The 57462-nt window shown below is 63.7% G+C and carries 54 protein-coding genes and 2 tRNA genes (2 of these 56 only partly in view); 9 read left to right on the top strand and 47 right to left on the bottom strand.

Translation table 11 applies throughout. From position 1 onward, the window contains the following. The 4 genes from odhB to pilH form a co-directional block, all read left to right on the top strand. Positions 1 to 471 carry the final stretch of a 2-oxoglutarate dehydrogenase complex dihydrolipoyllysine-residue succinyltransferase gene (odhB, locus tag C8J98_RS14280; RefSeq protein WP_107913873.1) on the top strand. It extends 744 nt beyond the left edge of the window, so 471 of the gene's 1215 nt are visible here — the last part of the coding sequence; the start codon falls outside the window, past its left edge; it ends in the stop codon at positions 469 to 471. A gap of 112 nt (positions 472 to 583) precedes the next feature. Continuing rightward, the gene (gene lpdA / locus C8J98_RS14285) at positions 584 to 2011 is read left to right on the top strand and encodes a dihydrolipoyl dehydrogenase (protein WP_107913874.1); all 1428 of its coding nucleotides are present in this window, start codon (positions 584 to 586) and stop codon (positions 2009 to 2011) included. A 205-nt stretch (positions 2012 to 2216) separates the two neighbouring features. Then, positions 2217 to 2807 carry a TIGR00730 family Rossman fold protein gene (locus tag C8J98_RS14290; RefSeq protein WP_107913875.1) on the top strand — a complete coding sequence of 197 codons (591 nt, stop codon included), beginning with the start codon at positions 2217 to 2219 and terminating at the stop codon, positions 2805 to 2807. Positions 2808 to 3021: 214 nt separating this feature from the next. Then, positions 3022 to 3387: a twitching motility response regulator PilH gene (gene pilH / locus C8J98_RS14295; protein WP_107913876.1), complete on the top strand. Its 366-nt coding sequence runs from the start codon at positions 3022 to 3024 to the stop codon at positions 3385 to 3387. A gap of 150 nt (positions 3388 to 3537) precedes the next feature. Here pilH and C8J98_RS14300 read toward each other — a convergent pair whose 3' ends face one another. Beyond that, a complete protein-coding gene (locus C8J98_RS14300; RefSeq protein ID WP_107913877.1) occupies positions 3538 to 4455 on the bottom strand; it encodes a DnaJ C-terminal domain-containing protein in 918 nt (305 codons plus the stop codon). A gap of 90 nt (positions 4456 to 4545) precedes the next feature. Next, on the bottom strand, positions 4546 to 4998 hold the full coding sequence (locus C8J98_RS14305) for an Hsp20/alpha crystallin family protein (RefSeq protein WP_107913878.1): 453 nt from the start codon (positions 4996 to 4998) through the stop codon (positions 4546 to 4548). Positions 4999 to 5156: 158 nt separating this feature from the next. Here C8J98_RS14305 and C8J98_RS14310 point away from each other — a divergent pair, with 158 nt between their 5' ends. Then, complete coding sequence (locus C8J98_RS14310) at positions 5157 to 5639, top strand: peroxiredoxin (RefSeq protein ID WP_107913879.1); 483 nt, start codon at positions 5157 to 5159, stop codon at positions 5637 to 5639. Positions 5640 to 5795: 156 nt separating this feature from the next. Here C8J98_RS14310 and gyrA read toward each other — a convergent pair whose 3' ends face one another. The 14 genes from gyrA to rimP form a co-directional block, all read right to left on the bottom strand. Continuing rightward, the gene (gene gyrA, locus C8J98_RS14315; protein WP_107913880.1) at positions 5796 to 8432 is read right to left on the bottom strand and encodes a DNA gyrase subunit A; all 2637 of its coding nucleotides are present in this window, start codon (positions 8430 to 8432) and stop codon (positions 5796 to 5798) included. Between the two features lie 139 nt (positions 8433 to 8571). Then, positions 8572 to 8985 carry a GtrA family protein gene (locus tag C8J98_RS14320; RefSeq protein WP_107913881.1) on the bottom strand — a complete coding sequence of 138 codons (414 nt, stop codon included), beginning with the start codon at positions 8983 to 8985 and terminating at the stop codon, positions 8572 to 8574. Beyond that, complete coding sequence (gene mtnA / locus C8J98_RS14325; RefSeq protein ID WP_107913882.1) at positions 8982 to 9995, bottom strand: S-methyl-5-thioribose-1-phosphate isomerase; 1014 nt, start codon at positions 9993 to 9995, stop codon at positions 8982 to 8984. The genes C8J98_RS14320 and mtnA overlap by 4 nt, the downstream gene beginning before the upstream one ends. A 66-nt stretch (positions 9996 to 10061) precedes the next feature. After that, positions 10062 to 10568, bottom strand: coding sequence for a DUF2165 domain-containing protein (locus C8J98_RS14330; RefSeq protein WP_107913883.1), 507 nt, complete (start codon positions 10566 to 10568; stop codon positions 10062 to 10064). 27 nt (positions 10569 to 10595) lie between these two features. Further along, entirely contained in the window at positions 10596 to 11663 is a 1068-nt protein-coding gene (locus C8J98_RS14335) for a class III poly(R)-hydroxyalkanoic acid synthase subunit PhaC (protein WP_107913884.1), read from the bottom strand. Beyond that, the gene (locus C8J98_RS14340) at positions 11660 to 12541 is read right to left on the bottom strand and encodes a poly(R)-hydroxyalkanoic acid synthase subunit PhaE (RefSeq protein ID WP_146171641.1); all 882 of its coding nucleotides are present in this window, start codon (positions 12539 to 12541) and stop codon (positions 11660 to 11662) included. Before C8J98_RS14340 ends, C8J98_RS14335 begins: the two co-directional genes overlap by 4 nt. Positions 12542 to 12583: 42 nt before the next feature. Further along, positions 12584 to 14953 (bottom strand): glycoside hydrolase family 3 N-terminal domain-containing protein, encoded by a 2370-nt coding sequence (locus C8J98_RS14345; RefSeq protein WP_107913886.1) that lies wholly within the window; start codon positions 14951 to 14953, stop codon positions 12584 to 12586. Positions 14954 to 15195: 242 nt separating this feature from the next. Then, positions 15196 to 17301 carry a polyribonucleotide nucleotidyltransferase gene (gene pnp / locus C8J98_RS14350; RefSeq protein ID WP_107913887.1) on the bottom strand — a complete coding sequence of 702 codons (2106 nt, stop codon included), beginning with the start codon at positions 17299 to 17301 and terminating at the stop codon, positions 15196 to 15198. 24 nt (positions 17302 to 17325) lie between these two features. Further along, complete coding sequence (gene rpsO, locus C8J98_RS14355) at positions 17326 to 17592, bottom strand: 30S ribosomal protein S15 (protein WP_046981277.1); 267 nt, start codon at positions 17590 to 17592, stop codon at positions 17326 to 17328. Between the two features lie 141 nt (positions 17593 to 17733). Further along, the gene (truB, locus tag C8J98_RS14360) at positions 17734 to 18651 is read right to left on the bottom strand and encodes a tRNA pseudouridine(55) synthase TruB (protein ID WP_107913888.1); all 918 of its coding nucleotides are present in this window, start codon (positions 18649 to 18651) and stop codon (positions 17734 to 17736) included. 149 nt (positions 18652 to 18800) lie between these two features. Continuing rightward, on the bottom strand, positions 18801 to 19184 hold the full coding sequence (gene rbfA / locus C8J98_RS14365; RefSeq protein ID WP_071925061.1) for a 30S ribosome-binding factor RbfA: 384 nt from the start codon (positions 19182 to 19184) through the stop codon (positions 18801 to 18803). Positions 19185 to 19260: 76 nt separating this feature from the next. Beyond that, positions 19261 to 22221, bottom strand: coding sequence for a translation initiation factor IF-2 (gene infB / locus C8J98_RS14370; protein ID WP_107913889.1), 2961 nt, complete (start codon positions 22219 to 22221; stop codon positions 19261 to 19263). A gap of 133 nt (positions 22222 to 22354) precedes the next feature. Next, positions 22355 to 23869, bottom strand: coding sequence for a transcription termination factor NusA (gene nusA, locus C8J98_RS14375; RefSeq protein ID WP_107913890.1), 1515 nt, complete (start codon positions 23867 to 23869; stop codon positions 22355 to 22357). A 45-nt stretch (positions 23870 to 23914) separates the two neighbouring features. Continuing rightward, complete coding sequence (gene rimP, locus C8J98_RS14380; protein ID WP_107914000.1) at positions 23915 to 24460, bottom strand: ribosome maturation factor RimP; 546 nt, start codon at positions 24458 to 24460, stop codon at positions 23915 to 23917. A 337-nt stretch (positions 24461 to 24797) separates the two neighbouring features. Between rimP and C8J98_RS14385 the strand changes: the two genes are divergently transcribed. After that, positions 24798 to 25949 (top strand): GGDEF domain-containing protein, encoded by a 1152-nt coding sequence (locus tag C8J98_RS14385; RefSeq protein WP_107913891.1) that lies wholly within the window; start codon positions 24798 to 24800, stop codon positions 25947 to 25949. 215 nt (positions 25950 to 26164) lie between these two features. Here the strand turns inward: C8J98_RS14385 and C8J98_RS14390 are convergent, their stop codons facing one another. Both C8J98_RS14390 and C8J98_RS14395 read right to left on the bottom strand, forming a co-directional pair. Beyond that, positions 26165 to 26584 carry a hypothetical protein gene (locus tag C8J98_RS14390; protein ID WP_107913892.1) on the bottom strand — a complete coding sequence of 140 codons (420 nt, stop codon included), beginning with the start codon at positions 26582 to 26584 and terminating at the stop codon, positions 26165 to 26167. A gap of 91 nt (positions 26585 to 26675) precedes the next feature. After that, positions 26676 to 27209, bottom strand: coding sequence for a 2'-5' RNA ligase family protein (locus tag C8J98_RS14395; RefSeq protein WP_158272716.1), 534 nt, complete (start codon positions 27207 to 27209; stop codon positions 26676 to 26678). A gap of 23 nt (positions 27210 to 27232) precedes the next feature. On the opposite strand from C8J98_RS14395, the gene C8J98_RS14400 reads away from it, so the two are divergent. Beyond that, a complete protein-coding gene (locus C8J98_RS14400) occupies positions 27233 to 27862 on the top strand; it encodes a GIY-YIG nuclease family protein (protein WP_107913894.1) in 630 nt (209 codons plus the stop codon). Positions 27863 to 27886: 24 nt separating this feature from the next. Here C8J98_RS14400 and C8J98_RS14405 read toward each other — a convergent pair whose 3' ends face one another. From C8J98_RS14405 to C8J98_RS14415, 3 genes are all read right to left on the bottom strand, one after another. Beyond that, on the bottom strand, positions 27887 to 28885 hold the full coding sequence (locus tag C8J98_RS14405) for a helix-turn-helix domain-containing protein (protein ID WP_107913895.1): 999 nt from the start codon (positions 28883 to 28885) through the stop codon (positions 27887 to 27889). Further along, positions 28885 to 29448, bottom strand: a complete 564-nt coding sequence (locus C8J98_RS14410) for an isochorismatase family protein (protein ID WP_107914001.1) — start codon at positions 29446 to 29448, stop codon at positions 28885 to 28887. The genes C8J98_RS14405 and C8J98_RS14410 overlap by 1 nt, the downstream gene beginning before the upstream one ends. Before the next feature lie 233 nt (positions 29449 to 29681). Beyond that, a complete protein-coding gene (locus C8J98_RS14415) occupies positions 29682 to 32183 on the bottom strand; it encodes a protease pro-enzyme activation domain-containing protein (RefSeq protein WP_233260241.1) in 2502 nt (833 codons plus the stop codon). A gap of 355 nt (positions 32184 to 32538) precedes the next feature. Here C8J98_RS14415 and C8J98_RS14420 point away from each other — a divergent pair, with 355 nt between their 5' ends. Continuing rightward, positions 32539 to 34008, top strand: a complete 1470-nt coding sequence (locus tag C8J98_RS14420) for a serine hydrolase (protein ID WP_107913896.1) — start codon at positions 32539 to 32541, stop codon at positions 34006 to 34008. Here the strand turns inward: C8J98_RS14420 and C8J98_RS14425 are convergent. The 4 genes from C8J98_RS14425 to C8J98_RS14440 form a co-directional block, all read right to left on the bottom strand. Next, complete coding sequence (locus C8J98_RS14425) at positions 33986 to 34453, bottom strand: antitoxin Xre-like helix-turn-helix domain-containing protein (RefSeq protein WP_107913897.1); 468 nt, start codon at positions 34451 to 34453, stop codon at positions 33986 to 33988. The two genes, C8J98_RS14420 and C8J98_RS14425, sit on opposite strands and share 23 nt — an antisense overlap. 698 nt (positions 34454 to 35151) lie before the next feature. Continuing rightward, complete coding sequence (locus C8J98_RS14430; RefSeq protein WP_107913898.1) at positions 35152 to 35403, bottom strand: hypothetical protein; 252 nt, start codon at positions 35401 to 35403, stop codon at positions 35152 to 35154. A gap of 30 nt (positions 35404 to 35433) precedes the next feature. Next, positions 35434 to 35664 carry a hypothetical protein gene (locus C8J98_RS14435; RefSeq protein WP_146171642.1) on the bottom strand — a complete coding sequence of 77 codons (231 nt, stop codon included), beginning with the start codon at positions 35662 to 35664 and terminating at the stop codon, positions 35434 to 35436. Between the two features lie 749 nt (positions 35665 to 36413). Continuing rightward, positions 36414 to 36490, bottom strand: a tRNA-Met gene (locus C8J98_RS14440). Positions 36491 to 36601: 111 nt separating this feature from the next. Between C8J98_RS14440 and C8J98_RS14445 the strand changes: the two genes are divergently transcribed. Then, positions 36602 to 36955: a hypothetical protein gene (locus C8J98_RS14445; RefSeq protein ID WP_107913900.1), complete on the top strand. Its 354-nt coding sequence runs from the start codon at positions 36602 to 36604 to the stop codon at positions 36953 to 36955. A 55-nt stretch (positions 36956 to 37010) separates the two neighbouring features. Here C8J98_RS14445 and C8J98_RS14450 read toward each other — a convergent pair. From C8J98_RS14450 to C8J98_RS14555, 22 genes are all read right to left on the bottom strand, one after another. Then, positions 37011 to 37087 (bottom strand) — tRNA-Met (locus tag C8J98_RS14450). Between the two features lie 136 nt (positions 37088 to 37223). Further along, positions 37224 to 38684 carry an NADH-quinone oxidoreductase subunit NuoN gene (nuoN, locus tag C8J98_RS14455; protein ID WP_107913901.1) on the bottom strand — a complete coding sequence of 487 codons (1461 nt, stop codon included), beginning with the start codon at positions 38682 to 38684 and terminating at the stop codon, positions 37224 to 37226. A 13-nt stretch (positions 38685 to 38697) separates the two neighbouring features. Further along, positions 38698 to 40209: an NADH-quinone oxidoreductase subunit M gene (locus tag C8J98_RS14460; protein ID WP_107913902.1), complete on the bottom strand. Its 1512-nt coding sequence runs from the start codon at positions 40207 to 40209 to the stop codon at positions 38698 to 38700. Positions 40210 to 40223: 14 nt separating this feature from the next. Beyond that, the gene (gene nuoL, locus C8J98_RS14465) at positions 40224 to 42257 is read right to left on the bottom strand and encodes an NADH-quinone oxidoreductase subunit L (RefSeq protein WP_107913903.1); all 2034 of its coding nucleotides are present in this window, start codon (positions 42255 to 42257) and stop codon (positions 40224 to 40226) included. A 4-nt stretch (positions 42258 to 42261) separates the two neighbouring features. After that, positions 42262 to 42567 (bottom strand): NADH-quinone oxidoreductase subunit NuoK, encoded by a 306-nt coding sequence (nuoK, locus tag C8J98_RS14470; protein WP_036112219.1) that lies wholly within the window; start codon positions 42565 to 42567, stop codon positions 42262 to 42264. After that, positions 42564 to 43223: an NADH-quinone oxidoreductase subunit J gene (locus C8J98_RS14475; protein WP_107913904.1), complete on the bottom strand. Its 660-nt coding sequence runs from the start codon at positions 43221 to 43223 to the stop codon at positions 42564 to 42566. Before C8J98_RS14475 ends, nuoK begins: the two co-directional genes overlap by 4 nt. A gap of 19 nt (positions 43224 to 43242) precedes the next feature. After that, positions 43243 to 43734 carry an NADH-quinone oxidoreductase subunit NuoI gene (nuoI, locus tag C8J98_RS14480; RefSeq protein ID WP_046968717.1) on the bottom strand — a complete coding sequence of 164 codons (492 nt, stop codon included), beginning with the start codon at positions 43732 to 43734 and terminating at the stop codon, positions 43243 to 43245. Between the two features lie 5 nt (positions 43735 to 43739). Continuing rightward, positions 43740 to 44762 carry an NADH-quinone oxidoreductase subunit NuoH gene (gene nuoH, locus C8J98_RS14485; RefSeq protein WP_107913905.1) on the bottom strand — a complete coding sequence of 341 codons (1023 nt, stop codon included), beginning with the start codon at positions 44760 to 44762 and terminating at the stop codon, positions 43740 to 43742. Between the two features lie 2 nt (positions 44763 to 44764). Further along, on the bottom strand, positions 44765 to 47077 hold the full coding sequence (gene nuoG / locus C8J98_RS14490) for an NADH-quinone oxidoreductase subunit NuoG (RefSeq protein ID WP_107913906.1): 2313 nt from the start codon (positions 47075 to 47077) through the stop codon (positions 44765 to 44767). Then, the gene (gene nuoF, locus C8J98_RS14495) at positions 47074 to 48417 is read right to left on the bottom strand and encodes an NADH-quinone oxidoreductase subunit NuoF (protein ID WP_107913907.1); all 1344 of its coding nucleotides are present in this window, start codon (positions 48415 to 48417) and stop codon (positions 47074 to 47076) included. The genes nuoG and nuoF overlap by 4 nt, the downstream gene beginning before the upstream one ends. A 10-nt stretch (positions 48418 to 48427) precedes the next feature. Then, positions 48428 to 48955, bottom strand: coding sequence for an NADH-quinone oxidoreductase subunit NuoE (gene nuoE, locus C8J98_RS14500; RefSeq protein ID WP_107913908.1), 528 nt, complete (start codon positions 48953 to 48955; stop codon positions 48428 to 48430). Positions 48956 to 48976: 21 nt separating this feature from the next. Continuing rightward, the gene (locus tag C8J98_RS14505) at positions 48977 to 50206 is read right to left on the bottom strand and encodes an NADH-quinone oxidoreductase subunit D (protein WP_233260248.1); all 1230 of its coding nucleotides are present in this window, start codon (positions 50204 to 50206) and stop codon (positions 48977 to 48979) included. Between the two features lie 27 nt (positions 50207 to 50233). Beyond that, complete coding sequence (locus C8J98_RS14510; RefSeq protein WP_107913910.1) at positions 50234 to 50962, bottom strand: NADH-quinone oxidoreductase subunit C; 729 nt, start codon at positions 50960 to 50962, stop codon at positions 50234 to 50236. A gap of 13 nt (positions 50963 to 50975) precedes the next feature. Continuing rightward, entirely contained in the window at positions 50976 to 51530 is a 555-nt protein-coding gene (locus C8J98_RS14515; protein WP_046968724.1) for an NADH-quinone oxidoreductase subunit B, read from the bottom strand. Continuing rightward, entirely contained in the window at positions 51521 to 51877 is a 357-nt protein-coding gene (locus C8J98_RS14520) for an NADH-quinone oxidoreductase subunit A (protein WP_046968725.1), read from the bottom strand. Before C8J98_RS14520 ends, C8J98_RS14515 begins: the two co-directional genes overlap by 10 nt. A gap of 268 nt (positions 51878 to 52145) precedes the next feature. Then, positions 52146 to 52505 carry a PilZ domain-containing protein gene (locus tag C8J98_RS14525; protein WP_046968726.1) on the bottom strand — a complete coding sequence of 120 codons (360 nt, stop codon included), beginning with the start codon at positions 52503 to 52505 and terminating at the stop codon, positions 52146 to 52148. A 37-nt stretch (positions 52506 to 52542) separates the two neighbouring features. Continuing rightward, positions 52543 to 53526: a PIG-L family deacetylase gene (locus C8J98_RS14530; RefSeq protein ID WP_146171643.1), complete on the bottom strand. Its 984-nt coding sequence runs from the start codon at positions 53524 to 53526 to the stop codon at positions 52543 to 52545. Positions 53527 to 53567: 41 nt separating this feature from the next. Next, positions 53568 to 54503 carry a DNA polymerase III subunit delta' gene (gene holB, locus C8J98_RS14535; RefSeq protein WP_107913912.1) on the bottom strand — a complete coding sequence of 312 codons (936 nt, stop codon included), beginning with the start codon at positions 54501 to 54503 and terminating at the stop codon, positions 53568 to 53570. Next, a complete protein-coding gene (gene tmk, locus C8J98_RS14540) occupies positions 54500 to 55150 on the bottom strand; it encodes a dTMP kinase (protein WP_107913913.1) in 651 nt (216 codons plus the stop codon). The genes holB and tmk overlap by 4 nt, the downstream gene beginning before the upstream one ends. Continuing rightward, positions 55141 to 56169, bottom strand: coding sequence for an endolytic transglycosylase MltG (mltG, locus tag C8J98_RS14545; protein WP_107913914.1), 1029 nt, complete (start codon positions 56167 to 56169; stop codon positions 55141 to 55143). Before mltG ends, tmk begins: the two co-directional genes overlap by 10 nt. Beyond that, positions 56169 to 56996, bottom strand: coding sequence for an aminodeoxychorismate lyase (pabC, locus tag C8J98_RS14550; RefSeq protein ID WP_343125725.1), 828 nt, complete (start codon positions 56994 to 56996; stop codon positions 56169 to 56171). Before pabC ends, mltG begins: the two co-directional genes overlap by 1 nt. A gap of 2 nt (positions 56997 to 56998) precedes the next feature. Beyond that, positions 56999 to 57462, bottom strand: partial view of an aminodeoxychorismate synthase component I gene (locus tag C8J98_RS14555; RefSeq protein ID WP_107914003.1) — the 3' end only. 862 nt of this gene lie beyond the right edge of the window; only the last 464 of its 1326 coding nucleotides appear in the window; its start codon lies off the right edge, out of view — the gene reads right to left on this strand; it ends in the stop codon at positions 56999 to 57001.

Raw genomic sequence — 57462 nt, forward strand, 5'->3', positions numbered from 1 at the left:
CCGGTCGTCAATGCCTCGGTGGACGGTTCGGACATCATCTATCACGGCTACCAGGACATCTCGATCGCCGTGTCGACCGAAAAGGGTCTGGTCACGCCGGTCCTGCGCGACGTGCAGGACATGTCCTTCGCCGACGTCGAGAAGGGCATCATGGGTTACGCCAAGAAGGCCCGTGACGGCAAGCTCGGCCTGGACGATCTCCAGGGCGGCACGTTCACCATCACCAACGGCGGCACCTTCGGTTCGCTGCTCTCCACCCCGATCGTGAATCCGCCGCAGAGCGCCATCCTCGGCATGCACACGATCAAGGAGCGCCCGATCGTCGAGAACGGCCAGGTCATCGCCGCGCCGATGATGTATATCGCCCTGTCGTACGACCACCGCATCATCGATGGCAAGGACGCCGTGCTCTTCCTGGTCGACATCAAGAACCAGCTGGAAAACCCGCAGCGGATGCTGCTCGGCCTGTAATGGTCGGCTAAACGTCAAATGTGAAGGCGGGAGTCGAAAGACTCCCGTTTTCATGTCCCCGACCCCATATTGGGCGGTAGCAGTTACCGCAGTGACATCCGGAGCAAACCTAATGAGCGACAAGTTCGACGTCATCGTCATCGGTGCGGGCCCCGCGGGCTATGTGGCCGCGATCCGCGCCGCGCAGCTGGGCCTCAAGACCGCCGTGGTCGACGCCTTCGTCGGCAAGGACGGCAAGGCCGCCCTCGGCGGTACCTGCCTCAACGTCGGTTGCATCCCGTCGAAGGCGCTGCTGGATTCGTCCAAGCAGTTCCACAACCTGACGCACAACTTCAAGGATCACGGCATCACCGCCGAGAATCCGCAGATCGACATTGCGACCTTCATCGGCCGCAAGGACAAGATCGTCAAGCAGTTCACCGGCGGCGTGACCATGCTGTTCAAGGCGAACAAGGTCACCTCGTTCTTCGGCAAGGGCAAGCTCCTCAAGGGCAACCAGGTCGAAGTCACCGGTAACGACGGCACGGTACAGACTATTTCCGCGACCAACGTCATCCTCGCGTCGGGCTCGGTGCCCATCGAGCTGCCGTTCGCGAAGTTCGACAACACGCATATCATCGACAACACCGGCGCGCTCGACCTCACCGCCGTGCCCAAGCGCATGGGCGTGATCGGCGCCGGCGTGATCGGCCTCGAGCTCGGCAGTGTGTGGAAGCGTCTGGGTTCGGACGTCACCGTGCTGGAAGCGCTGCCGAAGTTCCTCGCCGTGGCCGACCAGGACATCGCCAAGATGGCCGCCCGCGAGTTCGCCAAGCAGGGCCTGGATATCAAGGTCAATGCCAAGGTCACGGCCGCCGAGGTCAAGGGTGACGAAGTCCACGTCAGCTACACCGACAAGGACGGTGCCGCGCAGTCGCTGATTGTCGACAAGCTGCTGGTCGCCGTCGGCCGTCGCGCCTATACCGCCGGCCTGCTGGCCGACGACACGGGCGTGAAGCTCGACGAGCGCGGCCGCATCGTGGTCGACGAGCACAATCACACGGGCGTCGATGGCGTCTGGGCTATCGGTGACGCGGTGCGCGGCCCGATGCTTGCGCACAAGGGTTCCGAGGAAGGCGTCATGGTCGCCGAGCTCATCGCTGGCAAGCCGGGCCACATCAACCTCGACACCGTGCCCTGGGTCATCTACACCGAGCCGGAAATCGCCTGGGTCGGCAAGACCGAAGAGCAGCTCAAGGAAGAAGGCATCCCGTACAAGACCGGCGCCTTCCCGTTCGCTGCCAACGGCCGTGCCGTGGCGATGAACGAAGGCATCGGCCAGGTCAAGATGATTGCCCACGCCGAAACCGACCGTATCCTCGGCGTGCACATGGTCGGCCCGGTCGTCTCCGAGCTGATCCACGAGTGCGTCGTGGCGATGGAGTTCAAGGGTTCGTCGGAAGACCTCGCCCGCATCGTCCACGCGCATCCGGCCCTGTCGGAAGTGGTGCACGAGGCCGCCCTGTCGGTCGACAAGCGCGCCATCCACAAGGGCAACTGATCGCCTGTGTGACCGAAGCCCGCTCATGCCGTTAGCATGGGCGGGCTTTGTCGTTTCTGGGTGTGGTGTGGTTACCAGAAGGTGCTTTGTGTGGGAGCCGATTCATCGGTGATAGGCGCCTCGGCGTCACCGCTCCGTTGGCTTTTCGCCGATGAATCGGCTCCCACAACCGCGCATCTTCCGGTAAGCACACAGGAGACTCCTTATGCGTGACATCAAATCCCTTTGCGTCTACTGCGGCTCCAGCAGCGGCGCAAACCCGGAATACACCGAGGCCGCGAAAGCCTTCGGTACCCGCCTGGCGAAAGAAGGCATCGCCCTCGTTTACGGCGGCGGCAAGGTGGGCCTGATGGGCAGCGTGGCCGACGCGGTGCTCGCCGCCGGCGGTCGCGTCATCGGTGTCATCCCGCGTCAACTGGTCGAAAAGGAAGTCGCCCACACCGGCCTTTCCGAGCTGCAGGTGGTCGAGACCATGCATGAGCGCAAGACGCGCATGTACGAACTCTCCGATGCCTTCGTCGCCCTGCCCGGCGGCTTCGGCACCATGGACGAAATGTTCGAAATGCTCACCTGGGCGCAACTCGGCCTGCACAGCTACCCTTGTGCCTTCCTCGACGTTCGCGGTTTCTACGCGGGGCTTTCCGCCAGCATGGACCACATGGTCGCTGAGGGCTTCGTCAAGAAGAACCAGCGCGACCAGGTCTGGTTCGGCGCCAGCATCGACGCCTTGTTCGACTGGATGAAGCACTACGAGTCGTCATACACGCCAAAGTGGATCACCTCCGACGCCGTCTGATCCGCCAATCGGAGGCTCGAATACCGACCCAAAACCTTGTCAAAACAGGTTTTGGCCGTTCCACCATTGATACAAGCGCGCCGGCCGGTAGAATGAGCGCACGCCAGAGGCGCAACGCGCGACGTTTTTACGTCACCGCAGCATTCGAGACGGCCGCCTGGAAGGCGGACGTCACCAAGGACAACGCATCGGGCCTGGTCCCGGGGGAAAGTGAATGGCTCGTATCCTGATCGTCGATGATTCGCCGTCGCAGCTGCTGGGCATCAAGCGCATCGTTGAGAAACTGGGCCATGAGGCCATCACGGCCGAGGACGGTGCGCAGGGCGTGGAAGTCGCCAAGCGCGAACTCCCCGACCTTATCCTGATGGACGTGGTCATGCCGAACCTCAACGGATTCCAGGCCACGCGTACGATCAGCAAGGAAGAGACGACCAAGCACATCCCGATCATCCTGGTGACCACCAAGGACCAGGACACGGACAAGGTCTGGGGCCTGCGCCAGGGCGCCAAGGACTACGTGGTCAAGCCGATCAAGGAAGAAGAACTGGTCAAGGCGCTCAAGGAGCACCTGCCGGGGTGATGGAACCTGCCGGGCTGATGGAGGCGGCTTCGCCGCGGTGGTTCTGATTCGCCGATAAATCGGCTCCCACGGAGCACGCTACGTAGCCGGGCCCGCTTGGTGGGAGCCGATTCATCGGCGAATGAAAAGACAGCGGCGCAGCCGCCGCTACTACCCCTGCCGCGGATCGAACGCCGCAAACGCATCCTTGAATTCCGCGTACGCCGCCTGCTCCTCGTGGGTTTCAGGTACCGGCACGCGAATTTCCAACACGACGATCTGATCGCCCGGCTCCGAGCCCGGCAGGCCGCGCCCCTTCAGGCGTAGCTTGCGGCCCGACTGCGAGCCCGCGGGGATACGCAGGTCGACATGACCACCCAGCGTCGGGACCGGCACCGTGGCGCCCAGGGCGGCCTCCCAGGGTGTAATCGGCAATGTATGCGTCACCGTGCGGCCTTCCAGACGGAAGCGGGCATCGTCGCGGATGCCGATCTCGAGCAGGAGATCGCCCGAGGGACCACCGCCCATACCCGCGTGCCCCTGCCCGCCGAGGCGAATGGTCTGGCCTGGCGTGATGCCGGCCGGAATCTTCACCTCGAGCACGCGCTCGCTGCCCGAGGCGTCGTTAAGCACCACGCGCGTCTTGCCGCCGTTGAAGGCGGTCTGCAGGTCGGTCTCGATCTTCGCCTGGATGTCACGGCCGCGCCTAGCCTGCGACTGCTGCTGCCCCCGGCCACGGCTGCCGCCACCGAACAGGCTTTCGAAGAAGTCGCTGAAATCGCCGCCACCGCGGCCGCCCATGTCGCCGAAGTCGTAGCTTCCGCCGCCCTGGCCAAAGCCCGGAGGCGGCCGGAACTGCTCACCCTGGCGATAGCCGCCGGCGCGGAGCTGGTCGTAGGCCCGGCGCTTCTCAGGGTCCTTCAGCGCCTCGTTGGCCTCGTTGATCGCCTTGAACTTGTCCTCGGCGCCCGGCTCCTTGTTCTTGTCCGGATGGTACTTGCGGGCGAGCTTGCGGTACGCCGCCTTGATCTCGGCGTCGGTCGCTTCGGGCTTCACCCCAAGGGCTTCGTAATAATCCTTGAACTCCACAGGCTCTCCCGGGCTTGTGTCAAAAACAAAAAGCAGAATGCCCGCGGTGGCGCATGTCCACCGCGGGCCAGTTTACAAGCTTAGAGCGAATCAGCCCGCGGCGTTGATCTCAATACGCCGCGGCGCGCTCTGCGCCTTCTTCGGAATCGCAATTTCCAGCACACCGTGGGCGCCCGAGGCGGTGATGCCCTCGGCGTTGGCGCTTTCCGGCAGGGTGAAGCTGCGCTTGAAGGCGCCGGTGGCGCGCTCCACGCGGCTGAACTTGCCTTCGGTCTCGCTGGCAAACGCCTTGCGCTCACCCTTGATGCTGAGCACGTTCTTTTCCATCTCGATCTCGATGTCGGCGAGGTTCACGCCAGGCACATCGGCAAGAATCAGGAAACGGCCGTCCTCTTCACGAATGTCCACGTGCGGCGCCCAGGCGCTCTGCGTGGCGGTGACCGGCGCGGCGATCTCGTTGCCGAAGAGCTGTTCGAAGACGTTGCGGACGTCGCTGCCGAACACCGGCGCACGACGGAACGACACATGACGAAGCTGGTTCATCTGTTTGACTCCCAAGAAGTTTTTCGGCCATGTGGCCGTCTGGAAACAAACATATGACCGACCCGCCCGGATTCAAGTGCCGCTGCCCGCCGCAGCGGGTGGGCCCGACACAGCGTTCGCGCTAAGCTCGGTTATCTCTCCTCGCAAAGGAACTCCCCATGACCATCGCAGTTGGCGACACCCTTCCGGATCACACGCTTACCCAGTTCGGCGATGGCCTCGAGACGATCTCGAGCACCGACGTCCTCGGCAAGGGAAAGGTCGTCGTTTTCGCCGTGCCTGGCGCGTTTACGCCCACCTGCTCGAACAAGCACCTGCCCGGCTACATCCAGCACATGGAAGATTTCCGCGAGCGCGGCATCAAGGTTGCCTGCGTCTCGGTCAACGATGCCTTCGTCATGCATGCCTGGGGCATTTCGCAAGGCGTACCCGACGACCTGCTGATGCTGGGTGACGGCAATGCCACGTTCGCCAAGGCCCTTGGACTGGAACTGGACGGCACGAAAAACGGCATGGGCATCCGCGCGAAGCGTTTCGCCATCTATGCCGAAGACGGCGTGGTGAAGATCGTGCACGTGGAAGCGCCGGGCGAGTTCCGCGTGACCTCGGCCGAAGCGATGCTCGAGGCCATCGACGCCTGATCTTGGTTCCTTGCAGGAGCCGATTCATCGGCGATGGATGCTCGCGACAACATGGCCCGCTGGCGCGGGATCGCCGATGAATCGGCTCCCACAAAGCTCCCCCGCGCCCCATGCGACGACGCAAAAAAAACCCGCCTTTCGGCGGGTTTTTCGTTTTTACGCTTCGGTCGGCTCGTCACCGTCACCGGTGGGGCCGCTTTCGATCGGCGGCAGATCGGCAGCGACGTCACCGTCGATGACTTCGCCCTCACCTTCGATCTCCAGCTCTTCTTCGGCTTCCAGGCGAACCACGCCGATGAGCGTTTCGTCCTTCGGCAGCTTGATGAGCGTCACGCCCTGCGTATTACGGCTGAGCTGCGAGACTTCCGACACGCGCGTGCGGACCAGCGTGCCCTGGTCGGAGATCAGCATCAGCTGCTGCGTCTCGGTGACCTGGGTAGCCGCGACGAGGTTACCATTGCGGTCCGAGCACTGGATGGCGATGACGCCCTGTGTGCCACGGCCCTTCTTCGGGAACTCGTCGAGCGCGGTGCGCTTGCCGAAGCCGCGTGCCGTCGCGGTGAGAATGTTGCCATCACCCGCGGCCACGATCAGCGAGACCACTTCCGCATCTTCAGCCAGGCGCATGCCGCGCACACCGGTGGCGGTACGACCCATCGAGCGGACCGTACCTTCGTCGAAGCGCACCGACTTGCCGTTGGAGGCGAACAGCAGCACGTCGCTCTCACCGCCGGTCATCGCGACATCGACCAGGGCATCGCCCTCGTCGAGGTTGATGGCGGCCTTGCCCTTCTGCAGCTGGAACGCGAACTCCGTCAGCGGCGTCTTCTTTACCGTGCCCTTGCGGGTGGCGAAGAACACGAAACAAGTCGGATCGTATTCGCGCACCGGCAGCAGGGCCTGCACTTTCTCACCCTCACCCAGCGGCAGCAGGTTCACGATCGGCTTGCCACGCGCACCCGGGCCGGCTTCCGGCATCTGGTACACCTTGAGCCAGTAGACGCGGCCGGTGCTGGTGAAGGTCAACAGCGTGTCATGGGTGTTGACCACCCAAAGCTGCTGCACGACGTCTTCGTCCTTCAGGGCCGAGGCCGAGCGACCCTTGCCGCCACGCTTCTGCGCGCGATAGAGGCTGGCCGGCTGGCGCTTGATGTACCCGGTGTGCGAGAGCGTCACCACCACGTCTTCCGGCGCGATGAGGTCGAGCACGTTCAGGTCTTCCTGCGAGTGCTGGATCTCGGTGCGACGGTCGTCGCCGTAGTCGGTGCGGATCTGCTCGAGCTCTTCGCGGATGACTTCGAGCAGGCGCGACGGGTTCTCGAGGATTTCGATGAGCGCGCGGATCGTGTTGAGGATCTCGCGGTATTCGTCCGAGAGCTTTTCCTGCTCAAGGCCGGTGAGGCGATGCAGACGCATCTGCAGGATTTCGGTGGCCTGGGCTTCGGACAGCTGGTAGCCGTTCTCGTTCAGGCCATCACGTGGATCCATGTCTTCCGGACGCGATGATTCGGCACCCGTGGCGGCGAGCAGCGCCTTGACCAGGCCCGGCTCCCAGCGACGGGCGACCATACGCTCGCGCGCCTCGGACGACGACGCGGAGGTACGGATCAGCTCGATCATCTCTTCGATGTTGGCGAGCGCGACCGTGAGGCCTTCGAGGATGTGCGCGCGCTGGCGTGCCTTGCGCAACTCGAAGATGGTGCGGCGCGTGACGACTTCGCGGCGATGGCGAATGAAGGCCTCGAGGATATCCTTGAGGTTCATCAGCTTGGGCTGGCCGTCGAGCAGGGCCACCATGTTGATGCCGAAAGTCACCTGCAACTGGGTCTGCTGGAACAGGTTGTTCAGCACGACGTCGCCCATGGAATCGCGGCGAATCTCGATGACCACGCGCATGCCGTCCTTGTCGGACTCATCGCGCAGTTCGCTGATGCCCTCGAGCTTCTTTTCCTTGACCAGCTCGGCGATCTTCTCGATCAGGCGAGCCTTGTTCACCTGGTACGGCAGCTCGTGGACGAGGATCGTCTCGCGGCCGTTGGCCTCGGTTTCGATCGACGTGCGCGCACGCACGAGGATGCGGCCGCGACCGGTGCGGTATGCCTCGACGATGCCGGAGGAGCCGTTGATGATGCCGGCGGTCGGGAAGTCCGGGCCGGGAATGAAGGTCATCAGCTCATCGACGCCGAGCGAGGGATCCTCGATCAGGCCGAGCACGGCGTTGATGACTTCAGTCATGTTATGCGGCGGGATGTTCGTCGCCATGCCGACCGCGATACCTGCCGAACCGTTGACGAGCAGGTTCGGCACGCGGGTCGGAAGGACCAGCGGCTCGTGTTCGCTTTCGTCGTAGTTCGGCCCGAAATCGACGGTTTCCTTGTCGATATCGGCCATCAGCTCGTGCGTGAGGCGCGCCATGCGCACCTCGGTGTATCGCATGGCCGCGGCGTTGTCGCCATCGACCGAACCGAAGTTGCCCTGGCCGTCGACGAGCATGTAGCGCAGCGAGAACGGCTGCGCCATGCGAACGATCGTGTCGTAAACCGACGCGTCGCCGTGCGGATGGTATTTACCGATCACGTCACCGACCACGCGGGCCGATTTCTTGTACGGCTTGTTCCAGGCGTTGCTCAGCTCGTTCATGGCGAACAGTACGCGTCGATGTACCGGCTTGAGGCCGTCGCGTACGTCGGGCAGTGCGCGCCCGACGATGACGCTCATCGCGTAGTCGAGATAGCTCTGGCGCATCTCGTCTTCGATGTTGACGCGGATGACTTCTTTGGCGAGTTCTGCCATCAATCGGCTTCCTGGATATCCATCAATAGGCCCCCGCCGGCCGCGCGATTCGCGGTATCGCGACGCGGCCGACCCAACCCGTCAATAGTAGCACAACGGGCGTTGAAAAGATAGCTAAAAGTCGTTTTAAATCAATGACTTACGCAGGTGTCTTGGTGGCACCGAAAAGCAGTGTCCTGGCAAACAGGAAATTCGCCACGGAACCACCCACCGAGCCTGCCGCCACAGCCACCGCGGGCCAGGCACGAAGCGCGGGGAACGCCTCGAAAACGAGGATGTAGATGCCGTTGTTTATCACCGCGCCGACCGCCATCAGGCCCATCCAGCGAATCCATTCGGCGCCCTGGCTCCGGCCAGAATCCCGTTGCGCGAATGTGTGGTTACGGTTCCACCACCAGGTGACCGTCGCGGCGCTGAGGAACGAAACGACGCGCGCGGTGTACACGTTCCACCCGGCCATGCGTACCAGTCCCTGGGCGATGCCTGCATCCACGATGAAACCCAGCAGGCCACCCACCGCGAAAAGCACGACTTCGCGGCGCAGACGACTCACGGGAACAGGATCCGCATCTGTTCTTCGTCGGGCTTGAGGATCACGCCGCGCTCGGTGACGATCGCGTCGATCAGTTCTGCCGGCGTCACGTCGAAGACCGGATTCCAGGCGTCGGCGCCTTCGATCACCGTGCGCGTACCGGCCACCGAGAGCAGCTCGGCGGCATCACGCAGCTCGATCTCGATGTCCTCACCGGTGGCGGTCGCCATGTCGACCGTGGTCGACGGTGCCACCACCATGAACTTCACGCCATGGTGGCGCGCCGCGATGGCGAGCTGATAGGTGCCAATCTTGTTAGCGGTGTCGCCGTTGGCGGCGATGCGATCCGCACCGACGATCACCCACTTCACCTTGCCGTCCTTCATCAGGTGCGACGCCGCGGAATCCGCGATGAGTTTGGACGGAATACCGTCACGCACGAGCTCCCACATGGTGAGGCGCGCGCCCTGCTGCCAGGGACGGGTCTCACCGGCATAGACCTGCTCGATGTTGCCCATGGCGACGCCGGCGCGGATCACGCCAAGGGCAGTGCCATAGCCCGCGGTGGCGAGCGAACCGGTATTGCAGTGGGTGAGCACGTGCGAGCCCGCTTCGATCAGCGAGGCACCGAGTTCACCCATGTGACGATTCGCGGCCAGGTCTTCATCCTGGATGGCCTGCGCTTCCATCTCTAGAGCGGCGGCGTCGACACCTTCCAGCACACGCCGGTTCATGCGATCCAGCGCCCACATCAGATTCACCGCCGTCGGTCGCGCGGCGCGCAAGGTAGCCATGGCGGTGACGAGGTTTTCGCCTGTCTGTGCGGCTAACACGACGCCCCAGGCCGCGGCGATGCCGATCGCCGGCGCACCGCGTACGGCGAGCTCACGAATGGCGCGGGTCACGTCACCCGAATTCCGGCTGTCGAACCAGATTTCTTCCGCCGGCAGGCGACGCTGGTCGAGAAGGCGAAGGCGATCGCCCTGCCACTGCACGGCGCGAATGGAGTCGTGGGAGTCGTTCGTAGTCATGCCGCCATTATCGCATCTGTAGAAGCCGATTCATCTGTAGAAGCCGATTCATCTGTGGGAGCCGATTCATCGGCGATGCTCTTCCAGCTCCCCATCCACCTGATTAACAAAAACCAGCACCCCGATCACCGCCATGTAAAACCGGAACGCCCCTTCCTGACCGTTCCACACCTTCGATTGCCACATGGCGAACCACTCGCCGCCGACCACCATGAAGCCGAAGAACCAGACGACGAAGCCGAGGCCGCAGCCTGCCACGACCCAGCGTTTAGCCGCCTGGAAATCGGACGCCCGCTGCCGGCGCGCGCGCCACAGGACGACACCGCCCCACAGGAGCAAAACACCGGTCGCCGCCTCACCCGCGATGATCAGCACGTAACCGACGTGCCACATCCATGGCCGGGTGATCGCACGATCCAGCAGCGCGTTCTCCGGGAACGTCGTATCCATCGACAGCACATGCTGCACGAAGGCGAAGTTGGAGCCGTAGTCGACGAGGTTGTCGTACGCGACCACGAGCGCAAAAGCGGCCAGGGTCAGCGAGAGGAGGATCTTGGTCACGCGCGCGGTCATGCGAAGCACTCCATGCCTGGGAACCGACTAGCGTTTGGCCAGCCAGTCGTGAATCGCCGGCGGCACCTGGGCCTGCGCCCTGCCGGAGACGTAAATACCGATATGCCCGCCCTTGAACGCCAGGGCGGTGTAATCCTTGCTGCCAATAGCGCCAGCCATCGGCGTGGACGCCGCCGGCGGCACCAGATGATCCTGCTCAGCGTAGATGTTCAGCACCGGCTGGGTGATCTTCTTCAGGTCGATCACCTTGCCACCGATGCGTGCCTCACCCTTGATCAACTGGTTCTTCTGGAAGAAATCGCGCGCGAATTCGCGGAAGGCTTCACCGGCCTGATCGGGCGAATCGAAGATCCACTTCTCCATGCGAAGGAAGTTTTCCACTTCCTTCGGGTTGTCGAGGATGTCCACGAGGCCGACGTACTTCTGCTGGTTCAGGCGAACCGGCTTGAGCGTGAGGTAGGCGAAATTCATCACGTCCGCCGGCACGTTGCCGTACGTGTCGACAAACAGGTCGATGTCGATGTTGCGGGCCCAGTGCGACAGCATGTTATCGGGTGTGTGGAAGTCTACCGGCGTCACCATGGTGACCAGGTTGCGCACCTTTTCCGGGTGCAGCGTGGCGTAGCAGAGCGAGAATACGCCGCCCTGGCAGATGCCAAGCAGGTTGAGTGATTCAAGCGCGTGACGCTGCCGGATCACATCGATGCAACGATCCAGGTAGCCGTCGATGTAATCCTCGAGGGTCAACCAGCGGTCGGCGCCATCGGGATATCCCCAGTCGATGAGATACACATCCTCGCCCTGGGCGAGCAGGTTGCGCACCATCGATCGATCTTCCTGGAGGTCCACCATCCACGGTGTGTTGACCAACGCGTAGCAGATCAACAGGGGCGTTTTCGCCGTCGGCTTCTTCGCGCCCTTGAAGTGCCAGAGGGTGAGCTTGTCTTCGGTATACACGGCCTCGCGCGGCGTCGTGCCGAGTTCGATCGGGCCGACGTGCTTCAGCGTTTCCATGCCCGCTTCGAGCTTGCGACGGAACGCTTCGACTTCCGCACGCGCACTCTCCGGATCGAACGAAAACGGGTTGCCGCTCATCGCGCCCTACCCTTCTTCACGGCCGACTTCGCGCCCCGCAACGCAGCCACCTCGGCACGCAGAGACTCCACTTCCGCCACCAGCCCATGCATCTGCCGTAACTCACGACGCATCGCCTGCAAACGCTCACCAAGGCTATCGACCTCGGTACGCGTCGGCATGCCAGCCTGCCGTGTGAGGCGCTCCACCTGCTTCTGCTGCAACACCTTCAGGCGCATCTGCGCATTCACGAGCGCGGCGTAGACCTCGCGGAATTCGCCGGACAGCGCGGCCTCGCCGTAATTCTCTTCGGCAAGATTCACCCAGCGGTCGTAGACCGAGCGCATGGATTCGGCATCCGTCGGTGCTGACTGCTCGCGAAGGGCGGCACCGGCACGCTCGTTAACGCCCTGCAGCAGGGTCTGGAAACGTGCGTAGTGTTCGACGTAATCGATCCAGGCACGGAACAGGGCCTGTTGCTCTTCCTGTTGCTCGCGCGTGAGGCCGAAGGCCGGCATGGACAGCGCCTCGCGCGCCATTTTGGCCCACTCGTCGAAACGTTCGGTACCCGGCTGCGGCATCTCGGCACCGGCCGGGGCGCCGTAGCCAAAAGGCGCCGCGCCCGGTGGCGGCCCGTAACCGAACGGAGTGGCTCCCGGCCCACCAAAGGGCGGCACACCGCCCATGGCAAAGGGGACGGCACCGGGCTCGCCGGCAGCCATCGAGCGCATCCAGTCGCCATACCCGGTCAGGCCGCTGAACATCCGTCCCATGATGTCGGCGGACGGCGAAGCGGTCGACGACTGACTGGCGGGATCGAACTGGCGCGACCATGTTTCCAGGCCAGCTCGCACAAAGGCCTGGTATTGGTCGATGAAGTCGGTGGATTTGTCTGCCATGCGGGTATGGTACGGCACGAAACGAGCGGACGCGCCGGTTCGTCAGGGTGTGATCGTGAAGACGGCTTGCTGGCTGGCCCTGGAGCTACCCCCCACCCACACGGTGTACTGGGTCGGCTCGACAACCTCGACGCTTTTCGCGTTCCAGAACGACAATTCCGAAAAGCCCAGCCGGAACGTGACCTGCCTGGACTCCCCGGGCTGCAGCTCGACACGCTGGAAGCCCTTCAGGCTGCGTATCGGCTGTTCGATGCTGGCACCGAGGTTGCGCACGTAAAGCTGCACGACTTCGGTGCCCGCACGCTGGCCCGTGTTCGTCACGGTGGCGGACACGGTGACCACATCGTTAGCGCCCGTACTCTTCGCTTCCGCCAACGGTACGTTGGCGCGTGACACCTGGACGTCTGAATAGCCGAAGGTGGTGTAGGACAGGCCGTGGCCGAAGGCGTAGAGCGCATCGTTGGGCACATCGATATAGCGCGAGATGAACGCCGTGTCTCGGGAAGGCGGCTTCGCGAGGTCGGCATCGCCCGGCGGGCGACCGGTCGGAAACTGATCGTAGTAAAGCGGCTCCTGTCCTACCGCACGAGGGAAGCTCATGGTCAGCTTGCCACTGGGTGCCACGTCGCCAAACAGGACGTCCGCTACGGCATTGCCTGCCTCCGTGCCGGGAAACCACACGGCCATGATCGCAGGCACATGTTGGTCGGCCCAGTCGAGCACCAGCGGGCGCCCCGAGAACACCAGCAAAACCACGGGTTTTCCGCTGGCAACAATTCGCTTCAGGAGTGCCTGCTGGTTGCCCGGCAGGTCCAGTTGCGCCCGCGAACCCGCTTCACCACTCATGCGCGACGATTCGCCAAGCGCCATCACCACCACATCGGCCTGGGCTGCCGCTTCGATCGCTTCCGCGAAGCCGGCCTCTGACCCCGTCTCGACGTCGGTGCCGCGCGCGTAGAGCAACTCGCCACCTCGCGCCTTCATGCGTGCGGCAAGGCCACTGCGCAACGTGACGACGTCGGGGAAATGCTGCGCACCACCCCAGGCGCCTTGCATCTCGCCGGCCGCATCGGCCAGCGGTCCGATCAGTGCCAGCTTCTTTACGTGGCTATCCAGAGGCAGCACCGGGGTCACGCCCTGCCCGCCATTCTTCAGCAGGACGAAGGATTCCCCGGCTGCGCGCCGTGCGAGAGGCCGATGCGCTTCCACCGCCTGCGTTACCTCGGTGCCGCGCGCATACGGATGTTCGAACAACCCCAGTGCGAACTTGACGCGCAACACGCGTCGCACGGCCTCGTCCACGGTGGCCATGGACAGCCTTCCTTCCTCGAGTAGCTTCGGAATCTGGGTGTCGTAGAAGTGGCTCATCATGTCCACCTCGACACCAGCCTGCAGCGCTTTCCGTGTCGCGGTGGCGGCGTCCAGCGCCACGCCATGATGAGTCAGCTCCATCACCGCCGTGAAGTCGCTCACCACGAAACCGTCGAAGCCCCATTCCTTTCGCAGGATATCCGTCATGAGATAAGCATTGGCCGTGGCGGGCACACCGTTGAGCGCGTTAAACGCGCTCATCATCGTCGCCGCACCCGCATCCACGGCCGCACGATACGGCGGCAGGTACACCTGGCGCAGGCGGATGTCGGACATATCCGTGGTGTTGTATTCGCGCCCCGCCTCGGCCGCTCCATAAGCGGCGAAATGCTTGACGGATGCCGCCACACTTTCCGGATCGGCCAGGTCACTGCCCTGGTACCCGCGAACATAAGCGCGCGCCATGGCGGCACCGAGGTAGGCATCTTCGCCCGCACCTTCGGTCGAACGGCCCCAGCGCGCATCACGCGAGATGTCGACCATGGGCGAGTAGAACCATTTCACTCCCGCCGTCGTTGCCTCCACGGCGGCCATACGAGAGAGCTCCTGCACCAGCGATGGGTCCCACGTCGCGGACAGGCCGAGCGGTACGGGGTAGATGGTGCGATAGCCGTGAATGATGTCGGCGCCGAACAGCAGCGGGATGCCGAGCCGGCTATGCAGGGCCGCCTCCTGAAACTGGCGGGTCTTCGCGGCACCAGTCACGTTGAGCATCGAGCCCAGTTCGCCCCGGCGTGCCAGCGCGAGTGCATCGACCTGTGTCTGCGTTTCCGGGTTAACGGCAATAGCGTCGCCATCCTTGGGTATGGAACCGCCAGTGGCACCGTATTGCACCAGCTGCCCGATCTTCTCCGCCAGCGTCATGCGGGCCAACAGCGCATTCACCTGCCGCTCGATCCGCGGCGATGCCAGTTGCCCGTTCGATACCGGGACGGCCGGGTCATCGACGGCAGCTGTGGCGTTGGCCAAAGCGGTCAGCGTGAGGGATGCGCTCAGAAACAGCGCAGGCAGGCACAGGCGATGACGGAGCAGTGAGCTCATGCATTCTCCGGGAGCAAGCCGCCGGCTGGCGACGGGAACGAACCGGGAATGTAAACGTTTACATGCCTCCTGGTAAACCGCAGAAAGGATGTGGGAGCCGCTTCAGCGGCGATCCCGCAGCAGCAGGCCAGCACAGGCAAACCTTCGCCGCTGAAGCGGCTCCCACAAGTACGCGGCAACTGTCCAAAAAAAACCCGACATCTTTCGATGCCGGGTTTTTTGGAGACACGTCAGGCGATGGTTCAGCCCGTGACGTTCTCGTCTTCGGTGACAGCCTTCATCGACAGGCGGATACGGCCCTGCTTGTCGACTTCGAGGACCTTGACCTTGACGATGTCGCCTTCCTTGAGCTTGTCCGAGACCTTCTCGACGCGCTCGCTGGAGATCTGCGAGACGTGAACGAGACCGTCCTTGCCCGGCATGATCGTGACGAATGCACCGAAGTCCATCAGCTTGGCGACCTTGCCCTCGTAGATGCGGCCCGGCTCGACGTCCGAAACGATCTGCTCGATGCGCTTGCGCGCGGCTTCGGCGGCTTCGCGGTTGACCGACGCGATGACCACGTTGCCGTCATCGGTGATGTCGATCGTGGTGCCGGTCTCTTCGGTGATCGAACGGATGGTCGCGCCACCCTTGCCGATGACTTCGCGGATCTTGTCCGGGTGGATCTTGATCGTGAGCAGGCGCGGTGCGAACTCGCTCATTTCCGAGCGGGCTTCGGTGATGCACTTGGCCATTTCGCCGAGGATATGCAGGCGACCGCGCTTGGCCTGGGCCAGCGCCGTGCGCATGATTTCTTCGGTGATGCCGTCGACCTTGATGTCCATCTGCAGCGCGGACACGCCATCGGCGGTACCGGCTACCTTGAAGTCCATGTCGCCGAGGTGATCTTCATCACCGAGGATGTCGGAGAGCACGACGAAGTCGTTGCCTTCCTTCACCAGGCCCATGGCGATACCGGCGACCGCCGACTTCAGCGGGACGCCCGCATCCATCATGGCCAGCGACGAACCGCAGACCGAAGCCATCGACGAGGAGCCGTTCGACTCGGTGATTTCCGAGACGACGCGGATGACGTACGGGAACTCTTCGATCGTCGGCTTGACAGCCTGCACGCCGCGCTTGGCGAGACGGCCGTGGCCGATTTCGCGACGCTTCGGGCTACCGACGCGACCGGTTTCACCGACCGAGAACGGAGGGAAGTTGTAATGGAAGAGGAACGTGTCCTTCCACTCGCCTTCCGGCGCGTCGATGAGCTGCGAGTCACGGGTGGTGCCGAGCGTGGCAACGACCAGGGCCTGCGTCTCACCGCGGGTGAAGAGCGCCGAACCGTGCGTGCGCGGCAGGACGCCGACGCGCACCGAGATCGGGCGGACGTCGTCGAGCTGGCGGCCGTCGATGCGGACCTTCGTGCTGAGGACGCCGTCGCGCAGGGTGCGGTACTCGACTTCGCCGAAGGCGTTGCCGATGTCGCCATCGGTCCAGCCATTGGCTTCGGCTGCGGCGGCGATGGTCGTCTTCACGTCGCTCTTGAGCGCGCTGACGACGTCACGACGGGCGAGCTTGTCGCGGATCTGGAAGGCTTCGGTGAAGCGGTTGCCGACGGCGGCCTTGACCGCGTCGAACAGTGCCGTCTTGGCGACCGGAGCGTCCCACTTGAACGTCTTGACGCCGGCTTCGGCGACGAAGGCGTTGATCGTGTCGACCGCGAGCTGCATCTGCTGGTGACCGAACACCACCGCGCCGAGCATGACGTCTTCGCTGAGCAGCTTGGCTTCCGACTCGACCATCATCACGGCGCTGGACGTACCGGCGACGACGAGGTCGAGGTCGGAGGTCTTCAGCTGTGCTGCGGTCGGGTTGAGGATGTACTGGCCATTCGCGTAACCGACGCGAGCCGCGCCGATCGGGCCCTTGAAGGGCACGCCGGCGAGGCGCATCGCAGCCGAAGCACCGAGCAGCGCCGGGATGTCACCGTCGACTTCCGGGTTCAGCGACACAACCTGTGCGATGACCTGGATTTCGTTGCGGAACTCTTCCGGGAACAGCGGACGAAGCGGACGATCGATCAGGCGCGAGGTAAGCGTTTCCTTCTCGGTCGGACGGCCTTCGCGCTTGAAGAAGCCACCCGGGATGCGACCCGCGGAGTAGAACTTCTCCATGTAGTCGACCGTGAGCGGGAAGAAGTCCTGGCCGTCACGCGCCTTGGGGGCAGCGACGACAGTGACCAGAACGACAGTGCCGCCCATGCTGACCATGACCGCACCGGATGCCTGGCGGGCAATTTCGCCCGTCTCCAGTGTGACTTCGTGACTACCGTACTGGAATGACTTGGTTACTTTCGCCACCGTGATCTCCTCGTCCTGTTCGTTTTAGCGGCGCAGGCCGAGACGTTCGATCAGGGTCTGATAGCGACCCAGGTCGTTTGCCTTCAGATAGGAAAGCAGCTTCTTGCGCTGGTTGACCATCTTCAGCAGGCCACGACGCGAGTGGTGGTCCTGCTTGTGAGCCTGGAAATGGTCCTGCAGCTGCAGGATGTTGGCGGACAGCAGGGCGACCTGGACTTCGGTCGAGCCGGTGTCATTTTCCTTGCGGCCGAAATCCTTGATGATCTGACCGGTCTGTTCGGGGGTAAGCATGTGAATCGATTCCTTAAAAGCGGGTGCGAAGCTTGCGCAACCTCAGCGGTCCGCTGAAGTTGCGCAAGCTTCGCAAAGTGTTGAATGCTATGAAACGAGCACTCTATTGTAACGTCGTGCGCGTAGCGGCAACAAGCCCGGTCAAGCGGTCGGGAGGTTGAGACCCCGAAGCACCCGGAGCAGGCCGTCGTCGGCGATTTCCCCTAGCGCCATGAGACGCCCGTCCACACCCCAGACAGCGCAACGCCCTGATTCCACACCCTGCCCCAGCGGAACAGGCTGACCGAAGCCGAAAATCCGGGTCTGCTCGGGATCAAGTTCCACCCGGGGGATATGTGACAGTCCGGCATCGACCGGTAACAGGCAGGCTTCGAGCTGGTCCGGCCCCGTCTCAGCGGCCTCGCGCAGGGCTTCCAGCGTGATCATCGGCGGCTGCATGAACGGTTCGACCCACAGACGACGCAGTCCGGTCAGATGCGCGCCGCAACCTAGGTTGGCGCCAAAATCGACCGCAAGGCTGCGCACATAGGTTCCGGAGCCACATTCGACGTGCAGGCGGATGGTATCGCCCTCGCGCCCGGTCACCTGGAGCTGGTAGACGTCGACCTCACGGGCCGGCACGTCCACCGCCTCGCCACGCCGGGCTCGCACGTAAAGGGGTACGCCGTCCTGCTTGATCGCCGAGTAGGCCGGCGGGATCTGCACGATGTGGCCACGAAGTGGCGCCAGGGCGGCCTCGATCGTCGCGTCATCCAACATTGGCACGGGACGCGTTTCGACCACATCTCCTTCCAGATCAGCGGTCGTCGTGGTCGTGCCCAGCCGCACCTCGGCTTCATAGGCCTTGCGCGAACCGAGCAGCCAGCCGGCCAGCTTGGTCGCTTCGCCGAAGCACAGCGGCAGCAGCCCGGTGGCGAGCGGATCGAGGCTGCCCGTATGGCCACCCTTGGCCGCGCCCACGAGCCGACGTGCCGTCTGCAAAGCCTGGTTGGAACTCAGGCCGAGTGGCTTGTCGAGCAGGAGGATGCCGTGGATGTCACGGAAGGTTCGGCGGTTCATAGATAGAAATTACGGCATGGGACAAAAATGTAGGAGCCGATTCATCGGCGATCCCGCGCCAGCGGGCCAGTTTGCCGCGAGCACCCGATCGCCGATGAATCGGCTCCTACAAGAGCATCGCCGCTGAAGCGGCTCCCACATGCCCTTTGTCAGTCTTCTTTGGGCTCGTCGGCCGGATCGGCCGGGGGAACCGGATTTTCACGCAGCAGGCGCTCGATGCGTTCACCCGTATCGACGGACTCGTCGTACTTGAACTTCAGCTGGGGCACCTTGCGCAGGATCATGGACTTCGACAGCGCATGGCGGAACTCGGGAGCGAGCTCCTTAAGCGCTTTCATCACCACCGGCGACTCTTCAGGCTTGAGCGCCGTGACCCACACGGTGGCCCAGTCGAGGTCGCGGGTTACTTCTACATCCGACACGCTGGCCGAAGGCAGCGCGTAGTCGCGCACGGCGGCATGCAACAGTTCGCTGATTTCGCGGCGAAGCTGGGCGGACACGCGGTCGGTACGCTTGAAATCACGGGACGGCATATCCGCCTCCAGTTTTTGATAGGTGCACTAACGAATAAAGCCTCCCCGGCGAACCGGGGAGGCAAGCTGACGCAAGTTACAGCGTGCGAGGCACTTCGATACGCTCGAAGCACTCGATCTGGTCGCCGACCTTGACGTCGTTGTACTGCTTGACGGCGATACCGCATTCCATGCCGTTACGGACCTCGTCGACGAGCTCCTTGAAGCGGCGCAGCGACTCGAGTTCGCCCTGGAACACGACCACGTTGTCACGCAGCACGCGAATCGGCTTGCTGCGCTTGACGTTGCCTTCGATGACCATGCAGCCCGCGACCGCACCGAACTTCGACGAACGGAACACGTCACGAACCTGCGCGACACCGATGATCTCTTCGCGGATCTCCATGCCCAGCAGACCGGTAGCCGCCTGCGTGACCTGGTCGATCACGTCGTAGATGATCGAGAAGTAACGGACATCGAGACCGTTCGTGTCGATCACCTTGCGAGCCGATGCGTCGGCACGGACATTGAAGCCGATGATCAGCGCCTTCGAGGCCGTGGCCAACGTGGCCTCGGACTCGGTGATGCCGCCCACGCCGGAGGAGATCACGTTCACCTTGACCAGGTCGTTGCCGATCTGGGTGAGCGAATCGCGCAGTGCCTCGACCGAACCCTGCACATCGGCCTTGACCAGGATGTTGAGGGTCTGCTGGCCTTGGCCCTGGCCCATCTGGGCCATGATGTCTTCCAGACGGTTCGACTTGCTGACCAGGCGGGTTTCGCGACGCTTGAGCAGACGCTCGGCCGCCACTTCGCGGGCCAGGCGCTCGTCCTTCACGGCGACGAAGTCGTCACCCGACTCCGGCACGCCGGACAGACCGAGCACCTGCACCGGAATCGACGGACCGGCTTCGTTGACCTGCTTGCCGGTTTCGTCGACCAGTGCACGCATGCGGCCGTATTCGACACCGCAGACGACGAAGTCGCCCTTCTTCAGCGTGCCCTGCTGGACCAGCACGGTCGCCACCGGACCGCGACCGCGGTCGAGGCTGGATTCGATCACGACACCCGACGCGCGGCCATCGGCCACCGCCTTGAGTTCCATGACTTCGGCCTGGGCCGAGATGGCATCGAGCAGTGCATCGACACCGTCGCCGGTCTTCGCCGAGAGCGGCACGAACGGCGTGTCGCCGCCCCACTCTTCAGGGATGACTTCGAGCAGGCCGAGGCCCTGCTTGACGTTGTCCGGGTTGGCACCGGCCTTGTCCATCTTGTTCAGCGCGACGATGAGCGGCACCTTGGCGGCGCGCGCATGCTTCACGGCTTCGATCGTCTGCGGCATGACGCCGTCATCCGCTGCAACCACGAGCACCACGATATCCGTGGACTGCGCACCGCGGGCACGCATGGACGTAAACGCCGCATGGCCCGGGGTATCGAGGAAGGTGATCACGCCGCGGCTGGTTTCGACGTGGTACGCGCCGATGTGCTGCGTGATGCCACCGGCTTCGCCCGAAGCGACCTTGGTGCGACGGATGTAATCCAGCAGTGAGGTCTTGCCATGGTCGACGTGACCCATGATCGTGACCACTGGCGGACGCGTTACCTTCTCGCCTTCGAGCTCGGCGGTCTGCGTCTGCGTCTGCAGCGCGGCTTCCGCATCGTTCTCGGTGGCGCGAACCGGGTTGTGACCGAGCTCTTCGACGACCAGTGCAGCCGTGTCGTGGTCGATGGTCTGGTTGATGGTCGCCATGACGCCCATCTTGAACAGTGCCTTGACCACTTCGGCACCCTTCACGGCCATCTTCTGGGCGAGATCGGTGACGAGGTTGTTGTCGCCGATCACGACATCGCGGACCACCGCAGCGGTCGGACGCGTGAAGCCATGCGGACCACCGGACGAAGCACCGCCACGCGGGGCTTCGGCGCGACCGCGGACCTTGCCGCCGCCACGACGGTTGGCGCTGGAGCGACGCGCGCGGTCGGCGTCGGACAGGTGCATCTCGCCACCGCCGAAGCGCTTGCCGCCAGAGTCGCGGTCGTTGCCGCCGCGACCAGGGCCACCGCTGTTGCCGCCACCACCGCCGCCACCGCCGCCGTGCTTCGGACGCGCGTTGCCGCGCGAATCGTTGGCGGCTGCGACCGAGCCGGGGGCCGGACGCGGAGCGGGCGAAGGTGCGGCCGCACGCGGCGCCGGTGCCGGCGAAGGCGCAGGAGCTGCCGCCACGACCGGTGCCGGCGCAGGGGCCGGTGCCGGTGCGGGAACGGGCTTGGGAATGACGCGTTCGCGCTTACGCGGCTCATGGATGGTCGGCGTGATCATGCCGAGCCTGCGCGTATCGAGCTTGCCTGTCTGGTGGGTCACGCCATTCTCATCAGTGAAGGACGTGGTCACCGGAGCGACCGGAGCAGCCGGAGCGGCTGCAGGCGTCGCGACCGACGTCGCATCGGCAGAAGTCGGCGACGCCTTGGCAGCCGCCTGTGCGGCTTCAGCGCGCGCACGCTCGGCGGCCTGCTCGGCCTCGGCATGACGACGGGCTTCGGCGGCAGCCTCTTCCTGGCGACGCGCCTCGGCCTCGGCAGCCTGACGGGCTTCTTCGGCCTGGCGACGCTCGGCGTCCTCGCGGCGCTGCGCTTCGTCGCTCTCACGCTGGGCGTGCGACTCGGCCAGCTTTCGCGCGGCGTCCTCACGTTCCGGATCGTGCGAAGCGTCTTCGGCGATGGTGCTGCGCTTGACGTAGGTACGCTTGGTGCGGACTTCGACGTTGACCGTCTTGGCCGCGCCTGCACCACGCCCCGTCCCGGAGCTGACCTTCAGCTCACCGACGGTGCGGCGCTTGAGGGTGATCTGGCGAGGCGCCGTTTCATCCGTCTCGGGAGCGGCGTCGTTCTTGCCATGCGTGCGACGCAGGAATCCGAGCAGCTTTACCTTTTCGGTGCTGCTGATGACCTGCTCCGCATCGGAGAATTTCATACCGGCTTCGCCAAGCTGCCCAAGCAGCTTGTCGACCGGGAGGCCCAATTGATGGGCGAGTTGTTTGATAGTGACGTCCGACATCGTTCTTTATTCTCCGCCGTTCCCGCGCGTAACCTTACGTGCCGACGATGACCCGTACGGCTGCCTCCATCCATGGCGGGAGACCTCATGGCCTCCCTCGAGGCGTCCGTCCAGGACGCTTCCGGTCTCGCGCTTAGCCACCTTTTTCCAGGCGGGCGATCATCGGAGCACGCGCAGCCATGATCAGCTGCGAAGCGCGTTCCTCTGTCATGCCTTCGATATCGATGAGTTCGTCGACGGCGAGGTCACCCAGGTCGTCCAGCGTCTTCACACCACGATCCGCCAGCGCGAAGGCGGTCGCATCGTCCATGCCGTCCAGACCGAGCAGTTCCTCGGAAGGCGGATTTTCTTCCACGCCTTCCTCGGCAGCCAGTGCCTCGGTCAGCAGGGCGTCGCGGGCGCGAGCACGGAGTTCCTCGACGATGTCTTCGTCGAAGCCTTCCACGTTGAGCAGCTCGGCGCTCGGCACATAAGCAATTTCTTCGATGGACGAGAAGCCTTCCTGCACCAGGATGCCGGCGATTTCTTCGTCCACTTCGAGCTTGTCCTGGAACAGCTGCAGTGCGGCGGCCTGTTCGGCCTCGCTCTTCGCCGTTACCTGGTCCTGCGTCATCACGTTGAGCTGCCAGCCGGTGAGCTTGCTGGCGAGGCGCACGTTCTGGCCACCACGACCGATGGCCTGGGACAGTTTGTCCTCGGCAACGGCGATGTCCATGGAGTGCTTCTCTTCATCCATGATGATGGACTGCACTTCAGCCGGCGCCATCGCATTGATGACGTACTGCGCCTGGTTGTCGTGCCAGAGGATGATGTCGACGCGCTCGCCGTTGAGCTCGTTGGACACGGCCTGCACGCGCGAACCGCGCATGCCGATGCACGCGCCGATGGGATCGGTGCGGCTATCGTGCGCCACGACGGCGATCTTCGCGCGGTCGCCCGGATCGCGGGCGCAGCCCTTGATCTCGACCAGGCCCTGGCCGACTTCCGGCACTTCGAGCTTGAACAGTTCGATCATGAATTCCGGTGCGCTGCGCGAAACGAACAGCTGCGGACCGCGGATTTCCGACTTCACTTCGTACAGGTAACCGCGAACGCGGTCGCCGACGCGGGCCGATTCGCGAGGAATCGTCTTGTCGCGCGGGATGAAGGCTTCGGCGTTGCTGCCGAGGTCCAGGTAGACGTTGCCGCGCTCGACGCGCTTGACGATACCGGTGACGAGCTCGCCCACGCGATCCACGAAAGCGTCGACCACCTGCTGGCGCTCGGCTTCGCGAACGCGCTGCACGATGACCTGCTTGGCGGCCTGCGCTGCGATGCGACCGAACTCGGCGTTCTCGACCTGGTGTTCGATGGCGCCGCCAATCTCGGCGACTTCGCCTTCACCGGCTTCGTCTTCGGCGTCCATCAGGCGAATCTGATAAGACGGGTCTTCCATCTCGCCGTCGTTCGCGATGATGTCCCAGCGCCGGAACGTCTCGTAATCACCCGTGTTGCGATCGATCTCGACACGGATGTCCGGATCCTCATCGGGGTAGCGCTTCTTGGCAGCCGAGGCCAGCGCCGCTTCCATGGCGTCAAAAATCACTTCGCGCGGTACGCCCTTTTCATTGGCGACCGCGTCGACTACCAGCAAAAGTTCTTTGCTCATTGCCGCTACTCCCGTAAGGATGCCCCGCGGCACCCCGTCGTTTCGTTATTTGGGTTTCTTTCCGCCCGGCGTGGGCTTTGGCTGCGGCGCGTAGCCGAGAGCCACCCAGTCGGGAACCACGCGGGCGCTTTCGACGTCCGCATGCTCGAATTCAAATTTTCCAGCCTCGCCCTCGACCACAATGTGCTCGCCATTTACTTCAATGACGTTGCCTTTGAGGCGCCGACGACCCTCGATCGGGGCCTTCAGCAGCACTTTGACTTCCTGACCGCTCACGCGCGCGAACTGCTCCGCCGTGAACAGGGGGCGGTCGATGCCGGGTGAGGAGACTTCTAATACATAGTTGCCGGGGATCGGATCTTCAACGTCGAGGTAGGCCGAGAACTCGCGGCTTGCCGCCTCGCAATCCTCAACCGTCACTTCGACCGGAAGCTCCGCCGCCTCGCGCCGATCGCGCTCGGCACCGAGCACGTCCAGGTACACGCGCAGCGTCTGCTGCCCGTCGGACGGCGCGAAATCCATACCCAGCACTTCGAGGCCCAACTCGGCCACGATGTCTGAAAAGCGTTGTGTAAGTGCGTTGGTATCCACGTTACCTGCGGTTTTTCCATTCGCCAGAAACAAAAAAAGGGCGCGAGCGGCCCATTCCATTACGTCGCCGATGTATCCGACACTTTCCTCCAGCGCCCTCCGCGATGCCCTGACGGCGCTCACAGTGTGTCGCAGGGAGCCTCCGTGCGCCCAACAAAAAAGCCTCACGAGGAGGCTTTCTTGTAAAAAGAAAGTTCCTGAAGCACCCACTGGGTGTAAGGCCTAAACCGGGGCCCAACGGCGCTTAAGATTCACCAAGTCTATCGTATTTTAATGCCTTCGTGCAAGGTCGACGGTCCCGTCCTAGAATGGCCCCAGGGGAAATCCGGGGGACAGGATGGACGGTACGGCGAATCTCGACGTCCACACGCTAGGCATCATCGGCCTGGCCGTGGGCGCGACCATTGCATTGAGTTTTACCCTGCTCAGCCTGGTGCTGCGCGGGATGCTCGCCCTGCACATATGGGCGGCGGCGTTCTGGCTGCTGACCCTGGCCGGCCTCGCCGAAGGCTACGACGAGAACGCCACCTTCCTCTCGGCTATCGTGGGAAGTGTACTGATAGCCTTCGCCAATGGCGCCATGCTCGGCGGCATTGCCATACATATTGGCTTTCCATTGCGCTGGCGGTGGCCTGCCCTGCTGATCGCCCTCTTCCTGGCCGTTCAGGTCGCTTTTCTCATCGCGCCTCCACCCCAGGCGGTCGAGGCCACCGTATTCGGCATGAAGAGCATCATCTGGGACATCTGGATGATCTGGCTGCTGTTGTTCCGCGCCCCGCCGGAGCTGAGGAGCGGCTGCGCGTTCACCGCGCTGGTTTTCGTCATCGACACGTTCTTCTACCTGGCCCGTGCAGCCGTCTCACTCCATCCTGAGATGCAATCGCATGAGCTCCTGGCAACCATCCTGACCACGTCCAACTATCTGTTCGGCATCCTCTGCACCTTCCTGCTCAGCACCGGGTTCACCCTGATGTTGGCGCAGCGCCTGGTGCACGACCTGCGCTGCGCGGCCGAGATCGACGGGCTTACCGGGCTACTCAATCGCACCGCCGTGGTGCGGGAGTCCAACCGGCGACTCGCCATCACTCGCGGCCGCAGCAACTCGGCCCTGCTGTTCGACCTGGACAACTTCAAGGCGGTGAACGATTCGTGGGGCCACGCCGGCGGCGACGCGGTGCTCAAGCATTTCGCGGAAACCGTCCGCGCCAGCGGCATCCCCGAGCACGCCTTGTTCTCCCGCTACGGCGGCGAGGAGTTCCTGCTCCTGCTTCCAGGCGCTTCTCCGAATGCGGCGAGCAGCCTGGCCGAGAGCCTGCGCACCCGGATCGAAGGCGCGCCAGCGCCCTTCTCGGGTGCCTCGATCGCCTTCACGACCAGCGTCGGGGTCTGCACCTCGACTAACACGGAAATCCACGTGCTCATCCAGGCCGCGGACGAGGCGCTCTACCGGGCGAAGAACGCCGGGCGGAATCGGGTCGAAGTGGCTTGAGGTATCACGCCGCGCGTGGGCGGATGGCTTTCAGGGCCAGATCCTGTACTGGTCGTTGACCCGGATGCTGTACTGACCGAACTCGAAACCCCACGAAAAGGGCTTGAGCATCCGGATGGGCGAACGAAAACCGAAATTCCGAAGGGCTGCCCGCGTCTTGCGTGAGCGACGCTCTCGCCGCCTCTGGCCCATGGCTCACGCATAACCTCGTTCCTTCAGGTGACGCGAACGTCTCCTATCCAGTTCGTTGCCCGTCGCCGCAGCCTTGCCGACCCTTCTTCGCCGTCGAAGTCTACGTCAGCAAGCACGAGCCGCGAGGCGTCGAAGTTGTCGAACGCGTTAACGTTGACGACTGCGTAGAGCCGGCCCTCGATAAGGCTGGTGCAACAGGCGACCACTCCGCAACGGTTGCACACGTGGAAATCGGCCGTCTCCGTCCCGAAGGCATACGCCGTAACCAGCGTGGGTTCGTGGATATGGACGCTCAGCGCCGCAGAAGCATTTGCCGTCCACCGCGCACCGTGCTTCCTGCAGAACGTGCAGGAGCAGGCGCGCGCGGCGATCGTTTCCGCGTGCACGGGCCATTGAAGGTCGAACGTGACGTTGCCGCAGTGACAGCTACCGTGAATCTGCACGCCTCACAACTCCTTCAGGCAGGATCAAATCGAGCGAAAGAAAAACGCCGGTCGACGATGCCCCGGCGTAAGCATCCCGGCACCGGGAGGGTCATTCATCCTGCAGCGGCGACCCAAGCGGCGAGCTTGCAAGCACACGCCAGCCGGTGGCGTCCCTTTCCATCACATGTACGTCCTTGCACAGGCACCCCACCGGCCCATGATTGTTGAGGCGATCATGCAATGCGGCGACGATGTTGTCACGGTCCTTGCGCACATTCCGCGCCACGGATAAATGCGGCACGTAGCGCTCGAAGTCGGGGCCGATCCGCGGTCGTTCCGGGAACGCAGCCTCGAGCGATGCGGCCAGCGAAGCAATCGCTTCGACGGGCGACGGCGCCAGCCATACGGTCGAGGGAAATGTGTCCACGCGATCGAGCCGGAACGACACGGCGGCGTGCGCGATGGTGACGCTGCGAAGATGTCGCAGTACGTCGTCCGTCACATCGCCACTATCAAGCCATGGGTAGACGAGGGTGATGTGTGCACCCAGGCCGAGGCGGGCGGAGGGATCGAGTCGCACCCTCATGTCACCGACCAGCGGCTCGGCCTCGGGTACCATGAGGGCAAGCAAGGTACGACTCATGGCCATTCCGTCATAATCGGCTGATGGAAGAGGACTCACCCTACCCTCGCTTCGCCTCGCGCGGCAAGGCCTATGTCTACGTGCTTCCGTGCCGTGACGAGGACCTGCTGAAGGTCGGCTTTTCGCGCGATCCCTTTACCCGGTTCAGTACCCTTCACCGTCGGTTCTTCGACTTCTTCGACCTGGAACGGGGACTGCTGCTCGATGCCGAGCGCGTGGTCCATGCGCGACGCATCGAGCGCCGGCTCATCGAGACTTTCCGCGAGCAGCGCGCGATGGCGCCCCTCGTCGTGCCGGCATCAGCAGCAGGACACACGGAATGGTACCGAGGCGTCCACGCGGATGTCGCAGCCCTGCTCGAAGACATCGCCAGCGCCGAAGGCCTGAACCTGAGCCGAAGCCTGAACCCGTGGCTACGCGCTTACCTGGAGGCACGCGCCGATCTACTGTACGACTGGTCGACGCGGATCCTCGACACGCTCGATTGGGCAGCGCACAACTCGCCCGACGACCCCGACGCCAAACGCTTGCGAACGGCGCTGATCGACACGCTGGACATGTTCGTCGCTGCAGGGTTGGCAGTCGAACCGCGGTTGCCCCAACGCGTGATCGACTGGTACGCGAATGGCCAACACCGCCACCTGTTCGACTGAGCCGGGAACGTGGCGCGCGAAGTATCAGATCAACGCGTCGCGCGACCGACTGGGCGGCGCGGCGTGCAGACGCCCCCAGGCCCGCCGCAACTGGCGAGCGGAGCCGAAGCCCGAGCGCTCCGCCACGGCTTCCATATCGAGTCGCGAGCCGGCCAGTAGCTCACTCGCCAAGGCAACCCGCATGCGATTCACGAAGTCGGTGACGCTCATGCCCGCGTGTTCATTGAACAGTCGCGACAGATTACGCGGACTGGTGGCGGCTTCCCGTGCCAGCGCCGGCACTGTCCAGTCACGTGAGGGATCGCCGGCCACCGCATCCTGGGCACGGTGGATCGACGGATGCATGTGGTTACGCCCTTCCAGCCAGGGCGATAGCTGCGGATCGCCTCCGGCACGGCGCAGGTAAACGACGAGGAAGCGTGCGACCGCCAGTGCACACCCAGGCCCGACCTCCCCTGCAACGACGTGCAGCATCAGGTCGATCCCGGCGGTGATGCCGGCACTCGTCATGCGCTCACCATCGACGACATAGAGACGGTTCTCTCGCACGCGCGCGGCGGGAGCATCGTGTGCAAGGTCTGCGATGCAGCCGTGATGGGTGGTGCATTCGAAACCATCGAGCAGGCCGGCACGTCCAGCGAGCAGCGCGCCGGAGCAGATCGTGGCGAGACGGATACCGGGCCGCACGACGCGGCGAAGCCAGTCGACAATGGCCGTTTCATACGCATCATTCTGTGCGGACGTGGTGACCGGCTCGCCCAGCGGAATGTCGGCGTGTCCGGGAACGACCAGCATGGCGCCATCCGGCAGTCGCGCCGGCAAGGGCGCGATGCCGGTCACGGCAAGCCCGATCGAACTGCCGAACTTGCGTGCCGGCCCGACGAAACGAACGTCGAATCGAACGTCGTCCTGCTCGAGATTCGCCTTGCGCAACACCTCGATCGGTCCCGCGACATCGAGCAGCAGCACGCGCGGCGGCAGCACCACGAAAACCGAGATCACGCGGGGTGCTGCGCTCTTCATCAAGCGGCCTTGCGCAGCGCCCCTGCGAGCGCCTCCTCGACCGTCACGATGCGCGCAAAACGATCTTCGAGCACCAGTTCCGTGCGCGCCCGGATCTCGCTGGCGCTCCATTGACGACCATGGCGGTCCGTCATCGGGAAGGTCAGTGTTGCCTCGCCTACGTAGTCCACCTCATAGCCGAGGTCCGAAGCATGGCGAGTGGTGGTTTCGCAGCACTGCTCCGTGCGGATACCCGACACGATGATTCGCCGGATACCGTTCCCGGTCAACCAGACATCCAGCCCCGAGCCGACGAGGGCGCTATGCCGTTGCTTGCGAAAGGTCACTGCGGGTTCAATGCTCAGCGGCGCCAGCGTGGCCACGAAGCCGGACGCCTCGGAGAACGGACCGGTCTCTTCCACGTGGAAAATACGGACGACGGGGATATCGGCCTTCGTCGCGCCATCGATGAGCGCCTGCTGGCGCTCGATATAGGCAGCCACGTCGTCTTCGCGCCAGTATGGGCGCTGGCGGAACGACTCCTGGGCATCGATGACGATCAGGGCGGTATCGGAAACGGTCATGGCGAGCATCCTCTGAGTGGAATGGATCGCATTTTCCGCTGGTCGTTGCAAGCGGGAGAGGCCTGTGGCGGACGGTGGGCGGACAAATCACGCCATTTACATCTCACCCCACGGAGGCAAAGCTTCGTTCGTGCCGTGGAAAGGCTGAGGGTTCGCCGATGAATCGGCTCCTACAAAAAGAAAAAGCGCCCCTCTTTTTGAGAGGGGCGCTTTTTTCCTTCACTTAGCGGGAATCAGTTGGTCCAGGTCGCCTTCAGGGAAACGCCCGAGAACGCGGCGTAGCCATTGAGCATGACGTAGTACGTCCCGGTGGAGGGCGTCGTGAACGAGCAGGTCTCCGAGTTACCGGTGACGTACGGACGGCAGTCGTAGGTCGAGGTGGTCGGCGCAGAGCCGAACTTCACGTAGAGGTCCGCATCGCCCGAACCGCCCGAGATGACGATCTTCAGGTTCTTCGCGCCCGACGGAATCGCCACGGTGTAGTTGAGCTTGGCGTTCTTCGCGGCCGAGAGACCGGTCACCGCCACGCCGTTCTGCAGCGTGTTGCCACCGCCACCACCGGACGAGGTCACGGTCACCGAGGACGACTTGGCGTTGGTGGCGCCTGCGTTATCGGTCACCGTCTCGCTAACCGTGTACGTGCCCGCTGCCGTGTAGGTATGGCTGGGGCTCGTGGCGGTCGAGGTGGAACCGTCGCCAAAGCTCCAGGCATGTGACGCGATGCTGCCGTCGCTGTCGGTTGAGCTATCGGTAAAGGTCGCGGTGAGACCGCTGGTCACGACACTGAAGTTCGCCACCGGCGGAACGTTCGTGCCGCCACCGCCACCTGTTACCCAGTTTGCCTGGGCATAGGTATTGAGCTTGCCGATGTCGAAGCTGCCGAAGCCGGTCGCCTCGTCGAAGCCGGCTGCCGCGGTATAGCCGTGGCTCTGGTAGCCGTTGTTACCCGAGGTCACGTCATGCAGCAGCGAGGTCTGCGTCGGGAAAGCACCGTAGAACTTCGACGCCGGGAAGCCGATGGCATTGTTGGCGGCCGATTCGATACGGGCAAAAGCGCCCACGAACAACGGCGATGCCAGGCTGGTGCCGCCCACTTGCTCGGTCGATCCGTTGACGATGATCAGCGCGCCTGACGACGACGCCGCATCGAACGAAAGATCCGGACCGACGCGCTTGGACGAACTGGAAACGACGGACTGCCAGGAAGGTGCCGTCTCGTAGAGGCTGGTGCCGCCACCGGTCGCCCAGAGGCGCTGGTTGTTGTCGCCCTGGCTAGGCGCGATGGCCGACAGGCCTTCGTTCCATACGGTTTCGCCCGACCACGTCGTGCCGCTGGTCGAAAGCTGCGTACCGCCCACCTGGATGACGTATGGCGAACTGGCCGGCTCGCTGACCGAGTAATGCGTCAGGTCGATCTTGACGGTACCGGCGGAGTTGGCGACGTAACCAGGCGAACCGGACGTCGGATCGGTGGACCACTGGTAGACACCCGCGTCGCCCGAAGCGATCGAGAAGGTCTGGCCCTGGGCCACGGCCTGCTGGAAGATCGCATCGTCCGCCGCCTGGGTACCGGACTCTTCGGCGGCTGTTTCGTCTTCGCCGAGCGACACGTTGATCAGCTTGGCGAGATTGTCGGTGACAGCCTTGTTGTAAGTCGCGGTGATGCCAGCGTCGGTGATGCCACTGGAGCTCGAGTTGCCGTTGGCCGATGTATAGAAAATCAGCTGCTTCACGCCACCAGCGATGCCGACGATGTCCTGGCTGTCCAGCGACCACTCACCGTTCGAGTCGGGATCGTTGGCGAAGGTACCGCTGCCCACCTTGGTGATCGTCGAGTTCACCGTGGCCAGACCGGCGCCCGAGGTGAAGCTGTTGAGATCGGTGACTGTCTGGGTAATCGAACCCCAGGTGATGATGCCGACCGCCGTGTTGGTCGCTGCCGGGACGCCACTGGCGCCGTAGATCGCCGCGAAGTCCTGCGGATGGTGCGCGGCCACGGCGGCGGCGGCCTGCGTGCTCGATGCCGGCCCCGGCACCGTCACGTTTTCCGGATGATAGACATGGTGCAGCGTGTGCTTGACCGAGACGTTCTGCAGACCGAGTACGGAGCCCACCGAATCACCGAGGGCCGCCGGGACGAGCGCCGGCGTGTCGTTGGCGAAGAACTCGCGACCGTTCGAGGTGAAGCGCTTGATCGAGGTATGGAAGCCCGTCGTCGCGGCACCGGCATTACCGTCGGCGGAGATCAACAGATTATTGGGAGCGACATCGATATTGGTGAAGCCGGCCTGTTGCAGGTGCGCGACCACCGCGTCGACCTGGGCTTGCGTCGGGCCGAACTGCGCCTTGAACTGCGCGGGCGAGAGGAACTTACCGTACTGCGCGCTACCGGGCGTGGTCACGCCGGCAAGGAAGGTCTGCAACTGATCGGGATTGCGCAGCTTGAGGCTGACCACCACGTGCAGCGGATGGTCGGCTTCCAACGCCGTGACCGCGGCACCTTCGATATGCGGTGAGCCGGTCATATTCAGCGCGTAACCGCTGGCCACTGGCGTGGCTGCCGTCGAACTGGCGGCAAGTGTCTGGGTGGTGGCGACAGGGAGCATCGCGGCCTTGGTGTGCGTGGAAACCCATGCGTCGTCGGCATGTGCGGAAAGCGAGGTCATCGCCAGCGCAATCGCCATGGTGAGTGCCGTCTTGCGTGTGACCCCTGAAGCAAAAGCATCGATCTTCATGAATGATCCTTCGTTAGCCCGTATTTGCCTCCGCCGAGGCGGAAGCCCTGACACGCTGGCGATCAAGCGCAGGAAATCACGAATCCCCCACCATCCCGCCCCTTGCTCCCCTGTTTCCCTTTCAGCCATGCGACGCGAATCTTTCGCGGGGCTTTCCGGCCAGGCCTTGGCGAGCCGATCGAAGGGTTCGCGTGACGGGTACCGCAAAAACAGGCACCGGTTTTTTTCAGCAACGCGATCGGTCGATGCTTACGCATCCGCATCTTCTTGCGTTCTTGCCGCAAGATCGTGACGTATGGCATTGGCCCGCGTACCGACTGCCGGGGACGATGGGCCACGAACAGGGGAATCGTGAATGCGTAACGTCGCTCTGCTCGTATCGCTGTGCGTGATTTCCACTGGCGTCATGGCCGCCAATAGAGCGATTGCTCCGACGACCATCGACGCTACGTTCCAGCACATGGGCAGCCAGTTCATCCAGGCGGGAAAGACCGATGCTTTGTCGATCGCCGTCGTCGACCACGGCAAGCCGCGCTTCTACAACTTCGGCTCGACCTCGCCCGACGCATCCACGCCGCCAACGGAAAACACCGCCTACGAGATCGGCTCGATCACCAAGTTGTTCACCTCATTGTTGCTGGCCCATGCCATCGTCGATGGCAACGCCAGGGCGACCGACGACCTGCGCAGCTACCTACCCGGGTCGTACGCCAATCTCCAGCGCGATGGCGTGCCGATACGCCTGGTCGATCTTGCGGACACCACCTCTGCGTTACCCGACAACCTGCCCGATTTCACGAAACTCGCGCCGACCCCGTCGCCGGAAAAGCCTCCGTTCGCAGCTACGAAGCAACTCGCCGACTACGACCGGGCCCAACTCTTCGAGGATCTCAAAACGGCGTCGTTATCGAGTCGTCCCGGTAGCGTGCCGAAGCATTCGAACCTCGCTTCCGTCCTCCTCGCCATCGCAGTTGAAAAATCGTACGGGCAGGATTTTGCATCCTTGCTCGCTCGCTTCATCGAAAAGCCGTTCGGCATGCAAGCCGGTCTGAGCAAGGGTCGCGCCGGTCAATTCGCGACCGGCTACACCGCCGATCACGTCGCCATGCCTGCGCTGGATGCGCCGTATATCGCGGCTGCCGCCGGACTGCGCTATAGCGCCCGGGACATGTCGCGATTCCTCATCGCCGAGTTGGCGGCGAAAGACCCTGCGATCCGCCTGAGCCAAAAGGTGGCGTGGGGTGACATCGACGAGGACGCGACGGCTTTCAACTGGAAGGTCGATCGTACGATCGACGGTCAACGCCGGCTGCGCGCGTCCGGCGGCACCTTTGCCTTCTCCAGCTACATCGAGCTCTACCCCGATAGCGGCTATGGTGTCGTCTTGCTTGCCAATCGCCCAGGGCAGACGCAGGCCGAACTGAAGGCATTCGCCGAGGAGGCCATCGTCGACATGCGTGGCAAGCCTGCCGCGCAGGTGGCTCTCGAAGATTCGCTGGAAAAAGCGGATTTTCGCGAGGCCGCGCGCGTGATAGCACAAGTAAAACACACCTACCCCAACCTGAATCTCCCCGAAGAACGCATCAACAGCTGGGGCTACTCGCTGTTCAGGGCCGGCAAGACCGAACAGGCAGTCAGCCTGTTCGTCTACAACACCGAGCGCCACCCGCAAAGCTGGAACGCCTGGGACAGCCTTGGTGAGGCCTATGAGAAAGCGAACGCCCGGGACAAAGCGATCGCCAGCTACCGCCGCTCGCTCGAACTCAATCCGGACAATGCGCACGCCACCGAGCAACTGAAGCTCATGGCGAGTTCTCCGGGCTGAGCGTACGAGTCAACCATTTCGCCACAAGCGCCCGGCCCTCGACGACGTCCATGTACTGGATGGGCGCACGGCCATCGAGCCCGATCGTCGGTGTGCGTATCCACCGGCCGAGCCACCCAAGCGGATCGACAGCGACGGCTTTGCTGACCGATGGCTGCCGGGAGGCAACGATCACGCTACCTGCAAGCATTACCAATGCCAGCGGGCCTTCGGATTCCTGGCCGCCGAGGCGTTCGTCGTCGGCGAGTTTTCGTCGCAGGCTCGCGCGGTTGAGGCCGAGGTAAAGCGCCAGGTTGTGATCGGGAATGCGGAGGTCGTGGGCCAGTTGCGTGATCAGGGTGGGCATCAGGCCGCGGCGCACTCGTTCGATGCGGTCCTCTGCCGTGGCCTGGACCATGTCGAGGTAAATCGCATACGTTGCGGAAATATCGGATGAAACAACCATGTCAACTCACTCCCTGGAGGATGTCCGACATGCACGGTGACAGGAGAGACATGGCTTGAACTTGAGAATCCTGACCGGAATCACACGGGCCGCCGATGCGTCACCGAATACGTGTAGGCAGGCCCCGACAGACGAACGCCGGGTATACCCCTAACGTACGTCGGGTCCCATCCCAATGGCCCTCCCCCGGATCATTGGCTTTCCGCGGCGCTCCGGCGCCGCTTTTTTTTGGCTCATCGCGGAATTCCGGGGACGTACCGGCGCAGAGCCTTCGGTGCCCTGAGGTTCGCGTGGGTCGAGCCAAAGCGCGCGGCAGCATCGTCGCCACGCACGCCGGCACAGGCGCGACGGACGTGATCGGCAACTGCATACCAGCAACCGCTTCCGCATCGCCCTGGTGTTCCGGGACGGCCACGCCAACGGCTCTCTTTCCACTCAACCGTATCGTCGTGAGAGACCTTGGTGTCCACCCTCGAGGCGAGTTCCGCACAAAGTGTAGAGAGCGATGGCGAACCATGGGCGAGGTGCGAGGTGCGAGGTGCGAAAGAATGCACGGCCTGAAAGCAGAGCGCCCGGCCCCGGTAATCCGCGAAGAACCTTTTTTTGGGACGTCCATCGGACGTTCAACGCCAGGAAGGCCAGTGCCGTAGCGCCGCCGGCGACACTGCGGGATGTCCGGCACCAAGGCAGGTGTTACCTCAGGGTGCCGGATTCCTGGGAAACGTGCCCACCCGCTTTCGTATGTAGATCGCCACGCCGATCGGCAGGTAGCTCCACAGATACACCGCATCGGGATAGCCCGAGTAAGCGAGCAGGAAGATCGGAATGAGGGGAACGATGAGCGCGAAGGGCCAGAGCATGCCGAGCAGACGATTCAGGGAGACCGCTACAACAAGAACGGCCACGGCGGTGGTCGTCAGGTTGGCCTCAACGACTGTTGTCCATGTCATCTGTATCGTCTCGCTTCGGATCGCTTTTCTTTAAGGCATCTCGGGCACGTTTCCGATGCTCTCAAGCATGATCGGATCAGCGTAGTCACCCGTTTCCGGGTTTGCCGCCTGCGCGAACGCGATCACACCCAGGCAGGTCTCACCCATCCGTACAGCCCGACGCCTTGCCTCGGCTTCCGTCTTGAACGAGAGCGGTGTCATCGCCTCTGTCCTGCCGCGCTTTCCAGTCTTGAAACCCTGCACGATGTAGATCGTTTCCATGCTGCCGCCTTGAGAGTAAGCCGACATCATGCTCCTTTGGATCCGCAAGCGCTGAGACGACTTCCAGGGGTCCAGAAACAGAGTTTTCGAAGATTGATATGGAGCCCTGGCGTTGCGTCGCCCCTCAGATAAGGCATGACGTTAGGCTTGTACGCGACGATCGCGTGGTAAGAAATGTCATCGTGTTTCGCAAGCAGTGAGGCGGCACGTTGGGCAAAGTGGCGACGGGACGGCTCGCAGGCGTCGGTCCACTTCCGCTCTTTCTTGGTGTCCCAGCGACTGGCCTTGTACATGTCCCGAACGACGCGGTCGAGAAGATGACACTTCTCACCAGGAACGCAGGCAGCAAAAATAGTGAAATACCGGCTGGAGCCTCGTTGACCGTACGGTGGCTCAAACTGCCAGCCGAGATCACCACTTTCATCCGCGTAAATGTACAACCGGCGTTCCTTGTCCGGAAAAAGAAAAAGGCCTCCGTGAGGAGGCCTTCGAAGAAGGTGACAGCCCCTGGGACCGACGCGTTTACAACGCGCTTACGACGCCTTCATGGGTATCGCGGTGAGCCCAGGATTTACCTGTCGAGCGAAAGTATCGGATTCGGGCCATGTGGCGTCAAGTCAGCGTTGACGATTACATGGCGCAAGCGAACCACCCGGTAACGTGGGCGGAGCCGTACAGCCATTGCCTTCTACCGAAAGCGCGCCCAAAGAAAAAGCGCGAACCGTGAGGTCCGCGCTTTTCAGGAATACTGGTAGCGGGGGTAGGATTCGAACCTACGACCTTCGGGTTATGAGCCCGACGAGCTGCCAGACTGCTCCACCCCGCATCAGAGCCGCCAAGTATACCCAAAATCGTGGCCCAGGACCATGCCTGATGCAGCGGATTGCCGACAAGAGTAGCGTCGACCCACGTCCCATGCCGCAAAAGGAGAATTGCCTTGTACCGCATGCTCATCGGCTGCTTTATCTTCGTCAGCGCTGCCAGTTTCGCTGAAACGCCCCAGGGTGTTGACCGCGCGTCACCCATGACTAGCTTCGCCACGCACAAGTCGTCGGATGCGTTCGTCCAATGTGTGCTTGACGCATCGCGAAGCGAATTCCCGGCCAGCCAGGTCGAATCCAGGCAAACGAGCAAGTTGATCTCGATCAGCCGTGCACCGCCTGCCGAAGTGGCCGCCGTCGTGGATGTCGAAGACGGCGGAGGCGGCACTCGCGTGGTGATCATACGCACCGCCTCCCGCGCGCAGCCGCAACGGGATCCCGCCGTGAAGATTGCCCGCAACTGCCAGTAATCTCAGACAAAGAAAAAGGCGCGAACCGTGAGGTTCGCGCCTTTTCTTATAAAGCTGGTAGCGGGGGTAGGATTCGAACCTACGACCTTCGGGTTATGAGCCCGACGAGCTGCCAGACTGCTCCACCCCGCATCAGAGTCGGCAAGTATACGGAGGTGGCCGGATTCTTGCAAGCGATCTGCAACAAAAAATCAACAATGCAGGGATCCCCATGAAAAAAGGCGCGAACCGAAGTCCGCGCCTTCTTCATACCAGCGTGACAAGGAACTCAGCCCGCGAAGGCTCTCTCGCACCAGGTCAGCAGCGGCGACCAGGCAAAGCCCAGCACCAGCAGCGCGAGCGCGTTGAGCGAAAGCACCCAGCGAGCCGGCGCGTCGGCGGTGGCACGAACGTCCGTGCCTTCGGTCGGCGCGTCGAAGTACATGACCTTGACCACACGCAGGTAGTAGTACAAGCCGATGATGGCGGCGACCGCACCCACCAGGGCCAGCCACAGCATGCCCGCATCCACGGCCGCCTTCAGTACCAGCAGCTTGCCGTAGAAACCAAACAGAGGCGGCACGCCGGCCAGCGAGAACATGATCAGCAACATCAGGAAAGCGAACCACGGCGAACGCTGGTTGAGGCCCTTCAGGTCGTCGATCTCTTCGCACTCGAAGCCCGAGCGCGACAGCACGATGATCATGCCGAAGGCCGCAGCGCTGGTCAGCGCATAGCTCACCGCATAGAACATCGATGCCGAGTAGCCTTCCGGACCGGCGTTGACGAAGCCGACCAGCAGGTAACCCATGTGCGAGATGGTCGAATAGGCCAGCAGGCGCTTGAGGTTGGTCTGTACCAGGGCAACGAGGTTACCGATCGCCAGCGAGAGCACGGCAAGCACCGCCAGCATCAGCTGCCACTGCGGGGCCAGCCCGGTCGCGCCACCGGCCGCATCGCCCATGCCCGTCGAAAGCAGACGGTAGGCCATGCCGAACGCGGCCAGCTTCTGCGCCGAACCGATGAACACGGTCACGGCGGTCGGCGAGCCCTGGTAAACGTCCGGAATCCACATGTGGAACGGCGCGGCGCCGAGCTTGAAGCCGATGCCGGTGATCATGAAGACCAGGCCGAACAGCAGCAGGGTCTTCCACTCGGTACCGACGATGGCCGCATGGATCGTGTGCAGGTCGAGGCTGTGCGTGGCGCCGTAAACCATGGACATGCCGTAGAGCAGCATGCCCGAGGCCAGCGCACCCAGCACGAAGTACTTGATCGCCGCTTCCGACGAGAGGCTCGAGTCGCGGTTGAGCGCGACCAGGGCGTACGACGAGAGCGTGAGCAGTTCGAGGCCCAGGTACGAGGTAACCAGGCTACCGGCCGAGACCAGGAACATGATGCCGACGGTGGCGAAGATGGTCAGCGTGTAGAACTCGCCGAACGGAATCGCGCGCTCCTTAAGGTACGGACGTGCATACACGAAGATCATCGCGGTGATGACCAGCGAGAACAGCTTCAGCACTTCCGCCACGCCATCGCGGACGAACATGCCGCCGAACGCCGTGACCGACGAGGCAGGCTGGCCGCTGACGACGAGGTACGCGCCGACCAGCAGGACGAGGATGGAGAGCCAGTGCACTGCGCCCTTCTGGCCGGGCTTGAGCCATGCATCCAGAAGAAGCAGCACGCAGGCCGCGACCACGAGATAAATCTCGGGGAGCAGGATCAGGATGTCGTTGATACTCGGCATGGGTAGTTCCCGCTCAGACTTTGGTGATGGCCAGTTGCTCGACAATCCGAGCAACCGACGCATCCATCAGGTGGACCAGCGGCTCCGGCCAGATGCCGAAGAGCAGCACACCGGCGGCGAACGCGCTCAGCATGAAGATTTCGCGACCGTTGACGTCCTTCAGTTCCGCGACGTGCTTGTTGGTGACGTTGCCCCAGAGCACGCGCTTCACCATCCACAAGGTGTAGGCAGCGCCGATGATCAGGGTGAACGCTGCGAACAGCGCGATCCACGGGTTGGCACTGAACGCGGCCAGGATGACCATGAACTCGCCGACGAAACCACTGGTGCCCGGCAGGCCGCTGTTGGCCATGGCGAACAGCACGTAGAACGGGGCGAAGATCGGCATCACGTTGATGACACCGCCGTAGTCCTTGATCTGACGCGTATGCATGCGGTCGTACAGCACGCCGATGCAGCTGAACATCGCGCCGGAGATGAAGCCGTGCGAGATCATCTGGACCATCGCACCCTGCATGCCCAGGCGCGCGGCATCGGGGTTGTTCGTCTCACGCACCAGGATGAAGGCGATGAAGATGCCCAGGGTGACGAAACCCATGTGCGCGATGGACGAGTACGCCACCAGTTTCTTCATGTCCTGCTGGACGAGGGCGATGTAGCCGATATAGCAGACCGCGATGAGGCTGAGGACGATGATCAGCCACTCGTAGTGCTGCGAGGCATCCGGCGCGATCGGCAGGCTGAAACGGATGAATCCGTAGCCACCGATCTTCAGCATGACGGCCGCCAGCACCACCGAACCACCGGTAGGCGCTTCCACGTGGGCGTCCGGCAGCCAGGTGTGCACCGGCACCATCGGGACCTTGATGGCGAAGCCCAGCAGGAAGGCGAAGAACAGCCAGCTCTGCTCGGTCAGCGTCAGGTGCACCGCGGCCATGTCCGAGATAGCGAAACTGCCACCGGTCTTGTGCCACAGGTAAAGCAGGCCGACCAGCATGAAGATCGAGCCGAAGAACGTGTAGATGAAGAACTTCAGCGTGGCGTAGACGCGACGCGGACCACCCCAGATACCGATGATGATGAACATCGGGATCAGCATGGCTTCGAAGAACACGTAGAACAGCATCGCGTCCGTTGCGCAGAAGACGCCGATCATCGCACCTTCGAGCATCAGCATCGCCGCCATGTACTGGTGCGGCTTGTTCTGGATGATCTCCCACGCGCCCACGATCACCAGGATCTGGGTGAAGGTCGTGAGGATGATCAGTGCGACCGAAATACCATCGACGGCGAGCGAGTAGTTGATGCCCAGGGACGGGATCCAGCTCATCGATTCGTTGAGCTGCATCGTACCCGTGGTGGCGTCGTAAGCAGGGATGAGGGCCAGGCTGGCGGCGAACGTGGCGACCGCGACCAGAAGCGATATCCAGCGGGCAAGGCCGGGGCGTCCGTTCCCGGCGAGCAGCACCGGAATGGCGCCGACGACCGGGAGCCAGATCAGCAGGCTGAGCAAGTGATTCGACATAGAGCTCGTTTCCCTTATTGCCCGATCAGCCAGTACCCGCCCAAGAGCAGGATGAGGCCGAGAATCATGGCGAACACGTAGTGGAAGAGGAATCCGGATTGCAGGCGGCGGACGCCACCGGCGATGCGCTGCACAAGGTTGGCCGAGCCGTTGACGATCGCACCATCGATGATGGCGGTATCGCCCACCTTCGACAGGCCTTCGCCCAGCTTCACGCCACCCTTCGCAAACACCGCGAAGTAGAGTTCATCGATCCAGTACTTGTGGTCTAGCAGCTCATACACCGGCTTCAGCGCGTTCTTGATCTTTCCGGCAAGGGCGACATTGAAGAGGTAGATGTAGGTGGCAACGGCGAAGCCGGCGAACGCGATCCAGAACGGCGGCTGTGCAAAGCCGTGCAGGCCTGCCGCCAGCGCACCGTGGAACTCGTGGCCGAGTTCGGCCAGCACGTCGTTCGCTTCGTTGACGTGGATGGCCTTGCCGAACCAGTCGCCGAACAGCATCGGGCCGACGGTGAGGCCACCGATGACGATCGACGGGATCGCGAGCAGGATCAGCGGAACGGTAACGACCCACGGCGATTCGTGCGGTGCATGCTCGAGCACGCCGGGCGTACCGTGATGGTCATCGTCGTCGTGCGCGTCATGACCGTGGCCATGCGCCTTGTGCTCGATCGTGAAGCGCTCCTTGCCGTGGAAGGTCATGTACAGCAGGCGGAAGCTGTAGAGCGAGGTGACGAACACACCGCCCAGCACGCAGAAGTATGCGTAACCGGCGCCCCAGCGATGCGATTCGCCGACGGCCTCGATGATCGCGTCCTTCGAGTAGAACCCTGCGAAGAACGGCGTCCCGGCCAGGGCCAGCGAACCGATCCACATCGTTATCCAGGTGACCGGCATGTACTTGCGCAGGCCGCCCATGTAACGCATGTCCTGCTCGTGGTGCATGCCCATGATGACCGAGCCCGCGCCGAGGAACAGCAGCGCCTTGAAGAAGGCGTGGGTCATCAGGTGGAACACCGCGCCGCTATAGGCGGACACGCCGAGTGCGACGGTCATGTAACCGAGCTGCGAGAGCGTCGAGTACGCGATGACGCGCTTGATGTCGTTCTGGACGATGCCGATCAGGCCGGTGAACAGCGCCGTGGTCGCACCGATCACAAGTATGAACGACAGCGCCGCATCGGTCAGCTCGAAGATCGGCGACATGCGCGCGACCATGAAGATACCGGCGGTGACCATGGTCGCCGCGTGGATCAGCGCCGAGATGGGCGTGGGGCCTTCCATCGAATCCGGCAGCCACACGTGCAGCGGCACCTGGGCGGACTTGCCCATCGCACCGATGAACAGGAGGATGCCGATGACGGTAGCGGCGTCCCAGGCATGGTTCTGGGTGATCTGCAACGTCTTGCCGACCAGCTCGGGAGCGTGGTCGAAGGCGGTCTGGTAATCCAGCGTGCCCATGAAGTACAGGATCGCCGAGATACCGAGCAGGAAACCAAAGTCGCCCACGCGGTTGACCAGGAAGGCCTTGAGGTTGGCGAAGATCGCCGTCGGGCGCTTGTACCAGAAGCCGATCAGCAGGTACGACACCAGGCCCACCGCTTCCCAGCCGAAGAACAGCTGCATGAAGTTGTTGCTCATCACGAGCATCAACATCGAGAAGGTGAACAGGGAGATGTAGCTGAAGAAGCGCTGGTAGCTCGGGTCTTCCGCCATGTAGCCGATGGTGTACAGATGCACCAGCAGCGACACGAAGGTCACCACCACCATCATCATGGCGGTGAGGCGGTCGATCATGAAGCCGACCGAGGCGTGGAAGCGACCGATCTCGAACCAGGTGTAGACGTCCTGGTTGAAGTTCTGTGCGCCGCCCCAGACCAGCTGGTAGAGAACGTAGAACGACAGGCCACAGGCAATCGCCACGCCCAGGATGGTCGCGGTGTGCGCCCCTGCCCGGCCGATCAGCTTGCCGAAGAGGCCGGCCAGGATCGCGCCCACCAGAGGGGCCAGTGCGATCGTCAGCAGGATTGAAAGCGAGAGACTCATCGGATCAACCCTTCATGCTGTCGATTTCGGCGACATTGATCGTGCTCCGGTTACGGAACAACAGGACCAGGATCGCCAGGCCGATAGCGGATTCCGCCGCGGCCACGGTAAGGATGAAGAACACGAAGACCTGGCCGCCCACATCGCCGAAGAAGCGCGAGAAAGCCACGAAGTTGGTGTTCACCGCCAGGAGCATCAGCTCGATCGCCATGAGCAGCACGATCACGTTCTTGCGGTTGATGAAGAGTCCGGCGACCGCGATACAGAAGAGGATCGCGCCGAGGACGATGTAATGGGAAAGCGTGATCACTTGGCGTTCTCCTGCGTCGGGTCGACGACCGGCGCCGGGGCCGGGCTGACGGAAGCCATCTGTTCGGTGGCGACCTTGATCACGCGGACGCGGTCGGTGGCCTGGACTTCAACCTGCTGCGAAGCGGTCTGGTGACGGACACCGACGCGCTGACGAAGGGTCAGGGCCACGGCAGCGACGATACCCACGGTGAGGATCAGGGCGGCAATCTCGAACGGCAGCAGGAAGTCGGTGTAAAGGGCCTGGCCCAGCCACGCGACGTTCGAGTTGCCGGCCGGGTTGGGACCGAGCGTGTGCGCGTGCATGGCCTTCACGCCGATCATCGCCAGCATTTCCACCAGCATGACCACGGCGACGACGATGCCTACCGGCAGGTAGCGGATGAAGCCCTCGCGGACGACCTCCTGCTTGATGTCCAGCATCATGACCACGAACAGGAACAGCACCATCACCGCGCCGACGTAGACGACGACCAGGGCGACGGCCAAAAACTCCGCTTCGGCCAGCAGCCAGACGCAGGCCATGCTGAAGAAGGTCAGCACCAGCGAGAGCACGGCGTGGACCGAGTTCTTCACGGTGATGACCATCAGCGCACCGATGACGGCTACCGCGGCGAAGAGGTAGAAACAGATGAGTTGAAGCAGATCGGTATTCATCGCGAGATTCTCCGGGCGCTCAGCGGTAAGCCGCGTCTTGCGCGCGGGCGGCAGCGATGTCCTGCTCGAAGCGGTCACCGATAGCCAGCAACTGGGCCTTGGTCACAACGTTCTCGCCGCGATGTTCGAAGTGGTACTCGTGCACGTGCGTCTCGACGATCGAATCCACCGGGCAGCTTTCCTCGCAGAAGCCGCAGAAGATGCACTTGAACAGGTCGATGTCGTAGCGCGTGGTGCGACGCTGGCCATCTTCCGGTCGCGGAGCCGAGTCGATCGTGATCGCCAGCGCCGGGCACACCGCCTCGCACAGCTTGCAGGCGATGCAACGCTCTTCACCGTTGGCGTACCGACGCAGCGCGTGCAGGCCACGGAAGCGGTTCGACTTGGGAATGTGCTCGAACGGGTAACGAATGGTGTACTTCGGGCTGAACATATAGCGCATGGTCAGGCCCATGCCCTTGAACAGCTCGATGAGCAGCAGGCTCTTGAAATAGTGGGTAACGCGGGTCATGGCTTTCAGGCTCCCGTGCCGATGTGGACCAGGCCGAAATACTTCATGCAGCCGGCGACGAGGACCCAGACGATGGTGATGGGGATAAAGACCTTCCAGCCCAGGCGCATGATCTGGTCATAGCGGTAGCGCGGGAAGCTCGCGCGGAACCACAGGAACAGGAAGGCAAAGAAGAACGCCTTGATGAACAGCCAGTGGAAGCCACCGTGGCCGATCAGGCCCCAGCTTTCCGGGAACGGCGAAAGCCAGCCGCCCATGAAGAAGATCGCGGTCAGGAAGCTGACCAGGATCATGTTGGCGTATTCGGCCAGGAAGAACAGCGCGAACGGCGAGCCGGAGTATTCGACGTGGAAGCCCGCGACGATTTCCGATTCGCCTTCCGCCACGTCGAACGGTGCGCGGTTGGTTTCCGCCACGCCCGAGACGAAGTAGATGACGAACACCGGCAGCAGCGGCAGCCAGTACCAGGTGAAGAAGTTGCCCGACTGCGCGTTGACGATGGCAGAGAGGTTCAGGCTGCCGGTCAGCACCAGCACGCAGACGATGGACATGCCCATCGACAGTTCGTACGAGATGACCTGTGCCGCGGCGCGCATGGCGCCGAGCATCGCGTAGCGCGAGTTCGACGACCAACCCGCGAGGATGATGCCGTACACGCCCATCGAGGTCATGGCGAGCAGGTAGAGCACACCGGCGTTGACGTTGGCGAGGACGACTTCCGGACCGAACGGCACCACCGCCCACGCGGCAAGCGCCGGGACCAGGGCAAGCATCGGCGCCAGGAAATACAGGGCGCGATTGGCGTTGGTCGGAAGGACGACTTCCTTCAGGAGCAGCTTGACGACGTCGGCAAAGGCCTGGAGCAAGCCGGCGGGACCGACCTTGTTCGGCCCCATGCGGACGTGCATCCAGCCGAGCACCTTGCGTTCCCACCAGACGTACAGTGCGACGCCGACGACCAGCGGCAGCACGATCGCCAGGATGTACAGCACCGGCAGCAAGACATGATCGAAGAGTTGAGCGCCCATGGTTACGCCTTGCTCACGGTGATGGCCGCGCCGTACGGAGGCAGCATGGCGGTTTCGGAGTGCGCGGCTTCGATCCACGCGGCGCCGTCAGGCACCGAGGCATCGATGGCCACCGGTAGGACGGCATCGCCGATGCGCGCATTGGCGCCATCGATGAGGCCGAGCTTGCCGGCGTCGTCCGCATTGATGCGGATGGCGGCGGCACGGTTCAGCGGGTGCGAAGCCAGCGCGCCAGCACGACGAACCACCGCATCGACGCGGTAGATCGGCGTGGTGGCAAGACGCGAGAAGGTCACGCCCGACGCACGCGTTGCGAGCGAGGCACGAACCTCCGAGGCACGCTCGGTGAGGCCTTCACGCAGGCCGGCGAGGTCGTCGAATTCGAAGCCGGCGACGCCGAGCAGGCCACCCAGTGCGCGCAACACCTTCCAGCCCGGACGCGCGTCGCCCGGTGCCTTGGCACCCGGCAGCACGGTCTGTGCGGTGCCTTCGACGTTGACCAGGGTCGCATCGATTTCCGGCGTCAGGCCAATCGGCAGGATCACATCGGCCGAGTCCTTCAGCGCATCGCTGGCGAAGGCGGCGAAAGCGACCACGGTCTGCGCCGAATGCATCGCCTGGAGGGCGAGCGTACCGTCGGCGAAGTCGTGCGGCGGCTCGACGTTGTAGAGCACATAGCCCTTGCGCGCCTGGAGCAGCATGCCACGTGCATCGAGACCGCCCGCGGTCGGCAGCACGCCGACCGAAGCGAGGCCCAGTGCGTTGGCACCGACCGGGATCTCGTTGAACGAGGCGCCGGCGGCCTGCGCGATGAAGCGCGCGATGGCACGCAGCCACGAGGCTTCCGGATGGGTCACGGCCGCATGGCCGAGGATGACCGCGGCGTTGTCACCAAGCGCCTTGAACGCGGCACGATGGGCGTCGGTCGTCTCCACACCGCTCAGGGCGGAAGCGATCGACTCCGGCACCGTGGCGCCATGCTCGCTGGCGGCTTTGGCCAGGATCAGCAGCTCGGCGACCAGCGCGTGCGGCGCGGCGACGGACTCGCCGGCCAGCGGGTAGTTGAAATTGAAATGGGCCGGGTTGACTGCGTAGACACTGGCGCCCTTCTTCACCGCCTGGCGGATGCGGTGGTTGAGCAGCGGCACTTCGTTACGCAGATCGGAACCGACCAGCAGCGCCGCCTTCACCTTGTCGAACGAGGCAATCGGCGAGGCAAAGGCCTTCGCGAACGCGTTGTCGGCAAAGTCGAGCTGACGCAGGCGATGGTCGACGTGGGCGCTGCCCAGGCCGCGTGCGAGGCGGACAAGCAACTCGCCCTCCTCGTTCGACGTGGCCGGATTCACCAACACACCGAGATCCGAGCCCGGAACGCTCTTCAGCGCTTCCTTCGCCACGGCGAGCGCGTCGTCCCAGGTCGTTGCCGACCACTGGCCGTTGCGCTTGACCATCGGCGACTTCACGCGGTCGGCCGCGTACAGGCCCTGGTGGCTGTAACGGTCGCGATCGGACAACCAGCATTCGTTGATCGTCTCGTTGTCGCGCGGCACGTTGCGCAGCACTTCACCGCGGCGCGTGTGCATCCACAGGTTGGAACCCAGTGCGTCGTGGTAACCGACGGACGGGCGCGCCACCAGCTCCCAGGCGCGGGCCTGGAACTGGAAAGGCTTGTTGGTCAGCGCGCCGACCGGGCAGACGTCGATGATGTTGCCCGACAGTTCGCTCTCGATCGTCTTGCCGATGTAGGTACCGATTTCCAGGTTCTCGCCACGGCTCATGCCGCCGAGCTCGTACGTGCCGGCGATCTCGCTGGTGAAGCGGACGCAACGCGTGCACTGGATGCAGCGGGTCATCTCGGTCGCGATCAGCGGGCCGAGGTTCTCGTCGGAAACGGTGCGCTTGCGCTCGTTGTAGCGCGATACCGAACGGCCGTAGCCGAGCGAGACGTCCTGCAGCTCGCACTCGCCGCCCTGGTCACAGATGGGGCAGTCCAGCGGATGGTTGATCAGCAGGAATTCCATCACGTTGCGCTGCGACTTCAACGCCTTGTCCGAACGCGTGAACACCTTCATGCCCTCGCCCACCGGCGTGGCGCATGCCGGCGCAGGCTTCGGCATCTTCTCGATTTCCACCAGGCACATGCGGCAGTTGGCGGCGATCGGAAGCTTGCGGTGGTAGCAGAAGCGCGGGATGGGAATCCCGACGGCGTCGGCCGCCTCGATGATCATCCGCCCCTTGGCGATCTGCACCGGAACGCCATCGATCTCGATATTGACCAGATCCGGCGCGGCGTTGGCTACGGGCTGCGCACTCATGCAGCGACTCCAGTGGTGACCGTGTCCGCCGGACCGTCGACGATCGACCGGCCATGCTCCACGTAGTATTCGAATTCGTGCCAGAAGTTGGCCAGGAAGCCCTGCACCGGCCACGCCGCGGCTTCACCGAAGGCGCAGATGGTGTGACCTTCGATCTGGCCGGCGACGGCCTTCAGGCGATGCAGGTCTTCCTGCGTGCCCTTGCCTTCGACGATGCGCGAGAGCACGCGGTGCATCCAGCCGGTGCCTTCGCGGCACGGGGTGCACTGGCCGCAGGACTCAGCCATGTAGAAACGCGAGATACGGTGGCAGGCGCGGACCATGCAGGTGGTCTCGTCCATCACGATCACGGCGCCCGAACCCAGACCCGAACCCGCCTTCTGCAGCGAGTCGTAGTCCATGGTGCATTCCATGATCTTCTCGGCCGTCAGCACCTTCATCGACGAGCCGCCGGGGATGCAGGCCTTGAGCTTCTTGCCGCCGCGGATACCGCCGGCCATCTGCAAGAGCTCGGAGAACGGCGTGCCCAGACGGATTTCGAAGTTGCCCGGGTTAGCCACGTGGCCGGAGACGGAGAAGATCTTCGGGCCGCCGTTGTTCGGCTTGCCAAGGTTGAGGAACCACTCCGCGCCGTTGCGCAGGATCGCCGGCACCGAGGCATACGTCTCGGTGTTGTTGATCGTGGTCGGGCGACCGTACAGCCCGAAGCCCGCCGGGAACGGCGGCTTGAAGCGCGGCTGGCCCTTCTTGCCTTCGAGCGATTCCATCAGGGCGGTTTCTTCGCCGCAGATGTACGCGCCGGCACCGAGGGCGTTGTAGATGTCCACGTCGATGCCGGTGCCGTCGATGTTCTTGCCGAGCAGGCCAGCCGCGTAGGCTTCCTTCAGGGCTTCTTCGATGTGCTCGAACGGCTCGTGGTGGAACTCGCCACGCAGGTAGTTGTAGGCGATGGTCGAGCCCGTGCAGTAGCACGCGATCGCCAGGCCTTCGATGACCGAATGCGGGTTGAAGCGCAGGATGTCACGGTCCTTGCAGGTACCCGGCTCGGACTCGTCCGAATTGCACAGGATGTACTTCTGGCCGGGCGCCGTGCGCGGCATGAAGCTCCACTTCAGGCCCGTGGGGAAGCCGGCGCCGCCGCGACCGCGCAGCGCGCTCTTCTTGATCTCTTCGATCAGCGCGGCGGGATCCGGCTTTTCCGCCAGGATCTTGCGCCATGCCTTGTAACCGTCCACCTTTTCATAGCTCTCGAGCGCCCAGGGCTTCTCGAAATGCAGGGTCGTGTAGACGACCTGGTGTTCCTGCGGTGCGGGTCCGACCGGACCAGTGGTGCTAGCCATTGCCCTTACCTCACTTAAGACCGTCGAGAATGGCGTCGACCGAATCGGCCGTCAGCTTCTCGTGGTAGTGACCGTTGACGACCATCATCGGCGCGCCTGCGCAAGCGGCGAGGCATTCCTCTTCCTGCTTGAGATAGATGCGGCCATCGGCGGTGCTCTCGCCGGTCTTGATGCCGAGTTTCTTCTCGCAATGACGAACCAGGCCTTCGGCCCCGTTCAACCAGCAGGAAATGTTGGTGCAGATGGCGACGTTGTTGCGACCGACAGGCGTGGTCTCGAACATCGAGTAGAAGCTCGCGACCTCGTACGCCCAGATCGCCGGCAGTTCGAGGTACTTGGCGACCGCGGTGATCAGTTCGTCGGTGAGGTAACCGACATTCTGTTCCTGCGCCGCCATGAGCGCCTGGATCAGCGCGGAGCGCTTGCGATCCGGCGGGAACTTGGAAACCCAGTGATCGATGTGGCTGCGGGTGTGATCGTTGAGCACGACAAGGGGATCGACGTCCTTGACCTGCTCAAAATGTCCGGTGGCTTTCATGATTCAGTTCACTCCGTCGACTTAGCGGTCGACTTCGCCAAAGACGAGATCGTAGGTGCCAATCATCGCGACAACGTCGGCGAGCATGTGGCCTCTCACGATCGCATCCATGGAAGACAGGTGGGCGAAGCCCGGCGCGCGCAGATGCACGCGGAAAGGCTTGTTCGCACCGTCGGACACGAGATAGCAGCCGAACTCGCCCTTGGGCGCTTCGACGGCGGTATAGGTTTCGCCGGCAGGTACGCCGTAGCCTTCGGTGAAGAGCTTGAAGTGGTGGATCAGCGCTTCCATGTCCGTCTTCATTTCTTCGCGGCTGGGCGGCGCGACCTTGTAGTTCTGCACCATCACCGGGCCCGGGTTGGCCTTCAGCCACGCGATGCACTGCTTGATGATGTTGTTCGACTGGCGCATCTCTTCGACACGGACCAGGTAACGGTCGTAGCAATCGCCGTTGACGCCCACCGGAATGTCGAATTCCATGTTTGCGTACGCGGCATATGGCTGCTTCTTGCGCAGATCCCAGGCAATGCCCGAGCCGCGCAGCATCGCGCCGGTCATGCCCCAGGCCTGGGCCTTCTCGGGCGGAATGACGCCGATGCCGACCGTACGCTGCTTCCAGATACGGTTATTGGTAAGCAACGATTCGTACTCGTCGACGCGCGCCGGGAAATCGTTGGTGAACTCCGTCAGGTAGTCCAGCATCGAACCTTCGCGCCACGAGTTGCGGCGCTTGAGGTCGGCGCCCTTGTGCCACGGCGACTCGCGGTACTTCGACATCTGGTCCGGCAGGTCGCGGTAGACGCCGCCCGGACGGTAGTACGTCGCGTGCATGCGCGCGCCGGACACCGCCTCGTAGACGTCCATCAACTCTTCGCGTTCGCGGAACGCGTAAAGGAAGACGGCCATGGCACCGAGATCGAGCGCGTTCGAACCCACCCACATGAGGTGGTTCAGGATACGGGTGATCTCGTCGAACATCGTGCGGATGTACTGCGCACGGATGGGCGCCTGGATACCCATCAGGTTCTCGATGGCCAGCACGTAGGCGTGCTCGTTGCACATCATCGAGACGTAGTCGAGGCGGTCCATGTAACCGATGGACTGGTTGAATGGCTTGGACTCGGCCAGTTTCTCGGTGCCACGGTGCAGCAGGCCGATGTGCGGATCGGCACGGACGATCGTCTCGCCGTCCATTTCCAGCACCAGGCGCAACACGCCATGCGCAGCAGGATGCTGCGGGCCGAAGTTCATCGTGTAATTGCGAATTTCTTCCACGGCTTAATTCTCCCGCCAATGATCGGCGGATTCCGCCCTGGCCGTATCGAGATCGGCGTCGTTACGGATCGTGCGCGGCACGAGCACGCGCGGCTCGATCGAGACCGGTTCGTAGATGACACGTTTCTGTTCGGGGTCGTAGCGCACTTCGACGTTGCCGATCAGCGGGAAATCCTTGCGGAACGGATGACCCACGAAACCGTAGTCGGTGAGGATGCGACGAAGATCCGGGTGGCCCTCGAAGATGATGCCGTACAGGTCGAATGTCTCACGCTCGAACCAGTCCGTACCCGGCCATACCGGCGTGACCGACGGAACGATCGGGAAGGCGTCGTCTTCACAGAACACGCGAAGGCGGATGCGCTGGTTGAGTTCGATCGACAACAGGTGAATGACCGCGGCATAACGACGCGGCTGCTCGACCTTGCGCGGGCGGTCGGCCCACGTGAAGCGACCCATGGCCTCACCTTCCACGCCACGCGAGAAGCTCTCGCCCTGCGCGGTGTCGGTGTCCCACTCGGTCTGCCCGTAGCTGAGGTAGTCGACGCCACAGACGTCGACAGGAATGGTGAAGCGGAAGCCCGCCTCGTCGCGCAGCGCCGTCGCGACGGAGATCAGGTCACGCGGAGCCACCTCGGCGGTGACTTCATTGCGGTCGACCTTCACCGTCAGTATGTCGCCGAAGCGCGCGGCGAGCCGTTCGACCAGCGAGGTCTCGTTGATAACGCTCATGTGCGATGCCCTGTTAACGCGCGATCGTGTGGGTGCGACGGATCTTCTTCTGCAACTGCAGGATGCCGTGGATCAGCGCTTCGGCCGTCGGCGGGCAACCCGGCACATAGATGTCGACCGGAACGATGCGATCGCAGCCGCGAACGACCGAGTAGGAATAGTGGTAGTAACCGCCGCCATTGGCGCAGGAACCCATGGAAATGACCCACTTCGGCTCAGGCATCTGGTCGTAGACCTTGCGCAGCGCGGGGGCCATCTTGTTCACCAGCGTGCCGGCGACGATCATCACGTCGGACTGGCGCGGGCTGGGACGGAAGACCACGCCGAAGCGGTCGAGATCGAGACGCGCGGCGCCCGCGTGCATCATTTCGACGGCGCAGCAGGCCAGGCCGAAGGTCATCGGCCACATGGAACCGGTGCGCGCCCAGTTCATCAGTGCGTCGATGCTCGTCACGCCGAAGCCACGGTTCACGACCGGAGCATCGCCGTTGGGACGCAGGATGTCGTCGACAAGGTTGAGCGGCGTCGGGTTGTGCATCACCCGATCGATGGTGGTCATCACTCCCATTCGAGCGCTCCCTTCTTCCAGACGTAAGCGAAACCGACCACGAGCAGCGCGAGGAACAGCGCCATCTCGATCAGCGCGATGGCGCCGATCTTGTCGAACACCACCGCCCACGGAAACAGGAAGGCGATTTCGAGGTCGAAGATGATGAAGAGGATGGCGATGAGGTAATAGCGCACGTCGAACTTCATGCGCGCGTCCTCGAAGGCCTCGAAGCCGCACTCATAAGGCGAGAGCTTTTCCGAATCGGGACGGCTGGGGCCGGCAAGCATGCCGATCGCCATCAGGACCACGCCTAGGCCTACGGCCACGGCAATGAACAACAGGACGGGCCAGTATTGGGCAAGCACGATGCTGCGTACCTCCGCGCCTCACTGGGCGCATCAGTGACCGTCGGCGGGGACGAGCGGTCCGGCTAGGGTCGCCAGAGCTTTTATCGAATCGATCCAAATGGATCGATCCGTGTCGGGACGCATTGCGTACCAACGACTCCGGATATCCACAATCTCACGTTGGGGAACCGATCTATTGTACCAGTGCGTGCAGGTATCACGACAAGTATTAATAAGGGGAATACTTGTCCAACACTGACATTCGGCTCCGGACCGCGCCGATATGTCACATGGTCTGGGTCGGACGCTCGGAGGCGAGCGTGCCCACAAGCAGGGCTTCGATCCGCTGCCGGGCGCCTTCACTCTCGGGGGACTCGTTGAACTGGATGCCGACACCGGCCGTGCGGTTACCCTGCGCACCCACGGGAGTGATCCAGACCACGCGACCGGCCACGGACAGGCGCTCGTTCTCGTCGATCAGGGTGACCAGCAGGGCCACTTCATCGCCCAGGCTGTAACGCTGGGCGGTCGGCGCGAACAGGCCACCGGTCTTCAGGAACGGCATGTACGAGATGTACAGGGAGTTCACGTCCTTGATCTTCAACGACAGAATGCCCTGGCGCGGCGATGAGCTGGTGGCGTTCATGGACACGTTGATTCCCCTGATTTGACCGTCATCCTAGCTACCCGGCAGCCCGGGCCACAAGCCCGACCGGTTCGGGATCCTGCCCTGCCCAGCCGTAGCGGTCGTAGATCCACGGTGTGGAGAGGTCGGCGGTCAGCTTGGCGAAGGCCGGACCGGGGGCGTCGCGCAGCGGAAGCACCCACTCATCCCCTGCCCGTTCGATGGGCGCGAGGCGCCACGGCCAGACCTGCACACCCTGGCCGTCCGCCAGAACCAGGCGCAATCGGGTCCTCGCCAGCGGGCCGGGATGCCAGGGAAGGCGCAGCGCGCCGACGCCCGGCGCCGAGGGTGCCCGGTCGAAACGTTCCGGACGCGAGGCCACGCCCAGCATGCGCTTGCGACTGAGCGCCATCTGGGTTGCATGCTCGAGGACGGCATCGATCTTGGTCGCCTGGTGCGCGGGGTCCGCATCGGGGACGATCAGATGCTCCGGCGCCGAACGCTCCGTGCCATGGACCATATAAGTGAGTATTTCGGCCAGTGAACCCGCCGCCGAGAGCGCCAGCCGGGCCAGGACGTGCGTCGAGCCGTGATCGGGGTGACTATCGCCCAGATCGGGGATGACGACGAGGTTGGGCCGCACACGCTCGACGATGCGGCGGATCGCGCCCACGGCCGCCGGTGTGCGCACACGCAGTTCCTCGGTGACCTTCATGTCGTGCCAGCCCAGGGCGTGTAAATGATCGGGGCCGACGCCGAGCCGGCCCAGCGCCGCGGCAACCTCAAGCCGGCGCCGCGCGCCCCAGCGGGCCCGGCCGGCCGCATCGATCACGAGGCGCCGTTCCAGCCAGCGCTGCGGCCAGGGATTGTCGTCGCCGTCGGTAAGCAGCAGCACATCGGCCCGGCCGCCCACGGCGAGCGTGCGCTGGATCAGCATGCCGGCGGCCAGCGACTCGTCGTCCGGATGGGGTGCGACGACAAGAAGTCGGGTGCTGCCGTCAATGACGGGGTCGCGGGACAAGGGGCGTTTCCTGAAAATCACGGGGTTATGCCGATTAGGGCCGAACGCCCGATAAGACGGCGTCAACGCCAGGCGGCAAGCAGCTCGAGCAGCAGCAGGTCCACGCGAAGCGGTCCGCGCAACGCGTCCCTCGCGCGGTTGGCCTTGCCGTACCAGGCGTCGAGCGATTCGTCGTCCAGCTGGCTTTCCAGTGGCGCGACCGCACCTGCTGCGCGCGCGCGGAGCTCGTCCGTGGCCGCCTGCGCGGCGAACCAAAGGTAACGAGCCGGTTCGGCGGCCTGCCAGCGCTTGACCACTTCCATGGCATCGCCACGGCCAGCGGCCAGGGCCTTGAGGTCATGGCGCACTTCGCCGCGCTGTTTCAACGCGCCGTCGGCCGCCCAGGTGCGCGCCATGCCGGGATTGCCGCCCGCGGCATCGAGTGCGGCTTCGGCATCCTTCACGCCTTCGGCGGCCAGCCAGGCCAGCGACGCTTCGCGAGCCGGCACCAGGAAATCGATGCGCTGGCAACGGCTACGGATGGTGGCAGGCAAACGCGCCGGCTCATCGGCAACGAGGACCAGCAGGGTGGCCTGCGTCGGTTCTTCGAGGGTTTTCAGCAGGGCGTTGGCCGCCGCCGCATTCATGGCGTCGGCAGGATCCACCGTGGCGATCTGCCAGCCACCGAACTGGCTGGACATCGCCAGCCTGGCGGAGAGGTCGCGAATCTGGTCGACCACGATCTCGCTGCGCGTCACGCCATCCTTGCGCAAGCCGAACGAGAGCGCGGCCACGTCGGGATGCGTGCCGGCAGCGACCAGCTGGCAACTGCGGCAGACACCGCAGGGTTTACCGTCCGTGGTTTGCTGGCAGAGCAGGCCCTTGACGAAGGTCGCCAGGAAATCCCGCTTGCCCAGGCCGGCCGGTCCGGCAAGTAAGAGGGCATGCGGCAAGGCGTCGCGCTGACGGCGTGCCTGGAGGCGTGCCCATGCATCGGCATGCCAGGGGCGCAGGCTCACGAGGCCACCCCGGCGAGCAGGGCCGCCACACCTTCGATGGCTTGTCCGAGGACTGCCTCCGGCGTGGCGCTCGCATCCAGCACGCGGAAGCGTCGTGGCTCGGCCGCGGCCCGTGCGCGATAGGCGTCGCGAACGCGCTCGAAAAAGGAATCACCCTCCACTTCGATACGATCCGCCTCGCCACGGCCCGCGGCACGTGCACGGCCGGTGCTCACGGGCAGATCGAGCAGCAGCGTGATATCGGGCTTCAAAGCCAGCGCAGCCCACCCCTCCAGCACTTCAATGCGTTCCACGGGCTGGCCGCGGCCACCTCCCTGGTAGGCGAAGCTGGCGTCGGTAAACCGGTCGCAAAGCACCCAACGGCCGGCGGCCAGCGCCGGCTCGATCACCTGGCGCACCAGCTGGGCACGCGAGGCGAACATCAACAGCAGCTCCGCTTCGGCACACAGTTCATTGTTTGCCGCGTCGAGCACCACGCCACGCACTGCCTCGCCCACGGCTGTACCACCGGGCTCGCGGGTGACGACCAGATCCACGCCCTGAGCACGCAGGTGCGCCTCGAGACCACGCAATAGCGTGCTCTTGCCGGCGCCTTCGCCGCCTTCGAGGGTGATCAGTCGGCCGCGCTTGGGTGTCGTCACTGGCATCGTTTCAATTGGTAGCAGGCCACGGCCCGGTTGTGGTCGTCGAGGTTCGCCGAGAAGACGTGGCTGCCGTCGCCCCGGGCGACGAAATACAGGTCCTTGCCTTCCACCGGATGCAGCGCCGCCTGGATCGCCGCACGCCCCGGCAGGGCGATCGGCGTCGGCGGCAGGCCGACCCGCGTGTACGTATTGTAGGGGGTGTCGGTGGTGAGGTCGCTCTTGTGGATATTGCCCACGTAGCTGTCGCCCATGCCGTAGATCACCGAGGGATCGGTCTGCAGCAGCATGCGTAGCTGCAATCGCCGGATGAACACGCCGGCGATGCGCGGGCGCTCATCAGCCCTGCCCGTCTCTTTTTCGACGATCGAGGCGAGGATGAGCGCCTCGTATGAAGTCGCCAGCGGCAGGTCCGGCGCACGTGACGCCCAGGCCGCATCGAGTGTCTTGCTCATGGCCGCATGCGCGCGCTTGAGGATGCTGGAGTCGGCATCACCCTTGACGTAGGCATAGGTCTCCGGAAGGAAGCGCCCTTCCGGGTGCTCGCCCTCGTTGCCCAGGCGCTTCATCAGCTCGTCGTTGTCGAGGCCGGCGCTGTCGTGCGACAGGGTGTCGGTAGCAGCCAGTGCCCGGCGCAGATCCGCGAAGCTCCATCCATCGACGATGGTGAAGTTGCGTTGCATGACCTTGCCGTTGGCCATGTCGCCGATCAGGTCGCGCGGCGTCATGCCGGTGCGCAACAGGTATTCACCGGCATGCAGGCGGCCCGAGGCACGCATCTCGATCGCCAGCACGCGCCAGTAAAGCGGCGAAGCCCGCGTCGCGCCGCGACCGCGCAGGTCGCGAACGATGTCCTTGAACGAGGCGCCCCGTGCCACGTCGATACTCTGTCCGGCCACGGGCACGCTCAAGGGCGTGCGCGCAAAGCGCGACCAGTCGAGAACGAGCCAGCTACCCACGGCAATCGCCGCGACCAGCACCACCAGCAAAATCACCCGCCAGAGGGCGATGCCGCGCACTTTCATCAATCGGAATCCTTCGAACTGTTCGGAAGCGGCAGGCCGATCCCGCACCAGTGCGCCTGCCAGTGGCGGGTGACCGGGCCGGGCTGCCAGGTTCGGCCAGCAAAAGCCCGAACGGGAAGAATGCCCCGAACGGCCGATGTGAGGAAGACCTCGTCGGCCTCGACGAGCTGCTGCGGTGAAAGATGGTCGATATGTACGCTGCCGGCGCCCAGTAGCTCCGCGCGCGCCACACCGGCCACGCCACAACGGTCCACCGGCGGCGTGACAAGGCGCCCGGCCAGCACGGCGAACAGGTTAGCGGCTGTCGCGCAGATGACACGGCCCTGCGGGTCGGTCATCAGGCCCTCCTGCCAGCGCGCGTCGTCCCACTCCGAGCGGGCGAGCACCTGCTCGAGCCGATTGAGGTGTTTCATGCCGGCAAGCAAAGGCTGGTCACCGAGGCGCGTATCGCACAGGCGCAGTGCGATCCCGTGGCGATACATGTCCGCCGCAAGCGCTAGCGGGCCTACCGTGATCACCGTCGTCGGCTTCGCCATGCGCGGCCGCGCGTAGCCGCGCTCCCCGGTGCCCGCGGTGAAGGTGATACGGGCTACGGCGTCCTCCAGTCCCCCGGCGAGGCGCCGCACTTCGGCCAGCATCGCATCGGTATCGGGGGTGGCGAGCCTCAGACGCACCGTCGAGGCGCGCAGGCGTTCGGCATGTCGTTGCCATAGCGGCACGGCACCCCCGACCACGCGCAGTGTTTCAAACAGGCCGTCGCCGTACATCGCGCCACGATCCGCCGCATCAAGCCGGTCGGTCTCGATGAAGTCGACGGACGTGCGCATGCTCATGCCGCGCCGAAGATGCGCAACAGCCCGCGCGCCTTCGCACGCGTCTCGTCGAGCTCCCTGTCCGGGACCGAGTCGGTGACGATACCGGCGCCCGCCCGCAACGAGACCTGGGGCCCTTCGACCATGAGCGTACGGATGAGGATGTTGAGGTCCATGTCGCCATTGTCGTCGAGATAGCCGATCGCGCCGGTATAGGCACCGCGCGGCTCCCTCTCGATGTCGCCGATGATCTCCATGCAACGGACCTTCGGGCAGCCGGTGATGGTTCCGCCGGGAAAGGTCGCCGCGATCACCTGGCCGGGCGTCACGCCCTCGCGCGCACGGCCACGCACGTTGGAAACGATGTGATGCACGTGGGCGTAGCTCTCCACCACCATCAGCTCGTCCACCTTTACGCTGCCCGGCACGCACACCCGACCCAGGTCGTTGCGCTCCAGGTCGATCAGCATGACGTGCTCCG

Origin of the sequence: Luteibacter sp. OK325 (assembly GCF_003050935.1) — a bacterium.
Classification (GTDB): Bacteria; Pseudomonadota; Gammaproteobacteria; order Xanthomonadales; family Rhodanobacteraceae; genus Luteibacter.

Coding starts and splice junctions, on each gene's coding strand:
- C8J98_RS14460 (WP_107913902.1), bottom strand. CDS start 40,209: ATGTCGAATCACTTGCTCAGCCTGCTGATCTGGCTCCCGGTCGTCGGC.
- nusA (WP_107913890.1), bottom strand. CDS start 23,869: ATGAGCAAAGAACTTTTGCTGGTAGTCGACGCGGTCGCCAATGAAAAG.
- rbfA (WP_071925061.1), bottom strand. CDS start 19,184: ATGCCGTCCCGTGATTTCAAGCGTACCGACCGCGTGTCCGCCCAGCTT.
- gyrA (WP_107913880.1), bottom strand. CDS start 8,432: ATGGCAGAACTCGCCAAAGAAGTCATCCGCGTCAACATCGAAGACGAG.
- nuoE (WP_107913908.1), bottom strand. CDS start 48,955: ATGAAAGCCACCGGACATTTTGAGCAGGTCAAGGACGTCGATCCCCTT.
- nuoF (WP_107913907.1), bottom strand. CDS start 48,417: ATGGCTAGCACCACTGGTCCGGTCGGACCCGCACCGCAGGAACACCAG.
- C8J98_RS14475 (WP_107913904.1), bottom strand. CDS start 43,223: ATGAATACCGATCTGCTTCAACTCATCTGTTTCTACCTCTTCGCCGCG.
- C8J98_RS14430 (WP_107913898.1), bottom strand. CDS start 35,403: ATGACATGGACAACAGTCGTTGAGGCCAACCTGACGACCACCGCCGTG.
- nuoI (WP_046968717.1), bottom strand. CDS start 43,734: ATGACCCGCGTTACCCACTATTTCAAGAGCCTGCTGCTCATCGAGCTG.
- C8J98_RS14510 (WP_107913910.1), bottom strand. CDS start 50,962: ATGAGCGTTATCAACGAGACCTCGCTGGTCGAACGGCTCGCCGCGCGC.
- C8J98_RS14415 (WP_233260241.1), bottom strand. CDS start 32,183: ATGAAGATCGATGCTTTTGCTTCAGGGGTCACACGCAAGACGGCACTC.
- C8J98_RS14395 (WP_158272716.1), bottom strand. CDS start 27,209: ATGAGTCGTACCTTGCTTGCCCTCATGGTACCCGAGGCCGAGCCGCTG.
- C8J98_RS14385 (WP_107913891.1), top strand. CDS start 24,798: ATGGACGGTACGGCGAATCTCGACGTCCACACGCTAGGCATCATCGGC.
- rpsO (WP_046981277.1), bottom strand. CDS start 17,592: ATGCTTACCCCCGAACAGACCGGTCAGATCATCAAGGATTTCGGCCGC.
- truB (WP_107913888.1), bottom strand. CDS start 18,651: ATGAACCGCCGAACCTTCCGTGACATCCACGGCATCCTCCTGCTCGAC.
- C8J98_RS14340 (WP_146171641.1), bottom strand. CDS start 12,541: ATGGCAGACAAATCCACCGACTTCATCGACCAATACCAGGCCTTTGTG.
- C8J98_RS14410 (WP_107914001.1), bottom strand. CDS start 29,448: ATGACCGTTTCCGATACCGCCCTGATCGTCATCGATGCCCAGGAGTCG.
- C8J98_RS14345 (WP_107913886.1), bottom strand. CDS start 14,953: ATGAGCTCACTGCTCCGTCATCGCCTGTGCCTGCCTGCGCTGTTTCTG.
- C8J98_RS14400 (WP_107913894.1), top strand. CDS start 27,233: ATGGAAGAGGACTCACCCTACCCTCGCTTCGCCTCGCGCGGCAAGGCC.
- nuoG (WP_107913906.1), bottom strand. CDS start 47,077: ATGAGTGCGCAGCCCGTAGCCAACGCCGCGCCGGATCTGGTCAATATC.
- mtnA (WP_107913882.1), bottom strand. CDS start 9,995: ATGACTACGAACGACTCCCACGACTCCATTCGCGCCGTGCAGTGGCAG.
- C8J98_RS14310 (WP_107913879.1), top strand. CDS start 5,157: ATGACCATCGCAGTTGGCGACACCCTTCCGGATCACACGCTTACCCAG.
- C8J98_RS14505 (WP_233260248.1), bottom strand. CDS start 50,206: ATGAACTTCGGCCCGCAGCATCCTGCTGCGCATGGCGTGTTGCGCCTG.
- nuoN (WP_107913901.1), bottom strand. CDS start 38,684: ATGCCGAGTATCAACGACATCCTGATCCTGCTCCCCGAGATTTATCTC.
- C8J98_RS14305 (WP_107913878.1), bottom strand. CDS start 4,998: ATGAACCAGCTTCGTCATGTGTCGTTCCGTCGTGCGCCGGTGTTCGGC.
- C8J98_RS14425 (WP_107913897.1), bottom strand. CDS start 34,453: ATGGTTGTTTCATCCGATATTTCCGCAACGTATGCGATTTACCTCGAC.
- nuoH (WP_107913905.1), bottom strand. CDS start 44,762: ATGGGCGCTCAACTCTTCGATCATGTCTTGCTGCCGGTGCTGTACATC.
- C8J98_RS14435 (WP_146171642.1), bottom strand. CDS start 35,664: ATGGAAACGATCTACATCGTGCAGGGTTTCAAGACTGGAAAGCGCGGC.
- C8J98_RS14515 (WP_046968724.1), bottom strand. CDS start 51,530: ATGGGAGTGATGACCACCATCGATCGGGTGATGCACAACCCGACGCCG.
- C8J98_RS14405 (WP_107913895.1), bottom strand. CDS start 28,885: ATGAAGAGCGCAGCACCCCGCGTGATCTCGGTTTTCGTGGTGCTGCCG.
- infB (WP_107913889.1), bottom strand. CDS start 22,221: ATGTCGGACGTCACTATCAAACAACTCGCCCATCAATTGGGCCTCCCG.
- lpdA (WP_107913874.1), top strand. CDS start 584: ATGAGCGACAAGTTCGACGTCATCGTCATCGGTGCGGGCCCCGCGGGC.
- mltG (WP_107913914.1), bottom strand. CDS start 56,169: ATGAAAGTGCGCGGCATCGCCCTCTGGCGGGTGATTTTGCTGGTGGTG.
- C8J98_RS14420 (WP_107913896.1), top strand. CDS start 32,539: ATGCGTAACGTCGCTCTGCTCGTATCGCTGTGCGTGATTTCCACTGGC.
- pabC (WP_343125725.1), bottom strand. CDS start 56,996: ATGCGCACGTCCGTCGACTTCATCGAGACCGACCGGCTTGATGCGGCG.
- C8J98_RS14290 (WP_107913875.1), top strand. CDS start 2,217: ATGCGTGACATCAAATCCCTTTGCGTCTACTGCGGCTCCAGCAGCGGC.
- C8J98_RS14335 (WP_107913884.1), bottom strand. CDS start 11,663: ATGAGCGGCAACCCGTTTTCGTTCGATCCGGAGAGTGCGCGTGCGGAA.
- C8J98_RS14330 (WP_107913883.1), bottom strand. CDS start 10,568: ATGACCGCGCGCGTGACCAAGATCCTCCTCTCGCTGACCCTGGCCGCT.
- nuoL (WP_107913903.1), bottom strand. CDS start 42,257: ATGAGTCTCTCGCTTTCAATCCTGCTGACGATCGCACTGGCCCCTCTG.
- C8J98_RS14525 (WP_046968726.1), bottom strand. CDS start 52,505: ATGAACGCCACCAGCTCATCGCCGCGCCAGGGCATTCTGTCGTTGAAG.
- tmk (WP_107913913.1), bottom strand. CDS start 55,150: ATGCCAGTGACGACACCCAAGCGCGGCCGACTGATCACCCTCGAAGGC.
- pilH (WP_107913876.1), top strand. CDS start 3,022: ATGGCTCGTATCCTGATCGTCGATGATTCGCCGTCGCAGCTGCTGGGC.